This window comes from Nonomuraea sp. NPDC048882 (assembly GCF_040649755.1).
Classification (GTDB): Bacteria; Actinomycetota; Actinomycetes; order Streptosporangiales; family Streptosporangiaceae; genus Nonomuraea; species Nonomuraea maheshkhaliensis.
The window spans coordinates 1-56781 of record NZ_JBEZGB010000036.1; the positions used below are offsets into that span (position 1 = coordinate 1).

Genomic DNA, 56781 nt, shown 5'->3' on the forward strand with positions numbered 1-56781 from the left:
TGGTTGCCTATGTCCCGAGACACACTCTGTTGAAGTTTCCTATGTCTTGCGACATGGGTTTCCTATGTCCTGAACCAGCACACTGCCGGGGGCACTCATCTAGATCGGCATTTCAGGCCCTTGACCTGCGGTTTCTCAGCCGCAGGTCTTTTATTTTGCGCCCTTGATAGGCAACCAACGGTGCCAGCATGCAGCCGTAAGACCATGATCAGGGGATATACACGGGATGATCTTGATAGCGTTTCCCCAGCTCAGGCCCTAGATTCCCGCCATCCCGTCCTCCGGCAACCACTACGGCCGCACCAAAACTTGACGACCGCCACGAGGAATCGTGCCAAATACGTGCGCAACTCCCCACCAGAGGTGCCCGTTCATCGCCGCGCTACCGCCACCATGCGGCCAGTTCCCCACCCTCGACACACTGCCCATCCACGATGGGCTCGCACCGTCTCCCCCTACCGCGCCCGCCCGCGTACAATCCGCCCTTCCGCGCGAGGCAGGATTTGCGCCACCATGATCGCATCGGCCCGACAAAGGAGACTGCTTGGTCGTTTTCGCCTGTACAGCATGCGGCACCGTGCTGACCGCGAAGGTGGCGCGGGTGGCACTCCCCGACCACTCCAGCCAGAAGTACGGCCATGACCTGCTCCCCCACCTGCTGGAGCCAGGAACATACGCCGTAGACCCCGGAAACGGCCAACCCTGGCAACCATGGGAACCTGAGCCTGAAGAACCCGGCGCCCGATTGCAGATGTACCGCATCACCGGGCCCCCGAACAGGATCGGCATTGCACCGGGCGACGTCCGCGGAACCGCCTTCATCCCCGAACGGCTGGGCTGCTGCTGCTGCTGGGACGGCCAATACGGCCCCAACCTCGCCTGCGCGACATGCGGCTCCCCGGTGGCGACCCGCGTCGACGACTGCGGATTCTGGCAAGTGGTGTGGCTCGAACCCGACGCCGTACACCCCGTCGCCGTCACCGGCCCGTCCAGCAAGTGATGGACTGGGAGGAACTGCCGAGCACGCCACCCGCCGACCCACGTGAGTACTGGAACGCCCCCTGGGAGGCCGCAGTCGCAGTGGCACTGGCGCACCTGCTGGTGGCCTCAGACGGCAAGCGCACAACCGTCCCCGACGGACCCGTCGCACAAGCGTTCCGCCGGGCGATCGACGGCCTGCTCCCACCGGGACCACCGGAACGACACCTCACCCTGGCCGGCCCCGGCCTGCCCACCGGCTCACCGACATCGCCCTGGTACCGCAGCATCCGCAAACCGGCGAGACATGGCCGTGCGACGCAGGAACGGTGGTGCCACTGGCCGCGAACGTGTGGACGTACCTGGCCTACAACGATGACCGGCGACTCGTGCCGGCGACGCGCGGAATGCCTGCCGAGGTCCGCCGTGACGATTCACCCCCACTGCTGCCAATCGCTCCTTTCCGCCCTGATGGGCAGGTGTTCCTCCGCGCACTGGAGCGACTGGCGTCGATCCGGCAGCCGTGGCTGCACCACATCTACGACCGGGTCAAAGAACGCCCATACATGCATCCGTTCTCGTAGCCGTAAGACCTCGAACACAAACGCACACGCCACGAGAAGAGCCGGCATCAGACCAAGTCGCATCCTTGGCACCAAGGGCCTCTGGTCGACCGGATGCGCGGGAATCCGCAATCCAGCGCTGCCATGAGAGCGGTCTCCACCGAACCCAGTGATTCACCAACTACTCCTGACCCACCTACCGGCGGTGTCTGGCTCGCCCATCAGCGGCGATAAAGGCTTGATCACCAGCGCGATTTGGCCCCCACCCAGCGGCCTTCGCCCCGAAGGCCGGGGAGGTGGGGCGGGCATTCGGAGCGACCGGGCTGTGCCGCTGGTGGCGCAGCAGTGGAGAGCAACCACTGACGCAACTGTGGGCGAACGCCGCGGACTGCGCAGACGCGCCGATCTCCAGAACGGTCCGACCCGGCATACCAGCCCTACCTTGAGATTTTCTGTTTGCCAAGGTTAACGGTTCAGCCGCGCCGGGTGATGCTCCACCACCAGATGGCGATTTTGTGCCTGAGTAGGTACATGTAAGACCAGCGGTGGAGCCAGGCGGGCAGGTCTCTGTGAGGGACATAAGTCCAGAGGTCCGCCGCGTAGTTCTCGGCCACCTCACGCATCTCGGGATCCCGGAGTAGCGGTCTGAGCAAAGCGACAGAGGCGCTGTCTGCTTGGTTCGTCAGCCTGACCATGTGGGACAGGGCAGTCAGCCCTTGACCTCGCAGCTCGTGCCTGCCCGAAGATATCGCACGGATCGCTCGTGGCGCGACCACATCGACGTCGGGGCAGTTCAGCGCCAAGCCGATCACCGCCACGCCCACATGTGGTTCGCCTCGGTCGAACGCCGCGTCGACCTCTTCGGGATCGTCACACCCGATCAGGCCTTCTCCGGTCTCCCAATTCATGCGTCTCGATGAAGGCTAGAGAGCCTTCCCCTTCCTGTTGAAGATCCCAGCCCGGATGAAGATGTTCTTCGACTTCTGGTCCAGAGCTGCCACGTGACCACGTAGCCGTGCCAGGTGGCGCCGCCCGTCTGAGCGAAGACAAGTAGTCACCGGTCGCGGCATCGTATGCGGTCCTTCTTCTCTCATTGACGTTGAGTGACCGGTGAAGCATGGCCTCGGCATTCGTCGGCTCGGGGCCGACCTTGCTCCCCAAACTGCCGTCGCATGCTTCGAGTTGGCTTCGTAATTGAGCTTGGGTCCGAAGGGGACACGCGCGCGGCGCATGCTGGATCTGTGGCGCCATCACGAGCTGCTGCCAGTCAGGATCCCGGAGGCGGTGATCACTCTGTGTGAGGGATGACGCCCGCTGCTGCCGATGGCGCGCTACGGTGAGCGGATCGGTGGGCCGCGGCTGCTGATGGAGGATGAGAGCCTGATCCCCACCGGCTCGTTCAAGGCACGCGGTGCCGCGGTCGGAGTGTCCCGCGCGGCCGAGCTGGGGATCGAGCTGCTGGCCATGCCGACCAACGGAACGCCGGTGCCGCCTGGGCGCTCTACGGGGCCCGTGCCAAACTGGCCGCCACGGGCGTCATGCCTGTGGACCCGCCGGAGATCACCCGGCGGGAGTGCGTGGCATCCGGTACGGACCTCTACCTGATGGACGGGCTGATCAGCGACGCCGGACGGACGGTGAGCGAGCTGGTCGCGGCCTCGGACGGTCAGGTCTTCGACACCTCGACGCTCAAGGAGCCGTACCGCATCGAGGGCAAGAAGACCATGGGCATCGAGATCGTCGAGCAGCTCGGCTGGCGCATGCCCGATGTGATCCTCTACCCGACCGGCGGCGGCGTGGGCCTGATCGGCATCCACAAGGCCCTGAACGGGCTGCCGGAGCTCGGTTGGCTCTCGGGCCGGCTACCGCGGCTGGTCGCGGTCTAGGCCGAGGCCTGCGTACCGATCGTCCGCGCGTCCGAGCATGGAGAGCGGAAGAGCCGGCACTGGGCGAACTCCCGTACGGTGGCGTGGGCCTCAACGTGCCCAAGCCCCTGGGTGACTTCCTCATCCTGAAGGCGCTGGCCGAAACCGCGGGGACCGACGCCGAACTGCTGGCCGAGCTGCGGCAGGTCGCGGCCCTGGAAGGCGCTTTCGTCTGTCCGGAGGGCGCGGCAGCCTTCGCCGCGGCCCGCAAGCTGCGCGCCTCGGGCTGGATCGGCGGGGACGAGGTGGGGTGGTGCTGCTGAACACCGGCACCGGCCTGAAATACCCGCAGACGGTCTCGGTGGACGCGCCGGTCCTGCCACTGGACGGCCACCTCGTCTGACGTCGGCGTCGGTACCTCGCGGACGCGTGACCATACGAGCCGGCCGAGGCACGGGCGGGGCGGGCCGGAGGTCCACGCGGGGCGCCCCAAGGCCCGGTCCCGGCGGTGGCCCTGCGCCTAACCGTTGCCGTAGGTCCGCGCCGGGGTCACGAATACCGCGGTGCGGCGCTGCTCGCGCATCACCCGGTCGTAGGTGTCCCAGTCGTCGTGCGTACCCCCCGCGGCCGTGAAGATCTCGCGCAGGTGGACCCGCAGCCGCTCCGCGTCGACCTCCGGGTGCGCATCGTCGGGCCCGACGAGCTCGGCGCCGCCCTCGACGGCCGCCCACTGCCACCCCGACCGCACGGTCACAGTGATCTGCGGGCGCAGCCGCAGGTTGGCGAGCTTCACTTTGCCGTACGTCACGAACGCCGCGACCTGCGCTCCTGTCAGCGGATGCGGCATGAAGGCGACGTTCACCACGGAGGTGTGGATCGTCGCATCGGCGCGGAGCGTGGAGACGACCGCCAGCCCGTGCTCGGCACGCCCGAGTTCCGCCGCCTCCTCGAAGGATGTCATGGCACCCCACCCTAACGGGCGGGCTGCCGGCGATCTGGTCTGCGCTTCCCGCGCGCTCCCAGCCAAGACCGCCGGGTTCTCCTTCCTCCGACGGCTCGGCCCCGTGCCGCCCGGCCGGTCAGTGTTCGGGGCCGCGGTCGGCCGGCGATCCCAGGCCGCGGGCCAGGACCTCGCGTACCGCCTCGTTGCTGATGGCGAAGTGGCCCTGGGCGATCTCGCCCGCACTGCTCGTCGCCCACCGTGATGGCCTCGCACAGCGTGGTGTGCTCGGTGAGCGCCCGCTCGTACACGGCCGGGTCGGAGTCGTAGGACTCGACGGGGAAGCCCAGGCTCACCTGGGTGAGCCAGTCGCGGCTGAGCCGGATGATCTGGGGATTGCGGGTCGATCCGACGATGCTCTGATGGAAGGCGATGTCTGCGGCGTGCTTGTCCTGCGGTGTCCGCGCGGCGGCGAACGGTCCAGCGCCGCACGGATCGGGCGGCGTCCTCGTCGGTACGGCGCTGGGCGGCCACCCGGGCGATCATGTCCTCGACCAGGCAACGCAGCTCTAAGGTCTGTTCCAGCTCCGCCCACCGGGGCAGCAGGGTACGCTGAACCGTCTCGGCCGACGCGCTCGTCCAGGTCTGGCGTACGTACGCGCCGCCCTGTCGGCCACGCCGGATGTCGATGATGCCGATGGCCAACAGCCGACCCACGGCCTTGCGTACCGTCGATCGGCTCACGTGCAGGATCTTGGCGAACTCGCGTTCGGCGGACAGCCGGTCGCCCGGAAGGTACTCGCCGATCGCGATTGCGGCGAAGGCTATGGTGTCAACCCTAGGCCCGGGCGTAGGGAGCGGGCTTCCTCGGAGATGTCGGCCGCGAGGAGATCCGAGTCACCCCCACACGGGGGTGACCTGCAGGCCGCCGTGACCCAGTTCGAGACCGATGCCCGTTCCCGACGCCCCGACGGGATATGTCATCATCTGCCGTCAGCAGGGTATTACAAGCGGCCAGCGCATCCCGCCCGTTTGATCCAGCGACCCCATCGGTCACTGCGGGAGCACTGGGCAGCGATAACCTTGCCGGAGGGCAATCGGCCATCAGGTCGAGAGTTGCCCAGGGCCCACCGCCAGGCCTGCCGATGTAGTTCCTGAGCGCGCCCTCGCGCCGCCTCTCCCTGACCTTCCTCATGAAGAGACGTAACTCCGACCGACAGGTCCTCGACGTCATTCACTGCCCGCGCGGACAAGATCCAGATCCTTCCAGGATCTTCACACGAAATCAGACCAACCGGGCGTCCCATGCGCGGTCATGACAGCTCCTCCACAATCCCATGTACGACACGAGCGGGGCCATCATGGCGCAGGGCATGGACAATTTCCGTCACCGGCGAAGCGATGCGGCGCCTTCCAGCGATACCAGGATGGGACGGCTGGAGAGGGGCGGTATGGACGAGGATTCGTGGGCGCGTGCCTTGCTGAAATTCCTCCGGATCAACCCCTTTCTCCGCCTCGGCAGGGTGTGCCTGTGGTTCGCCGTCGGCTGGGCGCTGGCCGGGCCGTTCGACGCCCTCGAAGGCGATGGCGCGCTCCTCGCGCTCTCGGGCGCGGCGGTGGGCGCCGTCGGCAGTCCCGCGTGCGGGATCGGCGTGACCGCAGCCTTCCTCCTGCGCGGGGCCGAGCTTCACCTGCTGCTGTGGTGGCTGGTGCCGCTCGTCGTGGTGTACGGCATCGTGCAGCTGTGGCTGCACACGGTGGTCTCCGACCAGCGCATGGACGTCGTGATCTTCGCCGCTTCCGGCTGGGTGTTGTCCGGGCGCCGGGGCTCGGGGCGCATCGCCCGCGTGGCCGAGTACGCGGGATACGCGGTGCTCGCCGTGCCGATCGTGCTCCTGTGGGTACACGGGGCCCCGGCCGCCTCCTGGACCGGGCTGGCATTGGCGGTGCTACTGCACCGGTGGTTCTTCCAGGTCACCAGGAACCTGAGCCGCTACCGCCGCACCGAGGTCCGTGTCTCGTCGATCTCCTGGATCGTGTTCCTCGCGCTGCTGGCCCTCAGCCCCGTCGGCAGCGGCTTCGTCCTCCTCTGGACGGAACGGATACCGGGGACGGAGGCCGGCGTGGTGGCCTATCTGGTGCCGGCCGCCGCCCTGACGATCGTGCTCCAGGCATACCTGAGGCTGAGCGAGCGGGCGTATCGCTCCCTGGACGCGCCTCCTCAGTTCCGCCATCGCATGGGCTTCGCGGTCGCCTACGGCTTCTCGTTCTTCCCCGTGTGGTTCTGCCTGCTCAGCGCCGTCGTGCACGCCCCCACCTCCGCGCTGCCCACCACGTTCTGCCTCGCGGCCGGCGCGCAGGCGCTGCTCTCGCGGCGCTTCCTCACCGGGCCCGCGGTGGGGCTGCACCGGCTGGACGCCTCGTTGTTCATGCGTTACGTCGACGGGGGGCACCGCGACGTGGCACGTCAGGCGTGGCGCGAGGAGGTCCCCCGCGGCCGGGGCGGGCGGCCCAACTTCACGCTGGTGCAGATGTTGTCGGAGTCGGCGATCCGCATCTGCATGAACGTCTTCATCCCGCCCCCGCCCGAGCAGTGGGACGACTTCGAGAACGGCCTCGCCCGGCGGGTGGAGCTGGCGGTCCACTGGATCGACGAGGCGATGGCCCTGCTGAACATGGTCGAGGTGCCGCGCGACGACACGACGGGGCTGCGCGCCGAGTACTACGCGCACCGCGTTCGCTGCCTGCTCGCCCTAAGCTTCGCCTACACCTTCCACGGCTACCCGGAGGACGCGCGGAGAGCCCAGCTGGAGGCTGCCGAGATGTGCAGGCGGGCGGACATGCCCAACGTGCGCGCGCTGTTCACGCGGGACGCCTGGGCGGCGGGCCTGGACATCGACGCCTCCGGAGACCCGGCCGAGGTGAAGGACGCGCTGGGCGACCCGCGCATCGACCCGGCCGTACGGGCCAGGGTGATGATCGACGTGGCGGCCATACTGTGCGCGCGTGGGCAGCGGGAACGCGCGGTCTCCTTCCTGGAGAGCGTGGGCGACATCCCGTACCAGCCCGATGGCACGGGCAACGACCGGATCGTCAGGTCGGGCGGGCTGAAACGCAGCGGGCCGGTCAGCGTCGTGATGGCGAGCCTGCACGTTCCGCTCCCCTCCTCCCCGGCGGACCTGCGCATCTTCGAGCTCGGCATCGACGCGTTGGAGGAGTCACTGGTGCCTCTCGGGCGCCGTGAGCTCCTGGCCGCGGTGCTGGCGGGAAGGCTGAAGGTGCCGGGCAGCCGCCTCGTCAAGCTGGGCATGGCGCTGCTGGACGGGGGCGCGGTGGAGCTCGGCGCGGAGTTCCTCCGCCAGGCGGGGCGGCGGCTCCTGCATGACGACATCGACGTCGTCGCGGTGGAGGTCCTGGAGGTGTGCGGCGCGGCCTTCAAGACCTTCGACACCCGGCGGGCCCTGGCCTGCCTCGAAGTCGCCGGCGTGATCAGGGACCGGCGCAGGGACGACCTGCTGGAGCGCGAACACCGCCTGGCCTACGCCGCGACCCTGGAGCCGCTGCACGAGGACGTGGTGCGGCTGCTCGTGACCAGTGCCGATCAGGGAGCCCTCGTCAAGGCGTTCGACCTGGTGGAACGGGCTCGCTCACGCGACCTCGTCGACCTGCTCGGCCAAACGGTGCCGCGCCCGGCCGACCATTGGATACCGGACATCGCCGCGAGGCTGCTGCACGAGGAGCGGACGGCTGAGCGCGCGGCGGAGAGCCGCGTCCGCCTCAGCGACGCCTACTGGGAGGCGGTCACCCAGGGCGGGCGGCGCATGCCCGCCGACGAAGGGCCGGAGGGGACGGTCGGCTGGTCGTGGGCCAAGGCGCACGACGCCGCCGTCGGCGCGCGTGTCCGCACGCGCCAGGCGCTGGTGCGGCTGCACGACTCCGGCGCGAAGGCCGCCGACCTCTACCTCGCCTGGCTGTTCGGGCAGGAGGCCGCGGCCGAGCAGCGGCTGCGCTCCGAGGCACGGCGCATGCGCATCGCCCGCGACAAGGCGGGACCGCTCAGGGGCCGCCGCCAGGCCAGGGACCGGCAGGAGCACATCTGGCGGTTGCTGACCGAGCAGGGCGGACGCGCGGCGGAGTACGTGGCTCTCCGTTCGGGCACACCCATCACGTACGACGAGATCAGGGCGCTGCTCACGGAGTCGGCCCGTGACCTGTAACCCCCCACGACCCCCCACCCGCGTTACGGAAATCGGGCATGGAGGCGCCATGCCGCTACGACGATCCCACCCCGGCGAGCCCTGGATGCCCCACGCCATCAAGGCCAGGCGCCGCGTCCTGGTCGGCAGAGCGGACGACGCGGAGCGCGAATACCGCAAGGCGATGCGCCTGGCAGACGGCCGGGCCGGCCCGGAGACGCAAGCGGCGATCAGGCAGAATCTGGCCCTGCTCCTGCACCGGCTGGGCCGCAGCCCGGAGGCGGCGGCACTGTTGCGGGAGGCCGTCGCCCTCCTGGACGGCGGCGACGCTCGCGGACGCGCCGAAACGCTCGACACGCTGGGATTCGTGGAGCGGGATCTGGGCGAGCTGGCGTCGGCGACGGAGCGCCACCGGCAGGCGCTCGCGGACTTCCGCCGCCTGGACCTGGCTCGCCAGGCTGTCCGCGCCACGGTCAACCTGGCCGTGGCGCTCAAGGACCTCGGTCATCTCGCTGAGGCGCGCGGCCTGCTGGAGCCGGTCCTGGCCGAAGCGGAGGCGCTCGCCGGACAGGCTCACGACCTGCAGACCGGCCATGTACGGATCACGCTCGGGATGGTCATGGAACTGCTCAACGACCCCGCCACGGCCGAGATCCACGTACGCGAGGCGAGGGACGCCTACGAGCGCGCGGGCGACCGGGAGAACCAGGCCCTGGCTCTGCACAACCTGGGCCGGCTCCTGGACGAGCAGGGCCGCCACGGCGAGGCCGCGCGGTGCTTCGGCGAGTCCCTCACCATCAACCGTGAGATCGGCGCGGCGCACGGAGTCTCCGACGACCTGGGCGCGCTGGCGTCGCTCATGCAGCTGGCAGGGCGGCCTGCCGACGCCCGCCGCCTCCACGAGGAAGCCCTGGCGATCCAGCGCGGCGCGGGCTACTCGCGGGCCGCCGTCAACAGCCTCGCGGACCTGGCGGTCATCGCGCGCGACGAGGGCGAGTTCGGCACCGCGGAATCGCACCTGCGCGAGGCCGAGTCCATCGCCGTACAGATGGGCGATTCGCGCAACGTGTATGAGACGCGGGTCCTGCTCGCGGAGTTGGACATGCTTCGCGAACGCTTCCCGGAGGCACGACAGGGCTACGCGCGCGCGGTGGCGGCGCTCGACGACGTTCGGCGGAGCCTGGCCGACGGGGACGACGCCCTCGCGTACTTCACCGAGTCTCGCCTGGACGCGCTGGACATGATGGTCCGCCTGTCGGCCTTTCTCGACGAACACGCGGCGGCGCTGGAATGGGCCGACGCCGCCCGCAGTCAGCAGATGGTCCGCCAGTTGAGCGGCATCGCGCTGCCGGAACCCGCCGGGGTGCCCCCGGCCGACCTGGCCGCCGAAGCCGCGGCACGCTTCCGGCTGCGCGAGGTGGAGGCGGTCCTGCAACGGGGTGGTGCCGGGCGGGCCGAGCTCTACCAGGCGCGCACGGAGCTGCGTCAGGAGCTCGGCGCGCTGGAGGATCGGCTCGCGGGCCCGGCACCGGAGTACGTCTCCCTGCGCAGGGGGGACAAGCTGAGCTGGTCCGACATCCGCGCACTGTCGGAGGAAAGGGACGCGATGCGACTGGTCCTGGTCGAGTACTACGTCACCGAGGATGCGGTGCTGGCCTTCGGCGTCACCGCCGAGGCGGAGGAGCCCGCCTTCGCCAGGATCGACCTCGCCCGTGGTCAGTTACACGAACTCGCCAGAGAGGTGCGGCCATCGCTCAAGGAGGGCTACGCCGAGATCCTCTCCGACGAACGTCTGGCGCGGCTGGCCGAACCAGTGCTCGAGTGGGCGCGGCCGGGGGACATGGTGTACCTCGTACCGCACGACGCCCTGCACACGCTGCCGCTGCACGCCCTCACGGCCGAGGGGGCGCCGCTGATCGACCGCAACCCCGTCGCGCTCATCCCCAGCGCCTCCGTCCTGCGCTTCTGCCAGGCCAAACGCAAAGGCAGGCGCGAGTCTGCGCTGGTCGTGGCCGACCCCGAGGGCAGATATCCGCTGGTCTTCGCCAGAGAGCAGGCGGCGGCCATCACCCATACGTTCGCGCGGCACGAACTGCTCTCGGGCGCCGGCGCCCGCCGTGCCACGCTCATGGACAAGCTCGCCGACGCCACGACCTCGCCGGACATCCTCCACTTCACCGCGCACGGGACCTTCGACGGCGACGACCCGATGAAGTCCGGCATCGAGCTGTCCGACGGCCGGCTGACCGCCCAGGACATCATGGGCCTCTCGCTCCACGTCGATCTGGTCACGCTGGCCGCCTGTGAGACCGGCCTGAGCGAACGCCGTCCAGGTGACGAGCTCATCGGCCTGATCCGCGCCCTGCTGTACGCCGGCGCGCCCTCGGCCCTGGTGTCACTGTGGCGGGTGGACGAGTTGTCCACCACCATGCTGCTCGGCAGGTTCTACGCGGGACTGGACGGCGGGCTCAGCAAGGCCCACGCCCTGCGTGAGGCCCAGTTGTGGCTCAGGGAACGCACCTTGTCCGACGCCCTGTCACACGTGTCGGAGGCCCGCACCCGGCTGAGCGACGACCCCGTCACCACCGCGACGCTCCTCCTAGAGGAGGCCGAACTGCGGCTGGCCGCCTGGGACTTCGCCACCGCCGCGATCACGTACGAGGAGGTGCTGAAGCTGCCCGGGATCACCGGCGAGCAGCGGCACGCGGCGCGGATGGGCGGGCTCAGAGCGGGAGTGCCCCAGGACGATCAGCCGCCCGACTACACGTTGCGCGCCTTCGACGACCCCTTCCACTGGGCGCCCTTCGTCCTGGTAGGTGACTGGCGATGATTCGCGAACGGCGCGTCGCCGACGTGATGAGCGACCGGTTCACGGTGTGCGAGCGGTCCGCCGAGCCGCCCGCGAGCGGCTTCGCCGTGGTGGTCGGCGAGGACGGCGCGACGGTCGGACTGATCGGTCCCGGCGGTGCGGGGCCCGCGTTCGTCGTGGACTCGGACGCGACAGTCACCAGCCTGCTGAACTGGCGCGAACTGCTGGAATGGCTGCGTCACGGGCTCCCTGCCGCCGTGGCGGAACGCGCGGGGCGCCCGGTCGGCGTCGTGACCGCGCAGGTGCTCGCGGCGGAGATAGCCCGCGCGGCGAGAAGGCGCGGATCGCGGCTGCTGACCGGCGACTACGCGCCCTACGGCGAGGCCACCCCTCCCGGTGAGACTCGCGTCGTCTGCGCCACCTGCGGCAGGGCGAACTCCTACGCCCGGTTCAGCCAGGCCATGACCTACCGGTGCGGCGGTGGTCATCAGCTCGTCCCGATCTGGCCCGGCTGATGGGAGGGCTGTTCGAAGCGGCCTCGGGCGTGCTGGAGCGCCGCACGCTGGTCACCGCGTTCCTGCCTGTGCTGGCCTTCGCGATGGCGCTGCTCGGTGTGGTGCTGGCCGGCGTCGGCTGGGCCGCCGCGCTGCGCTGGTGGTCGGCGCTCGACGTCAACGCCCGGATCCTGCTCTCCGCGGCCACGCTGCTGGCCGGCCTGCTGCTCACCCAGATCGTCGCGAGTCAGCGCACGCTCGTGCTCCGGCTCCTCGAAGGCTACTGGGACACCCTGCCCGGCGGCCGCAGGCTAGCCGGCCGGGGACGCGAGCGCCACCAGCGGCTGTACGCCGGGATGGACCACCACGATCCGCGCATGCTCACCTACCCCATCGACGAGACCAGGTTCATGCCGACCCGGCTCGGCAACCTGCTGCGCGGCGCCGAGGAGCACAGCAGGGAACGGTACGGCATCGACGCCGTCAGGGCCTGGCCGCGCCTGTATCCGACGTTGCCCGAGGTCTTCCGCCAGTCACTGGCGTCGGCCGCGACGGCCATGGAGATGATGGCCACCGTCACCTGGCTCGGGCTGGGCTTCTCGATCGCCGGGGGCATCCTGGCGGCGTTGCTGCTGCCCTGGTACGGCGTGGCCGCCTGTGTCTGGGGCGGGGTGCTGGTCGCTTGGCTGGGTTACCGGGCCACGGTGCGGGTCGCGGAGCCGTACGCGATGCTCTTTCGATCGGCTTTCGACGTGTATCGGTGGGGACTGCTAGACGCCATGGGCCTGTCGCGCCCCGTCGGCTATGGGGAGGAGCCGGAGCGGTGGCGGCAGCTGGACAAGTTGTGGGCCATCGGCGCCATCGACAGCCAAGGCCGCCTGGGCTACCCGGCAGAGGCCCCTCCCGCAGGGGACGCCGCACCGGTTCCCGGGCCGGATGCCGCACCTCCGGTGATTGCCGCACCTCCTGGTGGTGTCGCGCCTCCTGACAGTGCCACCCCTCTTGGTGGTGCCGGCCCTGACGCGGGTGCGTCGCCCGTCGAGGACGCCGGTGTCTCTCGGCGGGACGCATCGGCGGGGCGGCGGTGGTGGCCATTGGCGGTCGTGGTGGTGGCCGGGGTGCTCGCCGCGGCCGTCGGGCAGCTGGTGGATCTGGCCCCGGCAGGGACTCCGCGCGCGGCCCAGGCCCTACCCCCGTACCACGTCCTGGTCTCCGGTGACGTGGAGGGGTGGGGTGCGAGCGCGCTGATGGGCAGGTATCCGTTGAAGGGGCTGCCCAAGGGGGCCGAACTGCCGGAGGGCGTCCTGGGGCCCAGGCTGCCGTCCGGGGCCCTGGCGGGCAAGGCGATCGTGACGCTGCGGCCGGGCAGGCTCTCGGCGGGCGTGGCGTCGGCGGGGGCCGTGGCGTCGTTGCGGATCCCGGGCGACTCGCCGCTCACCCTCGACGGCGTGCTGATCCTCAACGTCCTGCCGGACACCTTGACGGTGGCCGTCTGGCCGGGGCAGCTGGACCCGCTCCTGGCGAAGATCAAGGACTCCGAGCTCTACGTCGTGACCGTACAGCGTCCTTAAAGCGAGCGAGATGGTCCAGGTGGTCCGACATCGTCCGATCTGGGCCATCAGGGTGCTGAGCACAGACAGTGCGGTTGACATGCGGCAGGTCGGGCCCGAGGGACGAGCGGGCCATCCGCTCCATCTCGCGCCTGGCGCCCCCATCTCCACCCGAGGTCTTCCACAACGCCTCGCAGCGACGCGGGCTGAGCGCGCTGATAACTACAGGACACTCGCATCTGAAGAGCGGGAATGCCTTGCACGACTCCTACCGCAGTTGTTGCTCTGAGCAGGCCAAACGGCGGTCAGGTGACGGACATAGGAAATCGTTGGTTAGGTATCGGCGTACGTCAACCAGCCAACCGCATATCGCCCATCAAAAGACAAAATCCACTCCATGCGAGTCGAGCTCTCCTAAAGCGGGTGCCGCAGGTTCGAACCCTGCCAGGGGCACTCACCTAGATCGGCATTTAAGGCCTCTGACCTGCGGTTTCACAGCCGCAGGTCTTTTTTCGCCACCTTCGATAGGCAGCGGACAGTGCCCGTACGCAGCCGTACGACCATGATCAGGGGACATACGGGGAATGATCTTGAAGCCGTTTCCCCAGTTCAGGACCTGAATCTGGGGCGTTCAGCCTCAGCCCACCTCCACAACTAAGATCGACATTGACGGCGCTGACCCCGACGCAGTGTCTTCGCAGAGCCATCGACCACGGCCCTTGAGCCCACAGGTCAAGCCATCCTGCTACCTGCATCAGACAGAGTCCTCGAATCTTCACCAGCGACGCTGTCAACGGCCAAGTGCGTGTGGGTCTGGCCCACTTTTACATGGCCACGGACAGCGAGTGTTCATCGTGCTGGCTCGACCGGAGGGAAGGGATGACTGCGCCCCGGTACTGGTAGCGGGTGGTGCCGACCTTCCCGGGGTTGAACAGTTCTTGTTCCGTGCTGGCGGGCCACCATCCGCCGCCGCGTGTTGTTGTTTCGCGAGTTGGCCAGCAGGATCTCGGGCGTAGCTGCGGTGCCGGCGGGAGAACGGCGATTGCGAGGTAGGTCGAGCTGCTGGACCGTGTGTGTCCAGAGAGTCGTGGAGTGCAGCTGGAAGGATCAGCCGGTCGGTGACCGAGCGGCCCACGACTGAGCGAACCCGGTTCCGGCCTTTCCGCTGCTTCGGGGAGCAGGAGACCAGGTGCTTGGCGGGGGCTTCGGCACGGATGTGGAGCTCTTGAGCATCTGTCGCTCAGGCTTCGCCGCTGAGTGACGTCCTCCACCGCGTTGCACCAGCATAGGCCCTCAGCCGCTCGGCCGGCGCGAGCGGATGTGGCAGGAACCGCCCCTGCCACGGCGTGGGCGTCCACGTGGCGCATCCCACGTGAAGCCGCATGCCCTGGCGCTACCGCCCTCGGTCAACGAGCCAGCGCCCGTCCGAGCAGCCGCACCGCCTCGCGCGAGATCTCCTCGGCGTGGGGGGCGCTCACACCAGCGCCGTTGAACGGCCCCCACGAGGAGAAGTAGGTGCCGTTGCCCCAGGTATCGACCTGAGCCTTGGCGAAGCAGCCAGACAACCCATCGCGCAGGGCGGGAGATCGGGACATGAGGCGATCCGAGACGTACAGATCCCCCAGCCCGTTCCGTGACCTGGCGAGCAGCCGCGGCGTGGGCATCGACATCTCGACGCCCACGGCGCCGTACAGGGGATCCACCTCGTCACACACGTGCCGCATCAGGGCCACGAACCGCTCCGCCCGCTTCCTCGCCCGCCGCCTCTCCGCGCCGGTCCAGATCTCGTCCGGAACGCCCAGCGGCCCGGCCTCCGCCAAGACGGAGACGGCGTGATCGGCGCCGCTGTCCGACCAGTCATAACCGGCGACCATCGCCCCGACCAGTTCGTGCCGCAAGCCGACCCTGACGGCTCGCAGTTCAGGGTCGGCATCGCTGACGACGGCCGCCGCGTGCGGCAGAGGGAACTCCGTCTCGTAGTAGTCCGCGCCCAGGTCGCTCACCAGTTCGAACTGGCTGTCCCGCGGAGCCACGCCGATCACCCCCGTCAGCCCGCCCGCGCCGCTGCCGATCGCCGCACACACCTGCGACAGCAGCAGCCTCTCTCCGTGCTCCGAGTAGAGCCCGAACGACAGGTGCGGGGGTTCCGGGGACAGCGGGCTACTGGGCATGGGGACGTCCTACTTCAGGAGGCTGAGGATCCGGCGAAGCTGCGCTTGGTTGGGGACGAAGGCCGTCATCAGGCGCCCGTCGGAGCGGGCGAACTGCACGAAGAACCACTTCCCATCCACACGCATCAGGTGCCCATAGGTCTCGGTGCTTCCCGTCTTCCACAACACCACCTTCGTCGACTTCATCCCTCGTTCGATGAGGTTCTTCCAGCCGTCGAGCAGCTTCTCCTTCTTCACTTCCTTCCCATACCACTGCTGCGCGTGACGATCGAACGAATGGGACAGCCCTTCCTCGTCGTGATACCGAGCAGGGCCCGGGATGCAGGGACCGACGTTGTGGACGAGCAGGTCCTGCCGCCCCGCCTCGACATAATAGGTGTGGGCTTTCGCAACTGTCAGGTTGTGCACGCGCTGATCGCTGGCGCTCCACTTGCGGATGGCCGTGACCTGGACAAGGCGGCCCTCGCTGGTCCGCAGCCACTGTCCCGGCGTGAGCGAGCCCGCGTCCTGCCACTCGTCCGAGCCGGGCGCCCAGAAGGGATGGCTTTCGGTGGCCACGACGACGCCCACCTCGTCCCCGCGTGCGCCGTCGGTGTCTACCGCGACCCGGACCAGGTTCTTCGCGCCGTTGCTGGTGATGACCGCGATGACCGGTTCGGCGCGGGTCCGGCCCGACTCGGGGTCGGTGGCGATCACCTTGTCGCCGACCTTAACGTCCTCGATGGGCTTGGTCGTCCCGTCGGCCATGGTGACGCGGGTACCGGGGACGAAGCTGCTGCACCCCGCCTTGCCGGTCTTCCTCGCGCTCCGTCCTGCTTGGACGGTGTCGTCGGCCTTGCTGACGAGCTTCCTGATGACCTTGGCCGGCAGCCCGATGGCCTTCCCCCAGGGGATGACGCCGGCGCAGGCCAGCGCGTCCTTAGATTCAAACGATCAACGCAACACTGCAAGTGGATGGGTGGATCGTGGCTCGGATGGGTCGGCCGGGAATGTCAGACGTGATGAAAGAGGACTTGTGGCGGCGGTGGCGCGCCGGTGAGTCCATCAGCCTGATCTCCCGAGCGCTGGGCAAGCCTCCGGGGTCGGTTTTCACGGTGCTGAAGCACCATGGCGGCATCGCGCCGGCCGCGCGGGTGCGCCGGGCCGACCGATTGAGCGCCGAGGAGCGGGAATCGATCTCCCGCGGCCTGGAGGCAGGAGCCTCACTACGGTCGATCGCCGTGTCGATCGGCCGCTCAGCGTCCACGGTGAGCCGGGAGGTCGCCCGCAACGGCGGCCGAGCGAAGTACCGTGCGGTCGCCGCCGAGCAACGCGCCCAAGAGCAGGCACGCCGCCCAAAACCGTCCGCCCTGCAGAACAACCCGGTGCTGCGCCGGCTGGTGATCGAACTCCTCGACAACGAGTGGTCCCCGGAGCAAATCGTGGGACATCTGCGGCTGACGCCCGCCGGCAACCCGCTCATGCGGATCAGCCACGAAAGCATCTACCGAGCGATCTACACGACCCGGTGGAAGCTGATCCCGCGTGAGCTGTGCACCAAGCTGCGCACGCGCCGTCCCATCCGCAAGAACAAGAAGAACACGGTCAAGGGCCAATGGCGTTCCCAGATCACCGGGGCACGGCCGATCGAGGAACGGCCTGACGCCGCCAACGCCCGAACCGAGCTCGGCCACCTCGAAGGCGACCTCATCATCGGCGCCAAGAACAGCCAGATCGCGACGCTAGTCGACCGCAAGTCCCGCTACCTGACCATGGTCGCGCTACCCAGCCGTCACACCACGACGGTCATCCCCGCCCTGCAGCAGGCGTTCACACGGATGGATGCACGCTTACGCAGCACTCTGACCTGGGACCGCAGGATGGAACTCGCCGGCCACCAGCTGCTCACCGAAGCGACCGGCATCGACGTCTTCTTCGCCGCACCGCGCAGCCCATGGCAGCGAGGCACCAACGAGAACACCAACAAACTCATCCGGCAATACCTACCGAAAGGCACCGACCTGAGCCTATACAGCCAAGCTGACCTCGACGCCCTCGCCGCCCGGCTGAACAACCGCCCCCGCAAATGCCTCGGCTACCAGACCCCCGCCCAATGCGTTGCCTTGACTCTCTGAATCTAAGGCCGCTTTCTTCGCGCGGGAGACGGATCTGCCGAGATGAAGTTCCGGCTGATCCATGCGGAGAAGGACCACCACGAGGTCTCCCTGTTGGCCCGGGTGCTGGGTGTGTCGCGCCAGGGCTACTACGCCTGGGCGGCCCGGCAGCGGCGCGGCCCCTCGGCGCGAGCGCGGCAGGACCAGGTACTGACCGCGCAGACCCGCACAGCCCCTGGCAACGCGGCACCAACGAGAACACCAACGGCCTACTTCGCCAATACTTCCCCAAGGGAACCGACTTGAGCAGGCACGCTCGAAGCGACCTTGACGCCGTCGCCGCCACCCTCAACGCCCGCCCCCGCAAGAGTCTCGGCTGGAAAACCCCGGCTGGAGCCTTCAACGATCATCTAAACTCCCTCCTGAGCAGCAGCGTTGCGACGACCCCTTGAACCCAAGCAACAACGGCCTCTTGGCATCCCTTGCGGTAATGGTCAACATGACGGCCGAGGAAGTCGATAAGGTAATCGAGCAGTATACATCGGGCATCCGGAACTCGTCCGACCTCGGCTCACGTCGAGTTCGCTCTCAGCAGCTGACATTGATTCTTTCAAGAAAGCTTAAGAGCTGAACGACTTAAGCTTGGGGCGGCCATCAGCGACATGATCCATCAGCCCACCTGCAACGAGCCCGCGAGTAAGGCATTCCCCTGCGATTGATCCTCGGTGAGATTCACAGAGAATAGTCTAAAGCGATCCCCGCCAACGGATGGGCGCCGGGCTCTGGGGTGGCGGTCAGGTGAGGTAGGTGTGCAGGCGGCGGGCCTCGCGGACGAAGTTGTTCGATGCCCGGCGCCGCGCGATCTCCGCCACGCACCCCACCGCTCCTCGCGCCCCCGCCCACCGCGCCGCCCGCAGGGCGAACGTGAGCGCCTGCGTGTGCCGGGTGTGCGGTCGTTCCCCCGCCCCGGGCAGGTACACGGACAGAAACCCCGTCATGATCCGCCACACCTCCCGATGAGCCCCGAGCCCGGCCGCACCCTCCAGCGTCTCGAACACCGGCCCCGGCCTCAGCCCCGCCCTGCGGACCAGCAGCGCCAACTGCCGCCCCACCTCCTCGCCGTCGAGCTCGCCCCGGGCCGCCATCTCCACCACCGGCCGCGCCCGCTCCCGGGCATCGGCAGACCAGCTCCGGTCGGCCATGAAGTACGCCTGCACCAGCGCCACCGCCTCCCCCGGGGCCCCGCCGGCCGACGCCAGCGCCTGGGCCAGTCGAGGCTCGACGCGGTCCGGACGCCACCGTTCGAGCAGATACGGCACGAGATGCGCGGCCACGACCTCCCGATGAGACGGCATCAGATACGGCCACCAGTGCATGCAACCGCCGTGCCCCCGCCTCCCGCGAGCGAGGGCCCCGGTCAGCAACTCGTCGGCCATCGCCACCCCGGTCAGCTCCTCCCCATGGAGCCGTGGCACGAGCGCATGCACGCCGGCTTGGACCGGTTCGTGGTCGTCGCGATACGCAACCGCCGTCCCAGATCCGGGCCTCTCCACGGGCAGACGCATCCCACGGTCATCGCCATCTCCCACCACCGCACCCGAACCCGCCGCCTCCACGAGCAGGCGCACCCAGGTGATCTCGGCGCGGCCCTCCGGCTGTTCACCGTGCAGCCGGAGGGCCAACGCCTGACCTGCCGCCGAGGTGAGCCGCCCGGCGCGCGCCACCACGTCTGGTGCGACCGAACGCGGAACCCGTAACAACGCCTGAGCCAGGTCGGCGGGCATGGGTTCGACCCCGTCGCGCTCGTAACCGGCCACCCGCTCGACCAGCCGCCCGGCGTCCACGTGCCCGGTGCCCTCGGTGGGCTCGGCCAGCAGGTACGGGGGCAGCGTCCCCGCCTGGATCCCGTCGTACACCTCGGCGAGGCGCCGCAGCAGGAGGAGGTGCGGCCCCGCGACCTCACCGATCTCCGGCAGCCGGGAGCGTTCCCACTCACGTCCGCCCGTTCTCACTCCTCGCTCCGAACCCCCGGCTCCGGCCGGCCCATCACCCGGCTTCCCGGCCGGCACCCCACCAGGGGAGCCGTGCACGATCACGCGGGTGATCTCCTCGGCCCACTGCGCGACCTCCGTCCACGGCCCCGGCGGCGGGTCGGCCGCGTGCGGGACCTCCGACAGGCGAGCCACCAGCCCGTCCCGGTCCTGCCCGTGCAGCCGCACCACCCCGGCCAGCCATGCCTCCGCAGGCTCCCATCTCGCCACCACCGGACGAGCATCCAGGTCCACGGCCGACATCACGGGGGGCGGAAGATCGGGAACCCGCACCGGCTCGGGCAGCCGTACCGGAACGAACCCGCCGTCGTCCCGCGCGTCAGAACCCGTCTCCTCGCCGAACAGCTCCGCCAGCGTCTCCCCGAGCTCCTGCGGCAGTACAACGACCGCCTCCCTCAGCGCCTGCGCCCCCTCACCCGTGAACCGCCTGGCATGCTTGACCGCCACCCGCACCGCCCGGCCCTGCACGTCACCGGACTCGCACCCGAACGCCTTCCCCAGCGCCGGCGCCAGCGAGCCGAGGTCGGCGTCCGGGTCGGCGGCGGCGAACTCGTCGAGCCAGGTCAGCCCCGCCGTCAGCAACTTCCGTTCGCCCCTGGCCAGCAGGGCCCGCAGCGCCTCCGTCACCTCCGCCGGGTCCGTCTCCCCGAGCCGCCGCACCTGCTTGAGCGCCGTCTCCGCCACGGCCCCTGGCGCGGCGGGCAACAGTCTCAGGTAGTCGCGGTGACGCTCGCTCACCTCGTCGCGCGTCGGCGCGAGCGAATCGTGCAGCCGTACGAAGAAGCGCAGGTCAGCCGCATGCCCGCCGCGCAGGAACCGCCGCAGGCACCCGTCGAGCAGCACGTCACGGCCGATCCTGCCTTCGCGTGCCAGCGCCGTGAGCGCGGTCAGCCAGCCGCGCCCCGCGTCCGTGGCCCGCCCGGAGCCGCGTTCGTGACGCAGGGCCGCTCCGACGCCCTCCGCCTCGAACAGCCGTGGCAGAAGGTGGTCGAGCAGCGGGTCCGTACGCAGGCTCGCGGCGCTGGGCGGATGTGCGGCCCAGGCCACCGCGAGCGGATCGTGCTCGGGCGGGGTGACGCCGCTGCGCCGCAGCATGGCCAGCACCAGCCCCGACACAGGACTCGTGGTGACCGCACTCCTGCGCGAGACCGGGCGGAGCTTGAGCGCGGCGCGGACGGCGAAGTCGGCCTGCCATGCGAGGGGGCGGGCCGACAGCACGCGTTCGAGCACGGTGGAGGTGGTGTCGCCGCCGTACTCGTCCCAGCGGTCCTGGAGGTCGCGCCGGTTGAGCCAGGCGACGACGCCCGCCACGCCGCCGATCGCGGCCGCTCCGGCGACCAGCATCGGGGCCGCCCAGCTCTCGTCCGCGGCCGGGGTCCACGGCGGGTTCCAGGGGGTGTCGCGCTGCCAGTGTTCGTGCGCGGACACGGTACGGCCGGCGCGGGCGGCGGCGCGTACGTGCTCCCGCCAGGCGGCTTCCGTGACCTGCTGCCGCCCGATCTCGCGAGCCCGACGCCTGGCCTCGGCGCGTTTCCTGGCCACGGCGAGGTGACCGGGCAGCGCCGCGGCCACCTCACGGCGGGTCTGGTCGTCGAGCCGCAGCACCCGCCCGGCCACCGACTCCAGCTCCCCGGTGTCGATGGCCGCCACCACCGCATCCCAGCCCCAGCTCACCCCGGCAGTCCTAGACCCGGTCCCCGCCGAGCCCTCTTGACGCGAACCCATCCCCGCCGAGTTCTCACCCCTCCAAGCCATCCCTGCCGAACTCCCACTGATCGAACTCGCCGTCGCCCCTGTGGACGGCGAAGTCGCACCTGTTCCTGCAGACGCCGGCTCCCCGGCGCCCCGAACCACCGTCTCCCGGACACCCGCCTCCCGATCGAATGCCCACCGGCCCATCCCCACCGTGCTCGTCCTCCGGGTGACCGGCTGCTCGGCGGTCATGGAGTCGCCTCCACCGCCGACGGCCGGTAGGCAGCCAGGGGAAGCGGTCCACCGGACGGCTCGGGGTGGGGCCGGCGGCCGGATAACACCGCGTCGCCGAAGGTCCGGGGTCCGGGTAACGCCGCGTGGACAAGGCTGCGGCCCGCGCCAAGGACGGCGGGGCTCGCGTACGGGTACGTCTGCGTTGCGGATCTCATGACCCGCACCATAGAGATGATCACTGACACAATCGGCCCCCCGCACGACGGGCCGGTACGTAAAACATCCGATGTGCGACATGGAGTGCAAAAGCACAATGTGCCTGGTGCTCACCGTCGACCTGGCCCGCGTCGCCTTCACCCGGTTCGCCCTGCCAGAGACCCCCGCGGCCGTGTGGGTCGGTGAGGAGCGCGCGATCGGCTTCGCGGCCACCCAGATCGTGCCGTCGTGGACCGCGCGCACTTCGTCCGGTTCCTGGATCGAGGTCGAACTGCGTGCCAGGACCGCGTCCGGCGGGCTCACCAAGTGGTACGTGATGGGCCGCTGGTCCGAGCACGGTGAGCCGCGTACCTCGGTGCCCGGCCAGGGTGACGAGGACGGGGACGTGGCCGTGGACACGTTCGTGGCCAGGCGGCCGGTGGTGGCGTACCAGCTACGGGTGACCACGCACGGCACGGACGCCCGCCTGACCGGACTGGCCGCGATGGCCTCCGCGCCCCCGCGACACCCACCCGCTCCCGACCCGGCCCCGCAAAGCACGAGCCTCCCCGATCCAGGGACGGCCGGTCCTGGGGCAGCGGCGGGCGAGGCGGTGGAGTTGGTGGTGCCGCGGCGTTCGCAGCACGCGCACGCCGGTCACCACCCCCACCTCGACGGCGGCGGCGCCAACTGGTGTGCTCCCGCCTCGACGGCGATGGTGCTGGAGTTCTGGGGACGCGGCCCCGGCCCCGGCGAGCTGGCCTGGGTGGGCGACGGCGACCCTGCGCCGGGTGTGGATCATGCGGCGGCGGGCACGTACGACGTGAGCTACCAGGGCACCGGCAACTGGGCGTTCAACGTGGCCTACGCGGGCCGGTACGGTCTGTCCGGATTCGTCACGCGGCTGCGGTCGGCGGCGGAGCTGGAGCAGTTCGTCCGGGCCGGGATCCCGGTGATCACCTCGCAGTCGTTCAAGGCCCACGAGCTGCCCGGCTCCTGCTACACGACCAGCGGCCACATCATGGTCGTCACCGGTTTCACCGCCGGCGGCGACGTGATCGTGAACGACCCGGCCGCGCCCCGCGACTCCGAGGTGCGCCGGGTCTATCCGCGGGCGGCGTTCGAGCACGTGTGGCTCAGGAGCTCGGGCAGCGGCGGCATCGTGTACGTCGTGCATCCGCCCGAGTTCCCCCTTCCTCCCTGTACCAACGGCAATTGGTGAGTTGATGAGCATTCGACCGATCGACGTGGCCCGTACCGACGGAGGCCCCCAGTGGGTGGAGGCGGTGGACACGCCCTCCGGCGTCGAGGTCTGGTGGGACGAGCCGCGCCCGCACGAGGGCGGCCGGCGCTGCGTGGTGCGCCGCCTGCCGGACGGCTCCCGCGTGGACGCGCTGCCCGAGGGGTGGAACGCGCGCAACCGCCTCATCGAGTACGGCGGCCGCTCGTGGCGCCCCCTGCCCGGCGGCGGCCTGGTGTTCACGAACTGGGCCGACCAGCGCCTCTACCGCCTGGACGGTGACGCCCCCGTGCCGCTCACCGAGGCGGGCCCGTCCCGGTACGGCGACCTCTACCTCCCGCCCGGCCGGGGCGAGGTCTGGGCGGTCAGGGAGATCGACGACGTGCGCGACCTGGTGGCGGTGCCGCTGGACGGGGGCCCGGTCAGAGCCATCACCAAAGCCCAACATTTCCTGATGAATCCGCGTATTTCGCCCGACGGCCGTCATGTCTCCTGGATCGGTTGGAACCACCCCAACATGCCCTGGGACGGCACCGAACTGTGCGTGGCCGAGCTGAACGAGGACGGCACCGCCGGCCCGTACCGAGTGCTGGCGGGCGGCCCGACTGAGTCGGTGACGCAGGCCGAGTGGCGCGACGCCGAGGCCCTTTACGCGGTCACCGACCCCACCGGCTGGTGGAACGTCCACCTCGTCCCCCTGGACGGCTCCCCCGCCCGCAACCTCACCCCGATGGAGCTGGAGTTCGGCGCCGCCGCCTGGAAGCCGGGCCTGGCCTGCTTCGCCGTCGCCGACGACGGCCGCCTCGTCGTCGTGCACGGCACCGCCGACCGCCGCCGCCTGGGCGTGCTCGACCCCGTCAGCGGCGAGCTGCGCGAGCTGGGCGGGGCGGCCACCCACTGGGCCTCGACGGTGTCCGTGGCGGGGGGCCGGGCGGTGGCGGTGGGGGCGACGCCGTACACGCCGCTGGAAGTGACGCTCGTCGGCCTGGACGACGGCGCGCACGAGGTGGTGTCGGCGCCCAAGCCGCTCCCCGACCGCGACCTGCTGCCCACGCCGGAGGCCGTGACCGTCGAGGGCGTGCACGCGCACCTGTATCCCCCGGCCGGGGAGCCGGGGCCGAGCCCGTACGTGATCTTCGTGCACGGCGGCCCGACGGGGAACATGCCGATCATGCTCGACCTGGAGATCGCCTACTTCACCAGCAGGGGCATCGGCGTGGCCGTGGTCAACTACGGCGGCTCGACCGGCTACGGCCGCGCGTACCGGGAGCGGCTGCGCCACCAGTGGGGCGTGGTGGACGTGCACGACTGCGCCAAGGTGGCGCGCGGCCTGGTCGAGATGGGCCGGGCCGACGCCGCCAAGCTCGCCATCAGGGGCGGCAGCGCGGGCGGCTGGACCACCGTCGCGGCGCTCGTTCACAGTGACGTGTTCGCCGGCGGCGTCGCGCACTACGCGATCACCGACCCGGAGAGCTGGGCGGCCGAGACGCACGACTTCGAGTCCCGCTACCTCGACGGCCTGGTGGGCCCGCTGCCGGAGACCCACGACCGCTACACAGAACGCTCCCCGCTGCTGAACGCCTTCAAGGCGTCCGGCCCGTGCCTCATGCTGCACGGCCTGGAGGACGCGATCGTGGACGTCGGCCAGGCCGAGCGGTTCACCGCCGAGCTCGACCGGCACGGCAAGGAGTGGGCCCTGCTGACCTTCCCCGGCGAGCAGCACGGCTGGCGCAGGGAGGAGACCATCGTCGCGGTGCTGGAGGCCGAGCTGGCCTTCTACGGGCTGATCTTCGCCATGGAGACGCCCGGGGTGCCGCCGTTGACACTGAAGGGAAGAGCGTGAAGAGCGTCGCCGAGATCTGCTCGGATCTGATCAGGTTCGACACCACCAACCCCGGTTCTGGCGAACGCCCGGCCGCCGAGTACGTGGCCACGCTGCTGGCCGACGCCGGGCTTGAGCCGGTGGTGTTCGAGTCGGCGCCGAAGCGGACCACGGTCGTGGCCAGGATCGCCGGCGACTCGCCCGACGCGCTGCTCGTGCACGGCCACCTCGACGTGGTGCCCGCCGACCCGTCCGAGTGGCGGATGCACCCGTTCTCGGGCGAGATCACGGACGGCTGCGTGTACGGCCGGGGCGCGGTCGACATGAAGGGCTCGTGCGCGATGACCCTGGCCACGGTGCTGGACCTGGCGGCGCGCGGCGTGCGGCCCCGGCGGGACCTGGTGCTGGCGTTCCTGGCCGACGAGGAGGCGACCGGCGACTACGGCTCCCGGCACGCGGTCACCGAGCACCGCGAGCTGTTCGACGGCGTGACCGAGGCGATCAGCGAGTCCGGCGGCTTCAGCGTGGCATCCGGCGAGCACCGGGTGTACCCGATCGCGGTGGGCGAACGCGGCACCGCCTGGATGCGGCTGACCGCGCACGGCGTGGCCGGCCACGGCTCAAGGCCGCCCGTGGACAACCCGGTCGCGACGCTGGTGCACGCCCTGTCGCGGGTGGCCGCCCACCAGTGGCCCGTACGCCTGACGCCGTCGGTCGCGGCGCTGGTCGAGAGCCTGTCGGAGATCACCGGGCAGCCGATCGACCTCGAACGCCTGGACGCCGAGGCGGCCCGGCTGGGGCAGCTCGGCAACCTGTTCAAGAGCCAGATCCGAAACTCGGCCAACCCGACGATGCTGGACGCCGGCTACAAGGTGAACGTGGTGCCCTCGACGGCCGGGGCCCACGTGGACGGGCGCTATCTGCCGGGACTGCAGCAGGAGTTCCTGGAGACGATCGACTCGCTGCTCGGCCCGAAGGTCACCAGGGAGTTCGTCAATCTGGAGGACGCGCCGGACGCGCCGTATCCGTCGGCGTTCTTCGACGAGCTGGCGGGCGCGCTCGTGGCCGAGGACCCGCTGGCCCGGCCGGTGCCGTACGTGATGGCGGGCGGCACGGACGCCAAGTCGTTCGCCAGGATCGGCATCAAGGGGTACGGCTTCGCGCCGCTCATGCTCCGGCCCGATCTCGACTATTTCGGGATGTTCCACGGCAAGGATGAGCGGGTGCCGGTGGAGGGCCTGGAGTTCGGCACCCGGGTGCTCACCCGCCTGCTCACCTGATCCTTCTAAAAAACCGAAAAAGACGCATAAGTCACACTATTTGCCCCCATGCTGAGTCGGGCATGCACCCGCATGCCCGACTCAGCGGACGTTTGCCCCACTCCACGCGCGCACCGGCGTCATCCCGGCAGTGCCAAACAGTGGAACAAAGCATTCCGTTCTGATAGAGTGAAGACACACGAACGGAAGGGGCTCGCCATGAGCAGCAAGATCGTCACCGGCTGGACCGCTCTCGACGCCGCGCACGACGCGCTGCGCGAGGCCGTGAGCGGCGTGGGACCGGACGACTGGACCCGCGCGACGCCCTGCGCGGACTGGAACCTCGCCCAGGTCTTCCAGCACGCCGTCGGCGACCAGATCGGCTTCGCCTCCGCCCTGACCGGCGAGCCCGGCCCGACCTTCAACCCGTTCGAGCCCTCGGGCGAGCTCGACGGCGACCCGGCGGCCGCCCTGGAGGACGCCCTGGGCCGCTCGGCACGGGCGTGGGCCGGAGTGGACCGCGAGGCGGCGGAGGTGCCGACGCCGGTGCCGCCGCACAAGATGTCCCCCTGGTCCGGCTCGGCGGCCTGCGCCCTCGACGCCGGCGTGCACGCCTGGGACATCGCCATGGCGACCGGCCGCCCTTCGCCGCTCACGCCGGAGCTGGCCCGGCCGCTGATGACGGTGGCCAAGGAGATCGTCGAGCCGCTGCGCGCGTGGGGCGCCTACGCGGCCGCGCTCACGCCGCAGGAGAGCGACGACGACGTGGCGGAGCTCCTGCGCTACCTCGGCCGCGACCCCCACTGGACCGCTTCCTAAGCACCCTGTGAACGGCCTCGACGCCCCGTCACCTCCTCAGGTGACGGGGCGTTATCCTGCCCGGAAAAACCCAGCCGTGCCGTCTCCCAAGGGTCCGCCACCGGCCGCCGGTGGACGTTCATCGAATGGCGCCGCCCTGGGCCTGCCGGCCGGCCGCCGGCATGACCCGGGTATGTGGGAGGTTCCTCCGGAAGTCCGGCAGTCGATTGCGGCGACCTGGCTGACTTACTTCCATGGGATGTCATGACCGTCACCCTCGACGAGATCCGCGGTGTCCTGGCCCGCTATCTCGACGCCCACCCCGACCATGCACCCGGCGTCGCCCGGCTGACCCACGCGCTCGTCCCGGGGCGGGATCTCGCCTCGCGCAGTACGTTCCCGCTCCATGTGACGGCGAGCGCTGCCGCGATCGACGACACCGGCCGCGTGCTGATGATCCACCATCGTGCGCTGGACCGCTGGCTCCTGCCGGGTGGCCACGTAGAACCCGACGACCACAGCCTGTACGGCGCCGCGCTGCGCGAACTGGAGGAGGAGACCGCCCACTGGCACGCGGACTTCCGGTTCGCGTTCTGGGTGAAGGACACGCCCATCACGTTGCAGGCCGAAGAGGTCAGCGCGTTCGACTGGCGAAGCCCAGCCGATCTGCCCACCGTCCATCTCGCGAACAGCGTCGCCGCGATCTGAGCGGTGCGATGCCGCGCTGCGGGCCTTCCCCCGTGATGGCCCGCAGCCGGCAGCGCTCCGGTCAGGAGAACTTCGTCTTCGGGCGCTCCTCGAGCTCGCCGTCGACGTAGATGTCGAGCTTCTCGTTGTAGAACGCGACCAGCCCCGCCACCTTCTCGCTCTCCGGCAGCGGCGTGCGGTAGGACCAGGCGAGGTCCTTCTGGCCGTTGACCGTCCAGTATTCGGCGCTGCCCTTGTACGGGCAGTGGGTGACGGTGTCGGTGTGCTCCAGCAGGTCGAGCCGTACGTCCGTCTTCGGCAGGTAGTAGCGGGCGGGCAGGCCCGTCTCGAAGAGGATGCGCGGGCTGTGGGAGTCGGCGACGGTGACGCCGTCCACCTCGACCCGCACGTGGCGCGAGCTGCTCAGAATGTCGATCCTCGTGTACGGGTCGCGCGGGTGGAAGAACACCTCCTCGTCCTCCTCGAACCAGGCGTCCATGGCGTCCCAGTCGAAGCGGACGTAGCCGCGGATCTGCTCCAGCGGCGAGTCGGGATAGGCCAGCGCCGCGTCCACGGCCTCAGCGGAGCCGGACGTGACCGTGTAGAGCACCGCGTCGCCCCTGCTCGGCGAGTGCTGGGTGGCCCCCGTGGGCTTCAGCGCGGACTCGTCCACGTCCGCGAGCGGGAAGTAGTAGGCGGGATAGTACGGCACCTCCCACACGAGAAGGGCGGAGGTGGTGTCGGCCACCACCCGGCCGCCGAGGTAGGTACGCACACGCTTGGCGGTGCGCTCCACGCGCACCCGGCCGCGGTTCGTGACATCCATGTTCGCGGCAACCCCGGCGGCGGCCTCGCTATTCCACGGTCGCGACGAGAGTAATCAGCTCAGGCCGAACGCACTCAGAGTGGCCCACGTGGTGAGTGTTCCCACGGCGGTGCCGGCGGCCACCTGGGGCCAGGTGTGGTGCGTGAGCCGTACCCTGGCCCAGCACACCAGCGCCACGACGGCGGCCCCCGCGAGCACGGCCGGCCACACGGGCAGGACGTGCGCGAACACCACCACCGTGCCGGCGGACACGGCGGCGTGGAAGGAGATCTTCCACCGCAAGGTGATGGGAACGGTCACCGCCAGCGCCACCAGCATCGCGGTCACAGTCGCCACCAGCAGGGTGGGCGCGCCCATCAGGACGAGCAGGGCCAGCGCCACCAGCACGGCCGCCACGGCCGCGAGCAGCGGTCCTGTACGGCGGGCGCGGTCGACGATGTGGTGGGAGTCAAGGCGCCCCGAGCGCACGCCCAGCGCGATCACCGCCGCCGGGACGCCACCGCAGAACGCCGACGCCACCAGGCCCCAGGCGGCGCCCGTCCACCCCTGGGCGAGCAGTCCGACCAGCGGCGGCATGACGATCACCAGCACCTGGGGCGCCAGCAGGTTCGTCACCCGTTTGGCTACGAGGTCGGCCGTCATGTCACGACAGATTACGCGATCATGACCAATCAGCTGCCCAACGACCCGCCCCACGGCCTCTCTCCCCGTGGTACGTCATCCGTCACACGTCCCGAGTGCCTGTGCGGTGAGCGCCCATGCGTCCCGCGCGTGGTGGGGCCGTGCACAGGCCGTGCGTGGTGGGCCACGTGGGGCCGTGCACAGGCCGTACGTGGTGGGGACGCGTAAAGCCGTGGTGGGCTCGTCGGTGTCGCGTTCGTGGCGGCAGTGAGGTGGCAGTGAGGTGGCAGTGAGGTGGCAGTGAGAACGCGGGTCAGCCCTTGCCGGCCGCGTTGACGATGCGGGTGGTCGAGCGGTCGGGGATGGCCTCCAGCTCCCAGCACTCCGCCCCCAGGATCGCGGCCGCAGCCGCGCGGGCGCCGGCGTGCGGGTCGCCCGCCGTGTGGGCGAGCGCGGCCGGGCGCATCGGGGCGAGCAGGTCGATGTAGTCGTCGGGCCCGTGTGCCTCCGAGGGCCCTTTGACCACGAAGACCCCCGTCACGAACCGGAGCGCGGCGAGGACCTCGGCCCGCTCCGCCGACGGGTTGAACGGGCGGGTCGGCCCCTTCCAGGCACGCACCCTCGGATCGTCCTCGACGCCCACGACCAGCGGCAGCCCGCGCGCCGCCACCGCGCCGAGGTAGCGCACATGGCCCACGTGCAGGATGTCGAAGACGCCGGTCACGACCGCCGCTCCCGGCAGCTCGTACGGCTGCACCCAGACGGCCTCCAGGCTGCTCACGCGACCTCCTGTTCCCCCACGGGCCTAGACGACTCGTCGATCGCAGCGTACTCGGTCGGCGTCCCCACCCGCGAAAGCGACCTCCCCTGTCGTGGAAGCGACCTCCCCGGTCGGCGGAAGAGCGTCCTCACCCGTCCCGGCTACGGGAAACCGACCTTGGGAAAGCCCATTCCTACCTTTTCGCGATAATCTCCACCCCACCCCTGGCGCGTCTCATAACGTCGCCGGTTTTGGGGGAGGTCACCGTGGCAGCGCCGATTCCGCACCACGCAGATGGGGACGACCGGCCAGACCCAGGTGATCACGTGGTCCGGCTGCGCGGAATGCCCTCCCAGGTGTCCAGGGCCAGGGAGCTCGTCACGGCGGTGCTGGGCCGCGATCACCCGCTCTACGACGACGTGGTGCTGCTCACCAGCGAGCTGGCCACGAACGCGATCCTGCACACCAGATCAGGCGCGGGAGGCTCGTTCACGGTGACGGTGGAGAACTCGGAGCTGGGGGTACGGGTGTCCGTCTCGGACGCGGGCTCCGACGGGCCTCCGTGCGTGTGCCGTACGAGCACGCAGTCCACCAGCGGCCGCGGCCTGCCGCTGATCGAGGCGCTCAGCCACCGCTGGGGCTTCACCCGCGAGGCCGGCTCCACGACCGTCTGGTTCGAACTGCTGCGCGCCCGGGTGCCCGCCGGCGTGGCCGTGTAGCCGTGTAGCCGTCGAAGCCGGGCGTCAGGTGCGGCCGTTGAGGGTGTCGAGGAAGCGCTGCTCGAAGGCGGCGGTGCCGGCCGCCGTGCCGTACCGGAGCAGGCGGCCGGAAGGTGACAGTACGGTGCGCCCGGCCGAGGGGCCGTCGGTCACCACGTCGACGCGCCCGGCGGTGAACGTGACGTGCCCAGGATGGACGGCGCTCATCGCGGTCAGCGGGTCCCACCAGTAAAGCAGGCCGGCGTCGATCAGAGGCCGCACCTCGGGATGGGTGACGATCTCCAGTACGGTCTCCGCGGCCGCGGCGCCGTGGTCGGCGGCGAGCCGGTCCAGGAAGGCGGCGGTGATCGGCACCTGGTTGGCGGCGTCGAGCGACACCATGCGCACGCTCCCACGGCTCCCGGTGAGCGCGGCCCGCGCGGAGGCCGGGTCGAGCCAGTAGTTGAACTCCTGGCTCCCGTCGAACTCGGGCGGAGTGCCGCAGCACAGGTTCCCGCCGACCGCGACGGCCCCGCCCATCGTGGTCAGCCGGACGGCACTGTACGGGAGCGCGGCGGCCACGTTCGTGAGCGGGCCGGTGGCGATGATCTGCGTCGTGGGCTCGGCCCGTACCAGCCGCCTGATCAGCTCGGGGGCACGCGTCCGGGACGGCGTCTCGTCGCCGGCGCAGCCGGGGGTGGCCGCGGTGAGCACCCGGTCGAACAGCTGCCTGAGGTCGGCGGGGAAGGAGTTGGGCCCGGTGGCCGGGGAGCCGGCGACGGCCACGCCACGCAGGCCGAATCGCTCGGCCAGGCACCGCGCGTGCCGGATCGCCCGGCCCGGTAAGCCGGCGCCGGCGTCGGTCACGGTGATGGCGCGCAGGTCGATGCGCCCGGCCCTGTGCTCCTGGGAGAGGTAGGCCAGCGTGGCGGCGTCGTCGAAGTCCATGTCGGTGTCGAAGATGATCGCGGGAGGAGCCGCCGGCTGAGCGGACGCCGCCTGCGTGGGCGCTACCAGTGCTGTCAGGACGAGGGCGAGGGCCGGCAGGATTCTCTTCATGGGTTCCCGGATTCACGAGGACGGGTGGGCGACCGGAACTCACCCTGACACAGCCTCCGGGCGCCGGGGTTTCAGACGGGCTTCATGGCCGCTTCACCACCGGTTCGCGGGGTTCCTGGCCCGATGGGCGCGTCGTAGCGTTGCCTCCCGTCAGGCGGTCCTACGGTGGGAGACAACAATGGGCAAGTTCAGCGGAGCGGCGCTCGCGGCGATCGTCTGCGGGGCGGCGACGGCGGCGTCCTGCGCGTGGCCGGCGCAGGCCGCGACCAGCACCACGGCAGCGAGCACGGCGGCGAGCATGACGGCGAGCACGGCGACCGCCGCCGCGTGTTACGCGAGCGGCGGGAACCTCTACTGCGGCAACGCGGCCAACGCGCCGATCTACGCCACGCCCGGCTACACCAAGCCCAACGGCAACCCGGAGACCGTGGTCGACCGCCTGGAAACGACGTTCAGCTACTTCAAGTGCTACGTCTCCGGCCAGCCGCACGGCGGCGGCAACAGCATCTGGTACCACACCTACGGCGACCAGACCGGCCGCTGGGGCTACGTGGCCGCGGTCAACGTGTGGACGTCGACCGACCCGTACCCGGGCGTCGCACGCTGCTGACCGGCCGGGCGGGCGCTCACTCGCAGGACCGCAGTCTGTGGCGCAGGTGGGCTCGCTCCGGCTCGGTGCCGGCCGCGGCGAGTGCCTCCCGGTAGGCCGCGGCGGCCTCGCGGCGGCGGCCCAGCCGCCGCAGCAGGTCGGCCCGGGCCAGCGCGTACGGATGGTAGCCGCGCAGCCGCGGCTCCCCGGCCAGCTCGTCGAGCAGCGCGAGCCCCGCTTCAGGACCGTCGCGCATGGCCACCGCCACCGCCCGGTTGAGCGCCACCACAGGGGACGGCGCGAGCGCGAGCAGCACGTCGTACAGCGCCACGATCTGCGGCCAGTCGGTGGCCGGCCAGTCGGGGGCCTCGTCGTGCAGGGCGGCGATGGCGGCCTGCACCCCGTACGGCCCTGGCGAGCCGCCGGTGAGTGCGGTGACCACCAGCGCCTGGCCCTCCTCGATCATCGGACGGTCCCACAGCGCGCGGTCCTGGTCTCCGAGCAGGACCAGCTCGCCGCCGGGGCCGATCCTGGCGGCGCGGCGGGCGTGGGTCAGCAGCATCAGCCCGAGCAGCCCGGCCACCTCACGCTCGCCGGGCAGCAGCCGGCGCAGGATCCGGGCCAGCCTGATGGCCTCCTCGGCCACGTCCACCCGGAGCAGGCCGGGGCCCGAGCTGGCCGCGTACCCCTCGGTGTAGATCGAGTAGATCACCTGGAGCACGCCGGGCAGCCGGTCGGGCAGCTCGTCCGCGCCCGGCACGCGGAACGGGATGCGCGCCTCGCGGATCTTCTTCTTGGCCCTGACGATCCGCTTGGCCGTGGTGGCGGGCGGGAGCAGGAGGGCGCGCGCGACCTCGGGGGTGGTGAGGCCGGCCAGGCAGCGCAGGGTCAGCGCGATGCGGTCCTCGGCGGGCAGGGCGGGGTGGGCGCAGGTGAAGAAGAGCTGCAGCCGCTCGTCGGGCAGCTCTCCTCCGGTGTCGGCGGCGGTGTCCGCGGGTGGGGCGGGGGCGGCGCGGTCGGCCTCCACCTGGAGGACGGCCAGGCGGGCGGCGTACGCGCGGTCCCGCCGCAGCCGGTCGACGGCCTTGCGCCGGGCGGTGGTCAGCAGCCACGCGCCGGGCTTCGACGGGACCCCGCCGGCCGGCCAGTGCACCAGCGCCGCCTCGATCGCCTCAGAGGCGACCTCCTCGGCCAGGTCCAGGTCGCCGAAGCGGCGGACCAGGGCGGCGAGCAACCGCCCGCGCTCCTCACGAAAGACCGCCTCGACGGAGCTCCCCACCGCCTCCACAGGCCCCATCGAGCCCTCGTCATCGCCCACAGCCGTCATCACCTCACGCCCTCGGCCGGATCGCGTCAGTCGAAGTCGGCGATCGGGCGGACCACGACCGAGCCGCCCCCGCGCGCCCCCGGGCAGCGGGCCGCCCAGTCGAGCGCCACGTCGAGGTCGGGCACGTCGATCACGAAGTAGCCGCCGAGCACCTCCCGCGTCTCGGCGAACGGCCCGTCGGTGATGGCCCGCTCCCCCGCCCCGTTCACCCGGACGACGGTGGCGGTGGTGAGGTCGGCCAGCGAGTGGCCCGTGACGAAGACGCCCGACTCCTTGACGGTCTTGTCGTAGGTCACCCACTCCTCGAACGACGCCGCGTCGCAGTTGGGCTCGTCCGTGGTGGGGCTGTTGATGAGCAGCATGTACTTCATATCCGGCTCTCCTGTGTCGTCGTTCGTACGGCGCCGTCCGCCGCTTCCCTATGACGACGAACGGCGTCCGGGCGGAAGGACAGGCCCAGGAAAGAAGTTTCACACGTCGAGCCGGCACAGCCCTTCGGCCAGCGCTTTGGTGGTCAGGCGGGTGCGGCTGTCGCAGCCCAGCTTGGCGAAGATGTGCTCCAGGTGGGTGGTGACCGTGCGGACGCTGAGCACGAGCGCGGCCGCGATCTGCGGGTTGGAGTCGCCGGCCGCCACCCGGGTGAGCACGTCGAGCTCGCGGCCGGTCAGCTCGTACGGCAGCACGCACGGCCGCTCGGCCGCCACCGCGCCCTGCAGCGTGCCCTGGTAGCCGACGCCCGCCCGCAGCAGCCGCACCTCGTGCCAGCGGCCGCCGGCGCCGAGCCAGAGCCCGTGCCTGCTGAGCTCGCGCGAGTCGATGAACTCCCGCGCGCGGGCGGCCATCGCCGGGTCGTCGCGCAGCGCGGCCGAGATCTCGCGCCCGGGCACCTCGCGCCGCGTGCCGAGCCGGTCGAACGCCACCGCGCGGAAGTCGGGCGGCAGCCCCACCGGGTCGATCACGCACCGGTTGAGGTCGGTGAGGTGCGCCAGCATCGGGCTGACCGCGCTCACCAGGGCTCCGGTGCGCCGGGGGAAGGCGTCTCTGGTCGCCAGGTGCAGCAGCCCCGTGTAGCGGCCCTCGTCGAGGAAGAGCGGCGCGGTCAGCCCGGCCCGCCAGCCGTAGGGGGCCAGGTGGCGGCGGAAGTAACGCTCGGTGCCGGGCTCGGGCATGCCGACCGGCGCGCGGGTGGCCATGGCCCTGCGGTACGCGTCAAGGCCGGCGTATTCCTCGGCCGCGTCGTGGTCGATGCGCGGATGGCCGTCGGAGACGACGCTGTGGTGGCGCCCGGTGGCGGGGTCGTAGGCGACGAACTCGTAGGCGTCGAGCGGGACCACGCGGCGCAGCGCCGCCATCGCCCCGTGGGCGCCACCGCCGCCCGCGACCTGGAAGCCGACCTCGGCGAACGCCTGCACCTGCCGCGCGTCCACGGTGATCACGCCGCCGCCCACGCCGCTAGGATCCACACCGGCGCGGCCCATGCCGCTGTGGCCATCGCCGCTCCGGCTCATGCAGCTCTTTATATCATTTGCCGAAATCAGCCCGTGGCTTTGCCGAATCCCGGCCAGGGACGCCCCGCGAGGCCGGGTGCTATGGTCGTACGCATGCAGCGCGCTCTCGTCACGACGACGCCGGACACCGTCCCGGCGCGCTGATCGCATGCTTCCCGGGCGGACGCCCGGGAGCCTGGTCGTTCGCCCTTTCCCTGGAAAGGATGATCATGAACGACCATCGCAGACTCGGCCGCGAGCTGGGCATCTTCGACACCGACCCGCTGATCGGCTCCGGCCTGCCCTACTGGCTGCCCGCCGGCGCGGCGGTGCGCAAGGCGATCGAGGACTACGTCCACGAGCTGGAACGCCGCAACGGCTACCAGCACGTCAACTCGCCGGTCCTGGGCAAACGCGAGCTCTACGAGCGATCGGGCCACTGGGCCCACTACGCCGAGGACATGTGGCCGCCGATGAAGGTGGGCGGGGAGGAGTTCGTGCTGCGGCCGAGCCTGTGCCCGCACCACGCGCTGATCTGCCGCTCGCGCCCGCGCAGCCATCGTGACCTGCCGCTGCGGATCGCCGAGCTGGGCGGCATGTACCGCTCCGAGCTGTCCGGGGTGCTCGGCGGGCTCAGCAGGGTGCGGGCCATCCAGCTCAACGACGGCCACGTCTTCTGCGCTCCCGAGCAGGCCGCGCAGGAGGTGTCGGCGGCGCTGGACCTGATCGAGGCCGCGCACGAGCGGCTCGGCATCAGAGCCGCCCGCTACCGGCTCTCGCTGCGCGGTGAGGGCGCCAAGTTCGTGGACGACCCCGCCATGTGGTCGCGCTCGGAGTCGCTCCTGCGCGACGTGCTGGCAGAACGCGGGCGCGCGTACGACGAGGAGCGCGGCGAGGGCGCCTTCTACGGCCCGAAGATCGACATCCAGATCGAGGATCCGGCCGGCCGCGAGTCCACCCTGTCCACCGTCCAGGTCGACTACTTCCAGCCGGAGCGCTTCGACCTGCGCTACGCGGGCGGCGGGCGGCCCGTCATGGTGCACCGCAGCGTCGTCGGCGGCATCGAGCGGCTGGTCGCGCATCTGGTCGAGGTGCACGGCGGCGCGTTTCCCGCCTGGATGGCGCCCGTGCAGGCCGTGGTGCTGCCGCTGTCGGACGCCGAGCTGCCGGCCGCGGGTGAGGTGCTGCGCCGCTGCGTGGCCTCGGGGCTGCGGGCGGAGCTGGCGCCGGCCGACCGGGGCAGCCTGGGTGCCAGGATCAGGGCGCACCGGCTGGTGCCGTACCAGCTCGTGGTGGGGCCGCGTGAGGCGGCGAGCGGGGGCGCGGCGGTGCGGATGCGCGACGGCAGCCAGGCCGGCGAGGTACCGGTCGAGCAGCTCGCCGCAAGATCGCGGCCGTTCGGCTGATCAATGGAGATCAATCTAATAACGGAGGGTTCCCGAAGCGTGTAACCGGCTCGTACAGTCCCTGCAACGCCGTGTCGGGGAGGAAGACTTGACCGAGCTGAGCGACCGTGAGGCCGAGTTGCTCTCGGCACACGAGCAGGAGCGTCCGGCCCGGCAGCTGGGCGGGCCGCTCCGGCTCGGCGTCTGGGTCGTGGGCGGCCTGCTGTCGGTCTATTCGCTGCTGGTGGTGTTCCGCCCGGTGGAGGCGATCGAGCACCGGATGACGTTCCTGGCGGTGGCGCTGCCGCTGGTCTTCCTCTGCTACCGCTCGGGGCTGGCCACGCGCGTGCGGCGGCTGCTGCGGCGTCCCGCGCCCGCCCCTCGCGAGGGCGGGGCGGAGTGGCCGACCGTGGCCGACTGGTTGCTGGCGGCGGCGTCGCTGGCGGTGCTCGTCTATCCGCTGGCCGACATGGACGGCTTCCGCGACCGCGGCTCGGGCGCGGCGATGACCGACCTGGACATCCTGGCGGGCGTCGTGCTGACGGTGCTGCTGCTGGAGGCGGTACGCAGGACCGTCGGCGCCATCTTCTCCGTCATCTGCGTGCTGTTCCTGCTCTACACCTACTACGTCGCGGCGCTGCCGATCGACTGGATCGTCTCGCAGCTCTACACCGGCACCGAGGGCTTCTTCGGGGTGCCGATGCAGGTCGCCGCCAGCTACATCATCCTGTTCACGATCTACGGCGCGGTGCTCGACCACTCGGGCGCGAGCGCGTTCTTCATCGACCTGAGCTTCGCCGCCTTCCGCAGATCACGGGCCGCCCCCGGCCGCACGGTCACCACGGCCGGATTCCTGCTCGGCACCGTCTCGGGCTCGGGCGTGGCCACCACGGTCAGCCTGGGCAGCGTGGCCTGGCCCGTGCTGCGGCGGGCCGGCTATCCGAAGGAGGCGGCCGGCGGGATCCTCGCGGCCGGGGGCATCGGCGCCATCCTGTCGCCGCCCACGCTGGGCGCGGCGGCGTTCATCATCGCCGAATATCTCGGTACGGGCTATCTCCAGGTCCTGCTGTACGCGACGATCCCCACGATCCTGTACTACCTGGGCATCTTCCTGGCCATCGAGATCGACTCGCGCCGTTTCGGCACCCACACCGTGGACGTGGACGCGCCCAGGATCGGGCGGCTGCTGCTGCGCTTCGGCTACCACTTCAGCTCGCTCATCCTCATCGTCGTGCTGATGGCGCTGGACCGCTCGGCGTTCCAGTCGGTGGTGATCGCCACGGCGGTCGCGTTCCTGCTGTCGTTCCTCGACCCGAAGCACCGGATGGGCCCCAAGCGGGTCGGCCAGGCGCTGGCCAAGGGCACGCTGGAGGTGCTGCCCGTCACCGCGGTCTGCGCCGCGGCCGGCATCATCGTCGGCGCGATCACGCTGACGGGCCTCGGCCAGGACCTCGCCGACATCATCATCGGCATCGGCGCGGGCAACCTGGTGCTCACCACGGTCATGGCGGCGCTGGCGGTGCTGCTGCTCGGCCTGGCCGTGCCGGTGACGGCCAGCTTCATCATCACGGCGGTCATCATCGCGCCGGCGCTCTTCGAACTCGGCGTGGAGCGGCCGGAGGCGTACATGTTCATCTTCTACTACGCGGTGCTGTCGGAGGTGAGCCCGCCGACCGCCCTGTCGGCCGTCGCGGCGGCGGCGATCACCGGCGGCAACACGTACAAGACCATGATGATGACCTGGCGTTACACGCTGCCGGCCTTCCTGGTGCCGTTCGCCTTCGTGCTGACGCCGAACGGGCAGGCGCTGCTCGGGCAGGGGCCGATCGGGACCGTGCTGCTGATGACCGCAGTCTCCGCGGTCGCGGTCGCCGCCCTGGCCGTGGCCACGGGCGGGATGGCCGCCTGGCCGGAACGCCTGCTGGCGGCGGTGGCCGCCGTGCTCCTGCTCTTTCTCGAACCTGTTCCGATCGTCGCCGGTCTGGCCGTCCTGGGGGTGGCCGCCGTCGTGCATCTCGTCAGAAGAAGGAGAAGGGACCCAGCGTGAAGCGAATACTCACGATAGTCGCCACCGCACTCCTGTTGGCGGCGGCGGGTTGCGGAGGCGGTGGCGTGCGAGGGGGCTCGGGCAACCGGATCTTCATCGCCACCGGCGGCACGACCGGCGTCTACTACGTGTACGGCGGCGGCCTGGCCAAGCAGCTGTCGGCGAACATCCCCGGCACCCAGGCCACCGCGTCGGTCACCTCGGCCTCGGTCGAGAACATCAAGCTCCTGGTCTCCGGCAAGGCCCAGCTCGGCTTCTCCCAGGCCGACACCGCCGCCGACGCCGTCAACGGCAAGGACACCTTCACCGGCAAGCAGCCGATCAAGGCCCTGGCCCGCATCTACGACAACTACACCCACCTGGTGGTCGCCTCCGGCGTCGCCGCGAACAGGGTCGCCGACCTGAAGGGCAAGCGCGTCTCGCTCGGGCCGGCCAACTCCGGCACCCAGGTCATCGCGCGGCGTGTGCTGGAGGCGGCCGGGCTCGATCCCGACGCCGACATCACCAAGCAGCAGCTGTCGATCAACGAGTCGGTGCAGGCCGCCAAGGACGGCACCATCGACGCCTTCTTCTGGGTCGGCGGCCTGCCCACGGCGGGCATCACCGACCTGGCCGCGAGCAAGCCGGACATCAAGATCCTCGACACCACCGACGTGCTGCAGAAGATGCAGGCCACCTACGGCCAGCAGTACGTGCCGCTGGACGTGGACCTGACGCTCTACAAGCTGACCGGCGCGGTCAAGACCGTCGGCATCGCGAACGTGCTGCTGGTGCCCGACTCGATGGACGAGCAGCTCGCGTACGACATCACCAAGACGCTCTTCGAGAAGAAGGCGGAGCTGTCGGCCGTGCACCCGGAGGCCAAGAAGCTGGACCCGGCGCTGGGCCAGCAGGTGACCCCGGTCGAGCTGCACCCCGGCGCGGCGCGTTACTACAAGGAGAAGGCCTGACCCGGCTGCTCGTGGCGCTGGCCGCCGTCGCCGCGCTCGGCGCCGGCGGCGGCGCCGGCCACCTGACCGTGAACGGCCTGCCCGTCGTCGGGGGCCGCTTCTCGATCGGGTACGTGCATTCGATCTACCGGGCGCCCTCCGCGGAGGTGTTCACCGTGGAGGGCCGCCGGTTCACCATGCGGGAAGTGCTCTCGCGCAACGAGGGCGTGCTCGACTACTACGCGGTAGAGGGCGAACGCGTCCGCGTCCCCGGGGGCCTGTGGAAGCTGGTGCTGGCCGAGCCGGTCGCGTACGAGTCGCTGTCGCTGCTCACGACCTCGATCGGGCGCAGGACCGTGATCTCCGGCGGGCGCTGCCTGCCCCTCTTCCCCGCCGAGGGCGAGGTGCGCCTGGCACTGCGGCTCACGCCCGGCACGCGGGGCGAGCCCTGCCGCCCGCCCTACAACCAGTCCTTCTTCTTGAACACCGCGTAGAGCCCCACCGACGTCACCGCCACCAGGACCGTGGACACCCAGAAGCCCCAGGACGTCCCCGAGCCGGGATAGGGGATGTTCTGCCCGTAGAAGCCGGTGATCATGGTGGGCACCGCGATGATCGCGGCCCAGCCCGTGAGCCGCTTCATGATCTCGTTGAGCCGGAAGCCCTGCTGGGCCAGGCGGGTGTCGGCGGCGTTCGCGAGCATGTCGCGGACCGCCTCCACCCACTCGGTCGCGCGCAGGACGTGGTCGAGGACGTCCTGGTAGTAGGGCGTCATCTCGGGATCGGCGACGATGTCCTGGCCGCGGCGCATCAGGGTGCCGATCACCTCCCGCATCGGCAGGACGATCTTGCGCAGCCTGGTGGTGTTCTTGCGCAGGACGAACAGGGAGCGTTGCAGCTCCTTGGCGTCGTGCACCTGCCCCTCGAACAGGTCGTCCTCCAGCGCCTCCGCCTGCGCGTCGAGGTCCTGCACCAGCTCGAACTGGCCGTCCACCACGTAGTCGAGCAGGCCGTGCAGCAGGAACGTGACGCCGTGGCGGGCCATGCGGGCACTCGCGTCCCAGCGCCTGACCACCTCGTCGATGGGGAAGTGCTCGTTCTCCCTGACGGTGACCAGGGCGTTGCCGGTGACGAAGATGTCGACCTCCACGGGGTGCAGCCTGCCCTCTTCGAGGTGCAGCCCGTAGACGGTGATGAACAGGTGGTTGTCGTAGACGTCCACCTTCGGCCGCTGGTGGTCGGAGAAGACGTCCTCGACGGCCAGCTCGTGCAGTCCCAGTTCCTCGCTGATCAGCGCCAGGTCGGACGGCGAGGGGGCGCACAGATCGAACCAGACCGTGTTCCCCGGATCGGACACATGGTCGGAGACCTCCTCGATGGGGAAGCCTTCCCTCTCGAGGACGCCGTTCCGGTAGAGACGCGTGTGCAGCACTAGAGGAGTGTGGCAAATCGTCTCGCGTTACGCACGGCGGCCCCTCCTGGATCGTTGTTGAAGTAGACGTAGGCGTCCGGCCAGCCGGCCTCGCGGATCCGGCCCGCCCAGGTCCGCAGGGCGCGCTCGCCGTACTCGAAGCCCGCGCGGCCCTCGTGCAGGCGTACGTAGCCCCAGCCGGTCGTGCGCCAGAGCGGGCCGGTGGGGCGGCTGCGGCGGTCGGCCCAGCACAGCGCGGCCGAGCGGGCGGTCAGGATGGCGCGCACCTCCTCGCTCCACCACGACGGGTGGCGCGGCTCGACGGCCACCCTGACGTGGCCGGGGAAGCAGGCCAGGCACCGGTCGAGGCGATCAGGGTCGGCCTTCAGCGTCGGCGGGAGCTGCAGCAGGATCGGGCCGAGCTTGTCCTTCAGCTCCGAGGCGGCGCCCATCAGGCGCGCGACCGGCTCCTCGGGGTCGGCCAGCCGCTTGATGTGGGTGAGGAACCTGCTCGCCTTGACCGCCATCACGAAGCCGGGCGGCGTACGGTCGCGCCAGGAGGCGAACGACTCGGGGCTCGGCAGCCGGTAGAAGGCGTTGTTGCTCTCGACGGTGGGGAACTCCGCCGCGTACGTCTCCAGCCAGAGCCGCTGCGGCACGCCCGGCGGATACAGGGGTCCGCGCCAGTCCTTGTACTGCCATCCGGAAGTGCCCACCAGCCAGGTCATGCCGTTGGCCCTACCCCGGGGGCCCGGGTGCAGTACTGTCCTGAGTCGTCTGCCGAGGAGGACCTTTCACGCGATGGGCGCCAATCACGTCCACGGCACCGCCGTACCCCGTTCGCGCCGCACGGTGATGGCCGGTCTGGCCGTCCTGGTGCCGCTGGCGATCATCACGCTGACCGCGCTGCTGTGGCTGTGGCCCGACGGCGCCGGCAAGGGCGCCGCGCCCGCCGAGGGCGGCGTCGAGCGGCTCACCGGCACCGTGGTCGGGGTCACGCTCGGCCGCTGCCCCGCCCCTTCCGAGGGGCTGCCCGCGCCCGACCCCGCCACGTGCGGCCAGGCCGTCGTCAAGGTCGGGGACGGTCCCGACGCGGGCAAGGACGTCGAGTTGCGCCTGCCGGGCGGGCCGGGGGCGCAGCGCTTCACCGTCGACGACGACGTGATCCTGCTGCGCGGGCCCGACGGGGCCTACCAGATCTCCGACCACGACCGGGCGCTGCCGCTGTGGCTGTTCGGGGCCGCGTTCGCGCTGGCGGTGATCGCGTTCGGGCGCTGGCGCGGGGTGACGGCGCTGGTGGGGCTGGCGGTGACGTTCGTGCTGCTGCTGACGTTCGTCATCCCCGGGATCCTGGAGGGGCGGCCGCCCATGCTGGTGGCCATCGTGGGGGCGGCGGCGATCATGCTGGCGGTCCTCTACCTGACCCACGGGTTCTCGCTGTCCACGTCCGTGGCCGTGCTGGGCACGCTGGCCAGCCTGGCGCTCACGGGGCTGCTGTCGTACGGCGCGCTGGGGTTCGCCCGGCTCAACGGGATCACCGACGACAGCGCGCTCGCCCTGGACATGAGCCTGTCCATCGACACGCAGGGGCTGCTGCTGGCCAGCATCATCATCGGCGCGCTCGGCGTGCTCGACGACGTCACGGTCACGCAGGCGGTGACGGTGGCCGAGCTCGCCCGCGCCAACCCGTCCTACGGCTTCGCCCGCCTCTACCGGGCGGCCGGCCGCATCGGGCGCGCGCACATCGCCTCGGTGATCAACACGATCATCCTGGCGTACGCGGGGGCGTCGCTGCCGCTGCTGCTGCTGTTCAGCATCGGGCAGCAGCCGCTGGGCGAGGTGATGACGACGCCGGTCATCGCGCAGGAGATCGTCCGCAGCATCGTCGGCACGCTCGGCCTCATCGCGGCCGTCCCCATCACCACGGCCCTGGCCGCCCTGACGGCCTCCCGGCACCGGGACGAGCCCGCGCACGACGACGAGCCGCACTCCCCCGACTCTCAGGAGCGGGCCGGCTCACGGCGGCGGCGGAAGCGGCGGGACGAGGACGACGACTTCTTCGCGCCGCAGCCGGACGACGACGAATTCTTCGCGACCCGCTCACGTCAGGACGGCGGGCCCGCGCCCCGTGCCGCCACGCCGCCGCCGGACGGCGGAAGCTTCTTCACGCCGCAGTCGCGTCCCGGCCGGCACCAGAGCCGTCAGTAGGCTTCGGCGCTGCCGTCCACGCGCAGCTTGCGCCGGGCGCGTTCGTAGAAGGTGGTGCCCACCCGGACCACGTTGGCCGCGCCCGGCCAGGCGGTGACCGTCAGGCTGTCACCGGGGCACAGATGCCCCATGACGGCCCCGTCGACCTCCACCGCCAGCCGCCCGCTGCTCGGCAGCACCTGCAGCGTCACCTCCTCGTCGGCGGGCAGCACCAGGGCCCGGTTGAAGGAGGAGTGGGCGGCGGCGGCCACGACGAGGATCGCCTCCACCCTGGGCGAGACGATCGGCCCTCCGGCGGAGAAGCTGTAGGCGGTCGAGCCGGTGGAGGTGGCCACGATGACGGCGTCGGCGGCGTAGCGGACGAAGGGGCTGCCCGACGGGGTGACGGACACTCCGGCCAGCCCGTCGCCGGGGGTCCTGACGAGGGCGATGTCGTTGAAGGCCGTCACGCTCGCGCCCGCCACGATGCAGCGGATGGCCATGCGCGGCTCGATGCTGTATTCGTGCGCGTCGATCGCCGACAGCGTCTCGGACAGCTCGTCCACGTCGATCTCGGCCAGGAACCCGAGCCGCCCGAGGTTGACGCCGAGGATGGGGGTCGGTCGCCCGGCCAGCAGCCGCATGGTGCGCAGCATCGTGCCGTCGCCGCCCAGCCCCACCAGCAGGTCGGCCCGCTCCACCATGCTGGCGGCGTCGACCGGCACGGCGGTGCAGTCGATGCGGCCCACCTCCTCGGGCAGGCCGAGCACGGTGGCGCCCTTGCCGGCGGCCCACCGCAGGATCGTGTCGATCGCCTGCTTGGAGTCGCGGCGGGGATGCAGCACCAGCCCGACCGTCCCGATCATGCCCATGCGCCCACCTTACGACGGCCGGGGACGCCGGCCCGCCAGTGGCCCGGCGTCCCGTCGCGTGATCTCCGCTAACGTCGGATCCATGCGGCTTCACGTGGGATGCGCGATGTGGACACACGCGCGCTGGCGCGGACGTTTCCTGCCCGGCCACCTCGACCAGGGCGACCGCCTGCGGGCCTACGCGAGCTGGTGCGACGCCGTGGAGGGCAACACCACGTTCTACGCGACCCCGTCACGGGCGGCGGTGGAGTCCTGGGCGGCCCAGACCGATCCCGGTTTCCGGTTCGTGATCAAGCTGCCGAAGCCGATCACCCACGAACGCCGCCTCAGGGGCGCCGAGGCGGACGTGGCCGCGTTCCTGGACGTCATGGAGCCGCTGGGCCCGCGTGTGCACGCGTTCTGGATCCAGCTTCCCGGCTCGTTCTCCCCTGCCGAGCTGGGCGCCCTGGCCGCGTTCCTGCGCGCGCTGCCCGGCGGGCACCGCTACGCCGTCGAGGTGCGTCACCGTGCCTTCTTCGAGGACGAGCGCTCGGCGCGGCTGCTGGAGCGGGTGCTGGCGACCGTGTCGGCCGAGTGGGTCCCGTTCGACACGACCGTGATGTTCGCGAGCCCGCCCACCAGCGACGCCGAGCGCGACGCCTGGACGAAGAAGCCGCGCGTGCCCCGGCGGACCCGCGCGCTCACCGCGCATCCGATCGTCCGCTACCTCGGCCGCGACGACGAGGAGCGGACGGTCGAGGGCTGGCGGCCGTGGGTGGAGACGGTGGCGGAGTGGCTGCGCGAGGGGCGCTCGCCCACGGTGTTCGTGCACACGCCGGACAACGCGGAGGCGCCGCGGCTGGCCCGCCGTTTCCACGACGAGGTACGCGCCCGCGTCCCCGCGCTGGCCCCGCTGCCCGAGCCGATGCCCCTGGAGAGCCCCGACGAGCCGCTGACCCTCTTCTGATCAGAACAGGGTCAGCGAACGAGGCAGGGGCGCTTGGGGTCGAAGACCCAGCCCTCCACCAGATATCGCATGGCCACGGCGTCGTCGCGGGCGCCGAGGCCGTGGCGCAGGTAGAGCTCGTGCGCCCGCTCCAGCGCCTCCCGGTCCAGCTCGACGCCGAGCCCCGGCGTGGCAGGCACGTCGATCGCGCCGCCGGTGATCTGGAACGGCTTCGTCGTCAGCGCCTGGCCGTCCTGCCAGATCCAGTGCGTGTCCAGCGCCGTGATCTCGCCCGGAGCGGCGGCCCCGACGTGGGTGAACATCGCGAGTGAGATGTCGAAGTGGTTGTTGGAGTGCGAGCCCCACGTCAGCCCGAAGTCGTGGCAGAGCTGGGCCACCCGCACCGACCCCGCCATGGTCCAGAAGTGCGGGTCGGCGAGCGGGATGTCCACGGCGTCCGAGCGGACGGCGTGGGCCAGCTCCCGCCAGTCCGTGGCGATCATGTTGGTCGCCGTCGGCAGCCCGGTGGCCCGCTTGAACTCGGCCATGGTCTCCCGCCCCGAGAAGCGGCCCTCCGCCCCGCACGGGTCTTCGGCATAGGCCAGGACGCCGCCGAGCCCCCGGCAGAGCCGGACGGCGTCGGCCAGCAGCCAGCCGCCGTTGGGGTCGAGGGTGACCCGGGCGTCGGGGAAGCGGCGGGCCAGCGCGGTGACCGCCTCGATCTCCTGCTCGCCGGCCAGCACGCTGCCCTTGAGCTTGAAGTCGGTGAAGCCGTAACGCTCCTGGGCGGCCTCGGCCAGCGCGACCACCGCGTCGGGGGTGAGCGCCTCGCGGCGGCGCAGCTCGGACCAGCGGTCGCCGGCGCCGTCGTCCACGAGGTAGGGCAGGTCGGTCTTTCCCGGATCGCCGACGTAGAACAGGTAGCCCAGCATCGGCACCCGGTCGCGCTGCCGGCCCTCGCCGAGCAGGTCGGCCACGGGCAGGCCGAGGAACTGGCCGTGCAGGTCGAGCAGGCAGGACTCCAGGCCGGTGACGGCGTGGACGGTGGTGCGCAGGTCGAAGGTCTGCTGCCCGCGCCCGCCCGCGTCGCGGCCGGCGAACCGCTCGGCGACCGAGCGCAGCAGCGTGCGGTATCGGGCCACCGGCCGGCCGGTCAGCAGCCCGGCCGCCTCCTCGACGGTCTTGCGGATGGCCTCGCCGCCGGGCACCTCGCCCAGCCCGGTGCGGCCGTCGGAGTCGGTGACGATGACGACGTTGCGGGTGAAGAACGGCCCGTGCGCGCCGCTGAGGTTGAGCAGCATGCTGTCGTACCCGGCGACCGGCACGACCTCGACGCCGCTGATGGTGGGTGACATGCGCCCCGCCCCTAGCTGATCTTGTTGATGAGGGCGGTCAGCTCGGCGAGCTCGCCGTCCTTCAGGTTCTGCAGCGGCGGGCGCACCGGCCCCGCCGGACGGCCGACGGCGGTCAGGCCCGCCTTGATGATCGACACAGCGTACCCCTTCATCCGGTCGCGGATGTCGAGGTAGGGGATGACGAACTCGCGGATGCGCCGGTAGACGGCCTCGCGGTCCTGGGCGCGGACGTCGGCGTAGAAGTCGAGCGCGTACTGCGGCACGAAGTTGAAGATCGCCGAGGAGTACGTGCTCATGCCGAGCTGCAGCAGCGGCAGGGCGAAGGTCTCGGCCGTGGGCAGGCCGCCGATGTAGGCCAGGCGGTCGCCGACGGCGGCGTAGATGCGGGTGAGGTTCTCGATGTTCCCGACGCCGTCCTTGAAGCCCACGAGCGTCTCGTTCCGCTCGGCCAGGGCCGCCACGGAGCGGTCGTTCAGCACGGCGTTGGCCCGGCTGTAGACGATCACGCCCAGGCCGGTGGCGGCGCAGACCGCGGAGACGTGCTCGACCAGGCCCTCCTGACCGGCCTCCGTGAGGTAAGGAGGCATCAGCAGCACGCCGTCGGCCCCGGCGGCCTCGGCCGCCTTGGCCTGGGCCACGGCGGTCGCGGTGCCGCCGGTGGCGGGGGCCACGACCGGGAGCCTGCCGTTCACCTCGTCCACCGCCACCCGTACCACGCGGTCGATCTCGGCGGCGGTCAGCGAGAAGCCCTCGCCGGTGCCGCCGGCTGCGAACAGGCCGGCCACCGGATATCCGCTCAGCCAGGACAGGTGATCGCGGTAGGCGGCCTCGTCGAACTCCAGCTCGGCGGTGAAATGCGTGACGGGGAAGGAGAGCAGGCCGCTCTTGAGCCGCGTGGCGAGCTCTTGTGGGGAGTAACTGGGCATCGCGGGCGCTCCTCGCTTCACATGCGGCTGTGGGATCTCCCCGCACCGCCGGTAAGGTCTGACGCTCGCCAGGCTAAGGAGGTGGGACAATTCCTGTCCAAGTGCGATTCTGAATCCGGTGATACCGGCAGGGCATCATGGTCCCAGGGCGGGCAGCAGTTCCAGCACGCGGCCGAGCGCGGGGTTGGTCGAGGTGCGGTCCCAGATGACGTGCAGCTCGACGGGTTCGCCTGAGCCGCCGCCGTCGTCGAGGGGGTCGCCGCCGCCGCGGACGAGGTCGCAGAAGGAGACGCCGTCCACGCCGAGCGAGCGCGCGCTGGCCGGGGCCAGGGCGACGCCGCGACCGGCCGCCACGAGCAGCACGGCGGTGAGGATCTGGTGCACCTGCTGCTCGATGCGCGGATGGGCGTTGGTGAGGAAACGGACGGTCAGCTCGTGGAAGTAACGCGACTGGACCGGGTTGTAGCTGACCACCGGCAGGCCGTCGAAGTCGTCGGGCGCGAGCGGCCGGCCCAGCTCGGCCAGCCGGTGCCCGGCGGGCACCACCGCGCACAGCGGCTCGCGGAAGACCACGCGGGAGTCGAGCGTGGCGATGTCGAACGGCGGGCGGGCCAGGCCCAGGTCGAGTTCGCCGCGCAGCAGGCCGTCCACCTGCCCGGCGGTCACCCGTTCGTGCAGGATGACGTCGATCTCGGGCAGCCGCTCCGACAGCCGCCGCAGCAGCGCGCCCAGCATGCTGATCGCCGAGACGGCGGTGAACCCGAGGCGTACGGTGCCCGCCGCGCCGCTGGCGATCCTGCGGGCCCGATCGCCCGCCGTGTCGACGAGCGAGAGCATGCGCCGCGCGTCGTCCAGGAAGGCGCGACCGGCGTCGGTGAGGACCACGCGCCGGTTGTCGCGCTCCAGCAGAGTCACGCCGACCGAGCGCTCCAGCTTCTGGATGTGACGGCTGAGCGGGGGCTGGGTCATGCGCAGCCGGTCGGCCGCGCGGCCGAAGTGCAGCTCCTCGGCGACGGCCACGAAGGCCCGGATCTGATCCAGTGTCAGCATGATGCGCGTAGAGTATCATTCGATACCAAATTGAGCCTGGACAGGCATCGAGGCACGTCCATAGTCTCCGGAGACTGACGAGCGGAAACCTTGCCGTAACCTTACGCAACCCCCTCACTCCGCTCCATAGCACACCACGGGCGGCATTCCGCCCGGGCAAAGGAGAAGTCCATGCCGACATCTCGGCCAGCCTCCCGCCGCATCCTCGTGAGCGTCGCCGGCGCTGCCGCCGCGATCGCGCTGACGGCGTGTGGCGGCGTCAAGACGACCTCCTCCGGTGGCGGCGACGGCGAATATCCGTCCGGCAACATCGAGTTCAGCGTCGGCGCCTCCGCCGGCGGCTCGACCGACCTCATCACCCGGGCGCTCGCCCAGGGCATGGCCAAGGAGCTCGGCGTCTCCGCGCCCGTGCTCAACAAGCCCGGTGCCAACGGCGCGCTCAACGCCAAGGAGCTGCAGTCGGCCAAGCCCGACGGCTACAAGATCGCCGTGCAGAACGCCTCGCTCTTCACGATCACGCCGCTCACGGTGTCGGCCGCCGAGGCCACGAAGATCGACTCGTTCGACGTCATCACCGGTATCTCGCGCGACGACTACGTCATGGCGACCAACTCCCAGTCCGGCTACAAGTCCATCGAGGACATGAAGAAGGCCGGCAAGACGATCCGCTACGGCACCACGGGCGTCGGCACCGGCGCGCAGCTCGCCTCGGCGCTGACGTTCAAGACCGCCGGCATCGAGGCCACGGCCGTGCCGTTCGACGGCGGTGCCCCCGCCCTGACCGCCCTGCTGGGCAACCAGGTCGACGTCTCCACCATGCAGATCGGCGAGGCCATCGAGAACGTCAAGGCGGGCAAGCTCGTGCCGCTCGCCGTCTTCTCGAAGGAGCGCATCCCCTACCTGCCGGACGTGAAGACGGCCAAGGAGCAGGGCTTCGACGTCCTGGTGACGCAGTACCGCTTCCTGACCGCGCCCAAGGGCACGCCGGAGAACGTCAAGACCAAGCTGCTCGACGCCGCGAAGAAGGTGTTCGCCACGCCGGAGTACAAGAAGTTCAACGAGGAGAACTCGCTCACCCCGATGGAGGTCGCGCCGCAGGAGGTGCTCACCTCGCTGCAGAACGACTCCACCACGTACAAGGCGCAGCTGGACAAGTTCGGCATCAGCCTGGCCGGCTGAGCGCGGCCCCCCGCTAAGGAGTGCGCATGTCCCCGCCCGACCCCACCGCCTCTCATCCGGACCCCGGCTCGGCCCCGCCCGAGCCGGACCGGCCCGGTGCGGCGCCGCTGGACGACGCCGACGCGCTGCAGGCCGAGGCCGACCGGCTCCAGGCCGAGCTGGAGGAGGCCAGGCCGCCGCACGCGGGCCCGTTCGCGCAGCTCGGCGCGGCTGTGGTGGCCCTGGCCGCGGGCGTGTTCGGGGCCGTCGTGTCGTACACGCTCGGCCTCGGGCAGCTCACCCAGCCGGGTCCCGGCCTGTGGCCGTTCGCCATCAGCATCGTCATCATCGTGCTGTCGGCGACGCTGGCCTTCACCGGCCGCGGGCTGCAGGACACCGAGCGCTTCTCCCGGTCGAGCCTGCTCACCGTCGTCGGCCTGGTGACGCTGGTCGGGCTCGCCTCTCTGCTGCCGGTGATCGGTTTCGAGATCCCCTCGCTGCTGCTCATGTTCGTCTGGCTGCGCTGGCTGGGCAAGGAGTCGTGGCGCTCGTCCATCGTGATCAGCATCGGCGCCGTGGCCGCGTTCTACGTGCTCTTCGTGCTGCTGCTGTCGATCCCGCTCCCGCGACTCATCTGAGAAAGTCACATGGACATCTCCCCGATCCTCGACGGCTTCGGCGTCGTCCTCGAACCGGCCAACCTGCTCTACTGCCTGATCGGCGTGATCATCGGCATGCTGATCGGCGTGCTGCCCGGCCTCGGACCCGGCGCGACGATCGCGATCCTGCTGCCGATCACGTACGGCATCGGCCCCGTGTCGGCGATCATCATGCTCGCCGGCATCTTCTACGGCGCCCAGTACGGCGGCACGATCACCTCGGTGCTGCTCCGCCTGCCCGGTGAGGCGTCCTCGGTGGTGACCGTCTTCGACGGGTTCGCGCTGGCCAAGCAGGGCCGGGCGGGCACCGCGCTGGGCATCGCGGCCATCGGCTCCTTCGTCGGCGGCACGATCTCGATCCTCGCCCTGACGCTGGTCGCCCCGGTCGTGGCCGGGTTCGCGCTCGACTTCGGCCCGCCCGAGTACGCCGCTCTGGGCATCCTCGGCGTGCTGCTGATCTCCTCGGTCGGCAACGGCAACCGGCTCAAGGCCATCATCGCCGCCTGCGTCGGCCTGCTGCTCGCGACCGTCGGCCGCGACACCTTCACCGGTGCCGAGCGCTTCACCTTCGGCAGCCTCGACCTCGCCGAGGGCATCGACTTCATCCCGATCGCCATGGGCCTGTTCGGCCTCAGCGAGATCCTCTACAACCTGGAGGAACGGCACAACAAGGTCCACTCCCCCGCCAAGGTCGGCAACGTCTGGCCGTCGCGCAAGGACCTCGGGCAGGCCAAGGGCGCGATCGGGCGCGGCTCGCTCATCGGGTTCGTGCTCGGCGTGCTGCCCGGCGGTGGCGCGGTGCTGTCGTCGCTGGCCGCGTACGCGCTGGAGAAGCGGCGCGCCAAGCAGCCCGAGCGTTTCGGCCGGGGCGCGATCGAGGGCGTGGCCGCGCCCGAGACGGCCAACAACGCCGCCGCCACCTCCTCGTTCATCCCGCTGCTGACGCTCGGCATCCCGGCGAACGCGACCATGGCCCTGATCTTCGGCGCGCTGCTCATCCAGGGCATCCAGCCGGGGCCGCAGCTGGTCACCGAGCATCCGGACGTGTTCTGGGGCGTCATCAACTCGATGTACATCGGCAACATCCTGCTGCTGATCATGAGCATTCCGATGGTCGGGGTGTTCGTCCGGATCCTGCGGGTACGGCCGGCCATCCTGGCCCCGATCACGGTGCTCATCACGCTGCTGGGCGCGTACACGGTGAACAACAAGGTGTACGACGTCTTCATGGTGATCGTGTTCGGCGTGCTGGGGTACCTGATGAAGAAGTTCGGCTTCGAGCCGGGGCCGCTGGTGCTGGCGTTCGTGCTGGGCTCGATGATCGAGAACTCGTCGCGGCAGTCGCTGCTGATCTTCGGCGGCGATCCTGCGGGATTCTTGACCCGCCCCATCTCCGGGACGGTGCTGGCGCTGGTCGTGATCGTCGCGGTCTGGCCGCTCATCCGCAAGGCGCTGCGCCGCAAGACCCCCGATCGTGTGGAGGAGACTGTTTCATGACCATCCTCGTCGGTTACCTGCCCACGCCCGAGGGCGAGGCCGCCGTCGACGCCGGCCTGCGCGAAGGCAGGCTGCGCGGAGAACGCGTGATCATCGTCAACTCGCCACGGCGCGGCGCCCCCGTGGACGAGCGCAAGATCGACGACGCGGCCGGCTCGGAGCTGCTGCGGCGGGCCCGTGAAGCCGGGGTGGACGCTGAGCTGCGCCAGCCGCTGCACGACGACGACCTGCCCGAGACGTTCGAGCAGCTGGTCAGGGAGAGCGGCGGCACGCTCATCGTCATCGGGCTGCGGCACCGGTCGCTGGTGGGCAAGTTCATCCTGGGCAGCGAGGCCCAGCGGATCCTCATGGAGGCCAGCGTGCCCGTACTGACCGTGAAGGCCCCTGCCGTGCGAGCCGAGCTTTGAGCCCGCGCGAGGCGGGGCTGGTCAGCAGGGTGGTCGTCACCCCGGTCGCCTTCCGCGACCCGCCGCTGCTCAACGTGGTGGGAGTGCACCAGCCGTACGTGCTGCGCGCGATCGTCCAGGTGCACACCGATGCCGGGCTGGTGGGCCTGGGTGAGACGTACGCCGACCAGTCCCACCTCGACCGGCTCGGCGCGGTGGCCGCCGCGCTGCCCGGCGCGGACGTGTTCGACCTCAACGCGCTGCGCGCGACCGTGGTGAAGACGCTCGGGGAGGGTACCGGCGGCGCGGGCGCGAGCTTCGGCGGCATGCTGGAGATCTCCAGCGCCGTGGACACCGTGGTGGCGCCGTTCGAGGTGGCGCTGCTCGACCTCCAGGGCAGGGCGCTCGGCCGCCCGGTGAGCGACCTGCTCGGCGGCGCCGTACGCGACCGCGTCCCCTTCTCGGGTTACCTGTTCTACAAGTGGGCCGGCCATCCGGGCCACGACGACGACTCGTGGGGCGAGGGCCGCACACCCGAGCAGATGGTCGCCCAGGCCCGGCGGATGGTCGACGAGTACGGCTTCACCGCGCTCAAGCTCAAGGGCGGCGTGTACGAGCCCCGCCACGAATACGAGACCGTCGAGGCCCTGGCCGACGCCTTCCCCGGCCACGCGCTGCGCATCGACCCCAACGGCGCCTGGACCGTCGAGACCTCCGTCCAGGCGGCCGAGCGGCTGTCGGGCGTGCTGGAGTACCTGGAGGACCCGACTCCCGGCATCCCCGGCATGGCGGAGGTCTCCCGGCAGACCTCGATCCCCCTGGCCACGAACATGTGCGTCATCGCCTTCGAGCACCTCAAGCCGGCCGTCGCCGCCGACGCGGTGCAGGTCGTGCTGTCGGACCACCACCTGTGGGGCGGGCTGCGCCGCTCGGCGCTGCTGGGCGGCATCTGCGAGACGTTCGGGCTCGGCTTGTCGATGCACTCCAACTCGCACCTGGGCGTGAGCCTGGCCGCCATGACGCATCTCGCGGCGGCGACCCCGAACCTCACGTACGCGTGCGACACCCACTACCCGTGGAAGACGGAGGAGGTCGTCAAGCCGGGGGCGCTGGAGTTCCGCGACGGGAGCGTGGCCGTGCCCACCGGGCCCGGCCTGGGCGTGGAGCTGGACGAGGACGCGCTGGCGGCGCTGCACGAACAGTACGTCGCGTGCGGGCAGCGGGGGCGGGAGGACACCGCGTACATGCGCTCGATCGTCCCGGACTTCACCCCGAACACGGCCCGCTGGTGACGTGATTTTTCAGGGCACCTGGAGTGCTGACCGGGAGCCTCGGCCGGAGCCCTAGGGCGCCTGGAGGCGGGCGCGGGAGTTGGACAGGTGCAGCCGCATCGCCGCCCGCGCCGCCGCAGCGTCCTGGTCGGCGACGGCGCGATAGATGTTCTCGTGCTCCAGGGTCACCCGGGTGAAGTGGGTGGCGTCGGACACCGTGTAGACGTGCGGCAGCCGCGTGCGCGGCAGCATGATCATCATCGGCCCGAGCGAGGCGAGCAGGTCGGAGTAGAACCGGTTCCCCGACGCGAGCGCGACCTTGAGGTGGAAGGCGTAGTCGGCCTCGACCGCGTGGCCCGGCTGCTCGCCGGAGCGCCCGAGGTCGACCAGGGCCCGCTCGATCGCCTTGAGCTGCAGGTCCGTCCGGCGCTCCGCGGCCAGCCCGGCCGCCTCCGACTCGACGCCGATCCGGAAGTCGATCATGTCGAGCACGTCGCGGTGAGTGCGGATGCCGGACGCCTCCACGGAGAAGGCCGTCGAGGCGGGCAGCGCGAGCACGAACGACCCGCGCCCCTGGAAGGTCTCGACCAGCCCCGCGGCCTGCAGCCGCGAGACGGCCTCGCGGACCACGGTGCGGCTGACGCCGAACTCCTGGATGAGGGAGGACTCGGTGGGCAGTTTCTGGCCGGGCTGGATCTCGCCGGCCAGGATGCGGGCCTTGAGCCGTTCGACGAGCTCGTGCGCGAGCCCGCGCCCGCTGTCACGGTCGAGCCTGCGCCCGGTGTCGCGGTCGGCCTCGCACGCGCTGCCGGGCTGGTGCGCGCTGCCGGGTCTGGGCCCGGTGTCGCGGCCGGCCTTGGGGTCTGGGGGCACGGCTGACAAATCTACCCGCCTCCGAGGATGACATCGTCGAGCCGCCAGTCCCGGGCGTGCGCGGCCAGGGTGAGGCCGAGGCCGGGCCGTTCGGGCACCAGCATGCGCCCGTCCCTGATCTCGGGCCGCTCCTCGAACAGCGGCGAGAGCCATTCGATGTGCTCGACCCAGGAGTCGCGCGGGTAGGCGGCGGCCAGGTGCACGTGGAGCTCCATCACGAAGTGCGGCGCGACCTGGAGGTGGGCGTGGTCGGCGAGGGCGGCGATCTTGAGATAGGGGGTGATGCCGCCGACGCGGGGCACCTCGGGCTGGAGGAAGCCGGCGGCACGCAGGTCGATCAGACGTACGTGCTCGGCCACGCTGGACAACATCTCACCGGTGGCGATCGGGGTGTCGAGCGCGGCGGCGAGCTGGGCATGGCCATCGGCGTCATAGGCGTCCAGCGGCTCCTCGATCCACACCAGCCCCAGATCCTCCACCGCCCGCCCGAACCGCAACGCACTCGCCCGATCCCACTGCTGGTTGGCGTCCACCATCAACGGCACCCCGTCCCCCAGATGCTCCCGAACCGCCGCCAACCGCCGCAGATCCTCCCGCATGTCCGGCTGCCCCACCTTGATCTTGATCCCCCCGATGCCCTCCGCCAAGGACTGGGAAGCGCGCGCCTTCACCTCCTCGATCGGGGCCTGGAGATAGCCGCCGGAGGTGTTGTAGACCCGTACCGAATCGCGATAGGAGCCGAGCAGCTTCGCCAGCGGCAACCCCGCCCGCTTCGCCTTCAGATCCCACAACGCCACATCGATCGCCGCCAGCGCCTGCGTCGCCACCCCCGACCGGCCCACCGACGCCCCCGCCCACAACAACCGCTCATACACCCGGCCGATGTCCGACGGATCCTCACCCAGCAGGTTCTCCCCCACCTCCTTGGCATGCGCGTACTGCGCCGGTCCGCCGGCCCTGGTCGTGTAGGAGAAGCCCAGCCCCTCCAGGCCGTCGCCAGTGGTGATCTCGCAGGTCAGGACGTCGAGCTGGGACAGGGGCCGCTGCCGTCCCGTGGCCACTTTGGCGTCGCTCACGGGCCGCTCCAGCGGCACCGCGTAGCGGCCGAACCGCACGGCGCCGACGGCCCCTGACGTGACGCGCGCCCGCGTGCCGGACACGGCCTACGCCTTTCCGAACTCGACGCTGTCCACGGTCCACTTGCGGCACTGCTCGCTCAGCGTGATCCCGAGCCCCGGCCGGTCGGGGACGATCATGCGTCCGTCGCGGGTTTCGAGCCGCTCCTCGAACAGCGGGTTGAGCCACTCGAAGTGCTCGACCCAGGGCTCGCGCGGGTAAGCGGCGGCCAGGTGGAGGTGGATCTCCATGGCGAAGTGCGGCGCGAGCTGCAGCCCCGCGTGGTCGGCCAGGGTGGCCAGGCGCAGGAAGGCGGTGATGCCGCCGACGCGGGGGGCGTCGGGCTGGATGATGTCGGCGGCGCGGGCCTCGATGAGGCGTACGTGCTCGGCCACGCTGGACAACATCTCACCGGTGGCGATCGGCGTGTCGAGCGCGGCGGCGAGCTGAGCGTGACCCTCGGCGTCATAGGCGTCCAGCGGCTCCTCGATCCACACCAACCCCAGATCCTCCACCGCCCGCCCGAACCGCAACGCACTCGCCCGATCCCACTGCTGGTTGGCATCCACCATCAACGGCACCCCGTCCCCCAGATGCTCCCGAACCGCCGCCAACCGCCGCAGATCCTCCCGCATGTCCGGCTGCCCCACCTTGATCTTGATCCCCCCGATCCCGTCCGCCAAGGACTGGGAGGCCCGCGCCTTCACCTCCTCGATCGGCGCGTGCAGGAAGCCGCCCGAGGTGTTGTACGTCCTGACGGAGTCGCGGTAGGAGCCGAGCAGCTTCGCCAGCGGCAACCCCGCCCGCTTCGCCTTCAGATCCCACAACGCCACATCGATCGCCGCCAGCGCCTGCGTCGCCACCCCCGACCGGCCCACCGACGCCCCCGCCCACAACAACCGCTCATACACCCGGCCGATGTCCGACGGATCCTCACCCAGCAGGTTCTCCCCCACCTCCTTGGCATGCGCGTACTGCGCCGGTCCGCCGGCTCGCTTGCTGTAGCTGAAGCCGGTGCCGCCGTGGCCGTCCTCGGTCGTGATCTCGGCGAAGAGGAAGGCGATCTCGGTCATCGGCTTCTGCCGTCCGGTCAGGACTTTGGCGTCGCTGACGGGGACGTCGAGAGGGAGGGTGACGGAGGAGAGCGCGACGTGACGAATGCGGTCGGAAGCCATGGTGGTCCTCGGGCGTGGGGCGGCAGGATTCGTATGTCATCGTACAAATCCATAAGTCATCTGACAACTCGCTCAGCTGCTGAGGCCGAGCCGGGTGCGCACGGCGGCCAGGATGTCGTGCGGGAGCGGGGCGTAGCCGTACAGAGCGAGGTAGGACTGGCCGGCGTCGCCCGCGGTGTAACTCAGGAAGGTCTGCACCAGCGGGTCGGCGTCGCCCTGGCAGGTGATCTCGTAGGTGATCATGACGATGGGATAGGCGCCCGGGATCCTGGTCCGGTAGTCGAACTCCACGATCGGGCCGTTCTCGGTGTTGACGACCTTGGCGCCCTCCATCGCCAGGGTGGCGCTCTCGGGCGAGAGTTCGACGAAGCGCCCGGAGGCGTTGCGGATCTTGGCGATGCGCAGGCGGGCGTTGCTGGCGTAGCCGTACTCGACGTACCCGATGGAACCCTCCGAGTACTGGACGACCTGGACGATCCCGTCGGAGCCCCCGATCGGCCGCCCCGCACCCCGCCACACCATCGACGGCTCGTCCGGCCACCGGCCCGTCGCCCG

49 protein-coding genes and 3 pseudogenes (1 of these 52 only partly in view) are annotated in these 56781 nt (G+C 70.8%); 28 read left to right on the plus strand and 24 right to left on the minus strand.

Annotated elements, in window-relative coordinates; genetic code table 11:
* Window positions 1-544: 544 nt before the first annotated feature.
* Window positions 545-1000 carry a hypothetical protein gene (locus tag AB0C27_RS54705; protein WP_357862957.1) on the plus strand — a complete coding sequence of 152 codons (456 nt, stop codon included), beginning with the start codon at window positions 545-547 and terminating at the stop codon, window positions 998-1000.
* Between the two features lie 310 nt (window positions 1001-1310).
* Window positions 1311-1562, plus strand: a complete 252-nt coding sequence (locus AB0C27_RS54710; RefSeq protein ID WP_357862959.1) for a hypothetical protein — start codon at window positions 1311-1313, stop codon at window positions 1560-1562.
* Between the two features lie 452 nt (window positions 1563-2014).
* Here AB0C27_RS54710 and AB0C27_RS54715 read toward each other — a convergent pair whose 3' ends face one another.
* Window positions 2015-2449, minus strand: coding sequence for a hypothetical protein (locus AB0C27_RS54715; protein WP_357862961.1), 435 nt, complete (start codon window positions 2447-2449; stop codon window positions 2015-2017).
* A gap of 582 nt (window positions 2450-3031) precedes the next feature.
* Here AB0C27_RS54715 and AB0C27_RS54720 point away from each other — a divergent pair.
* A pseudogene (locus tag AB0C27_RS54720) lies at window positions 3032-3427 on the plus strand (pyridoxal-phosphate dependent enzyme); the annotation flags it as partial.
* A 95-nt stretch (window positions 3428-3522) separates the two neighbouring features.
* Complete coding sequence (locus AB0C27_RS54725) at window positions 3523-3729, plus strand: hypothetical protein (protein WP_357862963.1); 207 nt, start codon at window positions 3523-3525, stop codon at window positions 3727-3729.
* A gap of 197 nt (window positions 3730-3926) precedes the next feature.
* Here the strand turns inward: AB0C27_RS54725 and AB0C27_RS54730 are convergent, their stop codons facing one another.
* From AB0C27_RS54730 to AB0C27_RS54740, 3 genes and pseudogenes are all read right to left on the minus strand, one after another.
* Complete coding sequence (locus tag AB0C27_RS54730; protein ID WP_357862965.1) at window positions 3927-4367, minus strand: TIGR03618 family F420-dependent PPOX class oxidoreductase; 441 nt, start codon at window positions 4365-4367, stop codon at window positions 3927-3929.
* Window positions 4368-4378: 11 nt separating this feature from the next.
* Complete coding sequence (locus tag AB0C27_RS54735) at window positions 4379-4780, minus strand: hypothetical protein (protein WP_357863045.1); 402 nt, start codon at window positions 4778-4780, stop codon at window positions 4379-4381.
* A gap of 295 nt (window positions 4781-5075) precedes the next feature.
* Window positions 5076-5174, minus strand: a pseudogene (locus AB0C27_RS54740) (hypothetical protein); the annotation flags it as partial.
* A gap of 650 nt (window positions 5175-5824) precedes the next feature.
* On the opposite strand from AB0C27_RS54740, the gene AB0C27_RS54745 reads away from it, so the two are divergent.
* Genes AB0C27_RS54745 through AB0C27_RS54760 form a run of 4 tightly spaced genes read left to right on the plus strand, consistent with a single transcriptional unit; the run spans window position 5825 to window position 13416 of the window.
* Window positions 5825-8563, plus strand: coding sequence for a hypothetical protein (locus AB0C27_RS54745; RefSeq protein ID WP_357862967.1), 2739 nt, complete (start codon window positions 5825-5827; stop codon window positions 8561-8563).
* Window positions 8564-8612: 49 nt separating this feature from the next.
* Window positions 8613-11372 (plus strand): CHAT domain-containing protein, encoded by a 2760-nt coding sequence (locus tag AB0C27_RS54750; protein WP_357862969.1) that lies wholly within the window; start codon window positions 8613-8615, stop codon window positions 11370-11372.
* Complete coding sequence (locus AB0C27_RS54755; RefSeq protein WP_357862971.1) at window positions 11369-11866, plus strand: hypothetical protein; 498 nt, start codon at window positions 11369-11371, stop codon at window positions 11864-11866. Before AB0C27_RS54750 ends, AB0C27_RS54755 begins: the two co-directional genes overlap by 4 nt.
* Window positions 11866-13416: a hypothetical protein gene (locus AB0C27_RS54760; protein WP_357862973.1), complete on the plus strand. Its 1551-nt coding sequence runs from the start codon at window positions 11866-11868 to the stop codon at window positions 13414-13416. Before AB0C27_RS54755 ends, AB0C27_RS54760 begins: the two co-directional genes overlap by 1 nt.
* 1385 nt (window positions 13417-14801) lie before the next feature.
* Here the strand turns inward: AB0C27_RS54760 and AB0C27_RS54765 are convergent.
* Window positions 14802-15566 (minus strand): hypothetical protein, encoded by a 765-nt coding sequence (locus AB0C27_RS54765; protein WP_357862975.1) that lies wholly within the window; start codon window positions 15564-15566, stop codon window positions 14802-14804.
* A gap of 9 nt (window positions 15567-15575) precedes the next feature.
* The gene (locus AB0C27_RS54770) at window positions 15576-16313 is read right to left on the minus strand and encodes a polymorphic toxin-type HINT domain-containing protein (protein WP_357862977.1); all 738 of its coding nucleotides are present in this window, start codon (window positions 16311-16313) and stop codon (window positions 15576-15578) included.
* 254 nt (window positions 16314-16567) lie between these two features.
* Between AB0C27_RS54770 and AB0C27_RS54775 the strand changes: the two genes are divergently transcribed.
* Window positions 16568-17680 (plus strand): IS30 family transposase, encoded by a 1113-nt coding sequence (locus AB0C27_RS54775; protein ID WP_357863047.1) that lies wholly within the window; start codon window positions 16568-16570, stop codon window positions 17678-17680.
* A gap of 200 nt (window positions 17681-17880) precedes the next feature.
* Window positions 17881-18111, plus strand: a pseudogene (locus tag AB0C27_RS54780) (IS30 family transposase); the annotation flags it as partial.
* A gap of 342 nt (window positions 18112-18453) precedes the next feature.
* Here the strand turns inward: AB0C27_RS54780 and AB0C27_RS54785 are convergent.
* A complete protein-coding gene (locus AB0C27_RS54785; protein ID WP_357862979.1) occupies window positions 18454-21384 on the minus strand; it encodes a DUF6493 family protein in 2931 nt (976 codons plus the stop codon).
* A 565-nt stretch (window positions 21385-21949) separates the two neighbouring features.
* Between AB0C27_RS54785 and AB0C27_RS54790 the strand changes: the two genes are divergently transcribed.
* The 5 genes from AB0C27_RS54790 (at window position 21950) to AB0C27_RS54810 (ending at window position 27658) form a co-directional block, all read left to right on the plus strand.
* Window positions 21950-23053, plus strand: coding sequence for a C39 family peptidase (locus AB0C27_RS54790; protein WP_357863049.1), 1104 nt, complete (start codon window positions 21950-21952; stop codon window positions 23051-23053).
* Between the two features lie 4 nt (window positions 23054-23057).
* Window positions 23058-24914: a prolyl oligopeptidase family serine peptidase gene (locus tag AB0C27_RS54795; protein WP_357862980.1), complete on the plus strand. Its 1857-nt coding sequence runs from the start codon at window positions 23058-23060 to the stop codon at window positions 24912-24914.
* Window positions 24911-26173 (plus strand): M20/M25/M40 family metallo-hydrolase, encoded by a 1263-nt coding sequence (locus AB0C27_RS54800; RefSeq protein ID WP_357862982.1) that lies wholly within the window; start codon window positions 24911-24913, stop codon window positions 26171-26173. The genes AB0C27_RS54795 and AB0C27_RS54800 overlap by 4 nt, the downstream gene beginning before the upstream one ends.
* A gap of 198 nt (window positions 26174-26371) precedes the next feature.
* Window positions 26372-26971, plus strand: coding sequence for a TIGR03086 family metal-binding protein (locus AB0C27_RS54805; RefSeq protein ID WP_357862984.1), 600 nt, complete (start codon window positions 26372-26374; stop codon window positions 26969-26971).
* A gap of 243 nt (window positions 26972-27214) precedes the next feature.
* Entirely contained in the window at window positions 27215-27658 is a 444-nt protein-coding gene (locus AB0C27_RS54810) for an NUDIX domain-containing protein (protein WP_357862986.1), read from the plus strand.
* Between the two features lie 61 nt (window positions 27659-27719).
* Here AB0C27_RS54810 and AB0C27_RS54815 read toward each other — a convergent pair whose 3' ends face one another.
* From AB0C27_RS54815 to AB0C27_RS54825, 3 genes are all read right to left on the minus strand, one after another.
* The gene (locus AB0C27_RS54815; protein WP_357862988.1) at window positions 27720-28463 is read right to left on the minus strand and encodes a DUF427 domain-containing protein; all 744 of its coding nucleotides are present in this window, start codon (window positions 28461-28463) and stop codon (window positions 27720-27722) included.
* A 54-nt stretch (window positions 28464-28517) separates the two neighbouring features.
* Window positions 28518-29105: a hypothetical protein gene (locus AB0C27_RS54820; RefSeq protein ID WP_346110285.1), complete on the minus strand. Its 588-nt coding sequence runs from the start codon at window positions 29103-29105 to the stop codon at window positions 28518-28520.
* 292 nt (window positions 29106-29397) lie between these two features.
* Window positions 29398-29865: an adenylyltransferase/cytidyltransferase family protein gene (locus AB0C27_RS54825; protein WP_357862990.1), complete on the minus strand. Its 468-nt coding sequence runs from the start codon at window positions 29863-29865 to the stop codon at window positions 29398-29400.
* A 305-nt stretch (window positions 29866-30170) separates the two neighbouring features.
* On the opposite strand from AB0C27_RS54825, the gene AB0C27_RS54830 reads away from it, so the two are divergent.
* Entirely contained in the window at window positions 30171-30563 is a 393-nt protein-coding gene (locus AB0C27_RS54830) for an ATP-binding protein (RefSeq protein ID WP_357862992.1), read from the plus strand.
* Window positions 30564-30587: 24 nt separating this feature from the next.
* On the opposite strand, the gene AB0C27_RS54835 is transcribed toward AB0C27_RS54830, so the two are convergent.
* On the minus strand, window positions 30588-31601 hold the full coding sequence (locus tag AB0C27_RS54835; RefSeq protein ID WP_357862994.1) for a nucleoside hydrolase: 1014 nt from the start codon (window positions 31599-31601) through the stop codon (window positions 30588-30590).
* A 178-nt stretch (window positions 31602-31779) separates the two neighbouring features.
* Between AB0C27_RS54835 and AB0C27_RS54840 the strand changes: the two genes are divergently transcribed.
* Window positions 31780-32211 (plus strand): hypothetical protein, encoded by a 432-nt coding sequence (locus AB0C27_RS54840; RefSeq protein ID WP_357862996.1) that lies wholly within the window; start codon window positions 31780-31782, stop codon window positions 32209-32211.
* 16 nt (window positions 32212-32227) lie between these two features.
* On the opposite strand, the gene AB0C27_RS54845 is transcribed toward AB0C27_RS54840, so the two are convergent.
* The 3 genes from AB0C27_RS54845 to AB0C27_RS54855 all read right to left on the minus strand — a co-directional run bounded on the left by AB0C27_RS54845 (window position 32228) and on the right by AB0C27_RS54855 (window position 35025).
* Window positions 32228-33508: a DUF6596 domain-containing protein gene (locus AB0C27_RS54845; RefSeq protein ID WP_357862998.1), complete on the minus strand. Its 1281-nt coding sequence runs from the start codon at window positions 33506-33508 to the stop codon at window positions 32228-32230.
* Between the two features lie 35 nt (window positions 33509-33543).
* Complete coding sequence (locus AB0C27_RS54850; RefSeq protein ID WP_357862999.1) at window positions 33544-33888, minus strand: YciI family protein; 345 nt, start codon at window positions 33886-33888, stop codon at window positions 33544-33546.
* 99 nt (window positions 33889-33987) lie between these two features.
* Window positions 33988-35025, minus strand: coding sequence for a LuxR C-terminal-related transcriptional regulator (locus AB0C27_RS54855; protein WP_357863001.1), 1038 nt, complete (start codon window positions 35023-35025; stop codon window positions 33988-33990).
* A gap of 17 nt (window positions 35026-35042) precedes the next feature.
* On the opposite strand from AB0C27_RS54855, the gene thrS reads away from it, so the two are divergent.
* The 4 genes from thrS to AB0C27_RS54875 all read left to right on the plus strand — a co-directional run bounded on the left by thrS (window position 35043) and on the right by AB0C27_RS54875 (window position 39859).
* On the plus strand, window positions 35043-36410 hold the full coding sequence (gene thrS, locus AB0C27_RS54860; RefSeq protein ID WP_357863003.1) for a threonine--tRNA ligase: 1368 nt from the start codon (window positions 35043-35045) through the stop codon (window positions 36408-36410).
* Window positions 36411-36498: 88 nt separating this feature from the next.
* Window positions 36499-38436, plus strand: a complete 1938-nt coding sequence (locus AB0C27_RS54865) for a TRAP transporter fused permease subunit (RefSeq protein WP_357863005.1) — start codon at window positions 36499-36501, stop codon at window positions 38434-38436.
* The gene (locus AB0C27_RS54870) at window positions 38433-39386 is read left to right on the plus strand and encodes a TAXI family TRAP transporter solute-binding subunit (RefSeq protein ID WP_357863007.1); all 954 of its coding nucleotides are present in this window, start codon (window positions 38433-38435) and stop codon (window positions 39384-39386) included. Before AB0C27_RS54865 ends, AB0C27_RS54870 begins: the two co-directional genes overlap by 4 nt.
* Before the next feature lie 11 nt (window positions 39387-39397).
* Window positions 39398-39859: a DUF1850 domain-containing protein gene (locus tag AB0C27_RS54875; RefSeq protein ID WP_357863008.1), complete on the plus strand. Its 462-nt coding sequence runs from the start codon at window positions 39398-39400 to the stop codon at window positions 39857-39859.
* On the opposite strand, the gene AB0C27_RS54880 is transcribed toward AB0C27_RS54875, so the two are convergent.
* Entirely contained in the window at window positions 39826-40797 is a 972-nt protein-coding gene (locus AB0C27_RS54880) for a magnesium transporter CorA family protein (protein WP_357863010.1), read from the minus strand. The two genes, AB0C27_RS54875 and AB0C27_RS54880, sit on opposite strands and share 34 nt — an antisense overlap.
* Window positions 40797-41504 carry a DUF72 domain-containing protein gene (locus AB0C27_RS54885; protein WP_357863012.1) on the minus strand — a complete coding sequence of 236 codons (708 nt, stop codon included), beginning with the start codon at window positions 41502-41504 and terminating at the stop codon, window positions 40797-40799. The genes AB0C27_RS54880 and AB0C27_RS54885 overlap by 1 nt, the downstream gene beginning before the upstream one ends.
* Before the next feature lie 73 nt (window positions 41505-41577).
* Between AB0C27_RS54885 and AB0C27_RS54890 the strand changes: the two genes are divergently transcribed.
* Window positions 41578-42984, plus strand: a complete 1407-nt coding sequence (locus AB0C27_RS54890; protein ID WP_357863014.1) for a YibE/F family protein — start codon at window positions 41578-41580, stop codon at window positions 42982-42984.
* Here AB0C27_RS54890 and AB0C27_RS54895 read toward each other — a convergent pair.
* Window positions 42978-43835 (minus strand): NAD(+)/NADH kinase, encoded by an 858-nt coding sequence (locus AB0C27_RS54895; RefSeq protein WP_346110270.1) that lies wholly within the window; start codon window positions 43833-43835, stop codon window positions 42978-42980. The two genes, AB0C27_RS54890 and AB0C27_RS54895, sit on opposite strands and share 7 nt — an antisense overlap.
* A gap of 82 nt (window positions 43836-43917) precedes the next feature.
* On the opposite strand from AB0C27_RS54895, the gene AB0C27_RS54900 reads away from it, so the two are divergent.
* Window positions 43918-44781 (plus strand): DUF72 domain-containing protein, encoded by an 864-nt coding sequence (locus AB0C27_RS54900; protein ID WP_357863016.1) that lies wholly within the window; start codon window positions 43918-43920, stop codon window positions 44779-44781.
* A gap of 11 nt (window positions 44782-44792) precedes the next feature.
* On the opposite strand, the gene AB0C27_RS54905 is transcribed toward AB0C27_RS54900, so the two are convergent.
* The 3 genes from AB0C27_RS54905 to AB0C27_RS54915 all read right to left on the minus strand — a co-directional run bounded on the left by AB0C27_RS54905 (window position 44793) and on the right by AB0C27_RS54915 (window position 48091).
* The gene (locus AB0C27_RS54905; RefSeq protein ID WP_357863018.1) at window positions 44793-46115 is read right to left on the minus strand and encodes an enolase C-terminal domain-like protein; all 1323 of its coding nucleotides are present in this window, start codon (window positions 46113-46115) and stop codon (window positions 44793-44795) included.
* Between the two features lie 11 nt (window positions 46116-46126).
* A complete protein-coding gene (gene kdgD, locus AB0C27_RS54910; RefSeq protein ID WP_357863020.1) occupies window positions 46127-47041 on the minus strand; it encodes a 5-dehydro-4-deoxyglucarate dehydratase in 915 nt (304 codons plus the stop codon).
* Between the two features lie 135 nt (window positions 47042-47176).
* The gene (locus tag AB0C27_RS54915) at window positions 47177-48091 is read right to left on the minus strand and encodes a LysR family transcriptional regulator (RefSeq protein WP_357863022.1); all 915 of its coding nucleotides are present in this window, start codon (window positions 48089-48091) and stop codon (window positions 47177-47179) included.
* A gap of 171 nt (window positions 48092-48262) precedes the next feature.
* On the opposite strand from AB0C27_RS54915, the gene AB0C27_RS54920 reads away from it, so the two are divergent.
* The 5 genes from AB0C27_RS54920 to AB0C27_RS54940 are packed head-to-tail and all read left to right on the plus strand — an operon-like array spanning window position 48263 to window position 53083.
* The gene (locus tag AB0C27_RS54920; protein ID WP_357863024.1) at window positions 48263-49270 is read left to right on the plus strand and encodes a tripartite tricarboxylate transporter substrate binding protein; all 1008 of its coding nucleotides are present in this window, start codon (window positions 48263-48265) and stop codon (window positions 49268-49270) included.
* A gap of 26 nt (window positions 49271-49296) precedes the next feature.
* Entirely contained in the window at window positions 49297-49887 is a 591-nt protein-coding gene (locus AB0C27_RS54925) for a tripartite tricarboxylate transporter TctB family protein (protein WP_357863025.1), read from the plus strand.
* A gap of 9 nt (window positions 49888-49896) precedes the next feature.
* On the plus strand, window positions 49897-51405 hold the full coding sequence (locus AB0C27_RS54930) for a tripartite tricarboxylate transporter permease (protein ID WP_357863027.1): 1509 nt from the start codon (window positions 49897-49899) through the stop codon (window positions 51403-51405).
* The gene (locus AB0C27_RS54935) at window positions 51402-51812 is read left to right on the plus strand and encodes a universal stress protein (protein WP_357863029.1); all 411 of its coding nucleotides are present in this window, start codon (window positions 51402-51404) and stop codon (window positions 51810-51812) included. Before AB0C27_RS54930 ends, AB0C27_RS54935 begins: the two co-directional genes overlap by 4 nt.
* Window positions 51809-53083, plus strand: a complete 1275-nt coding sequence (locus tag AB0C27_RS54940) for a glucarate dehydratase family protein (RefSeq protein ID WP_357863031.1) — start codon at window positions 51809-51811, stop codon at window positions 53081-53083. Before AB0C27_RS54935 ends, AB0C27_RS54940 begins: the two co-directional genes overlap by 4 nt.
* Before the next feature lie 51 nt (window positions 53084-53134).
* Here AB0C27_RS54940 and AB0C27_RS54945 read toward each other — a convergent pair whose 3' ends face one another.
* The 4 genes from AB0C27_RS54945 to pstS all read right to left on the minus strand — a co-directional run.
* Entirely contained in the window at window positions 53135-53935 is an 801-nt protein-coding gene (locus AB0C27_RS54945) for a FadR/GntR family transcriptional regulator (protein WP_357863033.1), read from the minus strand.
* A gap of 11 nt (window positions 53936-53946) precedes the next feature.
* Window positions 53947-55050, minus strand: coding sequence for a mandelate racemase/muconate lactonizing enzyme family protein (locus AB0C27_RS54950; RefSeq protein ID WP_357863052.1), 1104 nt, complete (start codon window positions 55048-55050; stop codon window positions 53947-53949).
* Between the two features lie 48 nt (window positions 55051-55098).
* Window positions 55099-56226 (minus strand): mandelate racemase/muconate lactonizing enzyme family protein, encoded by a 1128-nt coding sequence (locus AB0C27_RS54955; RefSeq protein ID WP_357863034.1) that lies wholly within the window; start codon window positions 56224-56226, stop codon window positions 55099-55101.
* Between the two features lie 72 nt (window positions 56227-56298).
* Window positions 56299-56781 carry the 3' end of a phosphate ABC transporter substrate-binding protein PstS gene (pstS, locus tag AB0C27_RS54960; protein ID WP_357863036.1) on the minus strand. 591 nt of this gene lie beyond the right edge of the window, so only the last 483 of its 1074 coding nucleotides appear in the window; its start codon lies beyond the right edge, outside the window; it ends in the stop codon at window positions 56299-56301.

Excerpts from the sequence above, each read along its gene's own strand:
- AB0C27_RS54715 (WP_357862961.1), bottom strand. The coding sequence starts at position 2,449 with ATGAATTGGGAGACCGGAGAAGGCCTGATCGGGTGTGACGATCCCGAA.
- AB0C27_RS54730 (WP_357862965.1), bottom strand. The coding sequence starts at position 4,367 with ATGACATCCTTCGAGGAGGCGGCGGAACTCGGGCGTGCCGAGCACGGG.
- AB0C27_RS54750 (WP_357862969.1), top strand. The coding sequence starts at position 8,613 with ATGCCGCTACGACGATCCCACCCCGGCGAGCCCTGGATGCCCCACGCC.
- AB0C27_RS54755 (WP_357862971.1), top strand. The coding sequence starts at position 11,369 with ATGATTCGCGAACGGCGCGTCGCCGACGTGATGAGCGACCGGTTCACG.
- AB0C27_RS54760 (WP_357862973.1), top strand. The coding sequence starts at position 11,866 with ATGGGAGGGCTGTTCGAAGCGGCCTCGGGCGTGCTGGAGCGCCGCACG.
- AB0C27_RS54765 (WP_357862975.1), bottom strand. The coding sequence starts at position 15,566 with ATGCCCAGTAGCCCGCTGTCCCCGGAACCCCCGCACCTGTCGTTCGGG.
- AB0C27_RS54770 (WP_357862977.1), bottom strand. The coding sequence starts at position 16,313 with ATGGCCGACGGGACGACCAAGCCCATCGAGGACGTTAAGGTCGGCGAC.
- AB0C27_RS54775 (WP_357863047.1), top strand. The coding sequence starts at position 16,568 with ATGAAAGAGGACTTGTGGCGGCGGTGGCGCGCCGGTGAGTCCATCAGC.
- AB0C27_RS54790 (WP_357863049.1), top strand. The coding sequence starts at position 21,950 with ATGTGCCTGGTGCTCACCGTCGACCTGGCCCGCGTCGCCTTCACCCGG.
- AB0C27_RS54795 (WP_357862980.1), top strand. The coding sequence starts at position 23,058 with ATGAGCATTCGACCGATCGACGTGGCCCGTACCGACGGAGGCCCCCAG.
- AB0C27_RS54805 (WP_357862984.1), top strand. The coding sequence starts at position 26,372 with ATGAGCAGCAAGATCGTCACCGGCTGGACCGCTCTCGACGCCGCGCAC.
- AB0C27_RS54810 (WP_357862986.1), top strand. The coding sequence starts at position 27,215 with ATGACCGTCACCCTCGACGAGATCCGCGGTGTCCTGGCCCGCTATCTC.
- AB0C27_RS54815 (WP_357862988.1), bottom strand. The coding sequence starts at position 28,463 with ATGGATGTCACGAACCGCGGCCGGGTGCGCGTGGAGCGCACCGCCAAG.
- AB0C27_RS54820 (WP_346110285.1), bottom strand. The coding sequence starts at position 29,105 with ATGACGGCCGACCTCGTAGCCAAACGGGTGACGAACCTGCTGGCGCCC.
- AB0C27_RS54835 (WP_357862994.1), bottom strand. The coding sequence starts at position 31,601 with ATGAAGAGAATCCTGCCGGCCCTCGCCCTCGTCCTGACAGCACTGGTA.
- AB0C27_RS54840 (WP_357862996.1), top strand. The coding sequence starts at position 31,780 with ATGGGCAAGTTCAGCGGAGCGGCGCTCGCGGCGATCGTCTGCGGGGCG.
- AB0C27_RS54850 (WP_357862999.1), bottom strand. The coding sequence starts at position 33,888 with ATGAAGTACATGCTGCTCATCAACAGCCCCACCACGGACGAGCCCAAC.
- AB0C27_RS54855 (WP_357863001.1), bottom strand. The coding sequence starts at position 35,025 with ATGAGCCGGAGCGGCGATGGCCACAGCGGCATGGGCCGCGCCGGTGTG.
- AB0C27_RS54885 (WP_357863012.1), bottom strand. The coding sequence starts at position 41,504 with ATGACCTGGCTGGTGGGCACTTCCGGATGGCAGTACAAGGACTGGCGC.
- AB0C27_RS54890 (WP_357863014.1), top strand. The coding sequence starts at position 41,578 with ATGGGCGCCAATCACGTCCACGGCACCGCCGTACCCCGTTCGCGCCGC.
- AB0C27_RS54895 (WP_346110270.1), bottom strand. The coding sequence starts at position 43,835 with ATGGGCATGATCGGGACGGTCGGGCTGGTGCTGCATCCCCGCCGCGAC.
- AB0C27_RS54900 (WP_357863016.1), top strand. The coding sequence starts at position 43,918 with ATGCGGCTTCACGTGGGATGCGCGATGTGGACACACGCGCGCTGGCGC.
- AB0C27_RS54905 (WP_357863018.1), bottom strand. The coding sequence starts at position 46,115 with ATGTCACCCACCATCAGCGGCGTCGAGGTCGTGCCGGTCGCCGGGTAC.
- kdgD (WP_357863020.1), bottom strand. The coding sequence starts at position 47,041 with ATGCCCAGTTACTCCCCACAAGAGCTCGCCACGCGGCTCAAGAGCGGC.
- AB0C27_RS54915 (WP_357863022.1), bottom strand. The coding sequence starts at position 48,091 with ATGCTGACACTGGATCAGATCCGGGCCTTCGTGGCCGTCGCCGAGGAG.
- AB0C27_RS54920 (WP_357863024.1), top strand. The coding sequence starts at position 48,263 with ATGCCGACATCTCGGCCAGCCTCCCGCCGCATCCTCGTGAGCGTCGCC.
- AB0C27_RS54925 (WP_357863025.1), top strand. The coding sequence starts at position 49,297 with ATGTCCCCGCCCGACCCCACCGCCTCTCATCCGGACCCCGGCTCGGCC.
- AB0C27_RS54930 (WP_357863027.1), top strand. The coding sequence starts at position 49,897 with ATGGACATCTCCCCGATCCTCGACGGCTTCGGCGTCGTCCTCGAACCG.
- AB0C27_RS54935 (WP_357863029.1), top strand. The coding sequence starts at position 51,402 with ATGACCATCCTCGTCGGTTACCTGCCCACGCCCGAGGGCGAGGCCGCC.
- AB0C27_RS54955 (WP_357863034.1), bottom strand. The coding sequence starts at position 56,226 with ATGGCTTCCGACCGCATTCGTCACGTCGCGCTCTCCTCCGTCACCCTC.